This window comes from Nostoc sp., from assembly GCF_036917095.1.
GTDB lineage: Bacteria > Cyanobacteriota > Cyanobacteriia > Cyanobacteriales > Nostocaceae > Nostoc.
Window position 1 is genome coordinate 1 of record NZ_JBALFH010000057.1, and the last position, 57,671, is coordinate 57,671.

A 57,671-nucleotide genomic window follows, 5' to 3' on the forward strand; every position below is an offset into this window, starting at 1 on the left:
ACAACTTCAAAAGTTGCCTGACATCACGCAAAATATTGTGAAACTGGCAGCCTGTATCGGCAATCAATTCGATTTGGCGACGTTGGCGATCGTTTATGAAAAGTCGCAGGCAGAAACCGCTTCAGACTTGTGGAAAGCACTGCAAGAAGGATTTATCATTCCTACGAATGAAATTTACAAGTTTTATCAGGATTCCTCATTGGGGATTGGTCATTTGCAAATGACAAATGACAAAGCGCAAAGTCTGAGCGGAGGTTTCCTCCGATCAGAACTTTGTAAGAGAGGACAAATGACGGTTTACAAATTCTTGCACGATCGCGTCCAGCAAGCTGCTTATTCCCTGATTCCAGACGCACAAAAACAGATTGCTCACCTAAAAATTGGGCAACTATTACTGATTCATACGCCTGTTGCCAAACAAGACGAAAAATTATTTGAAATTGTTAACCAACTTAATATCGGCAAATCCCTAATTGTCGATCTATCTGAGCAAATACAACTCGCCCAACTCAATCTGAAAGCTGGACAAAAAGCCAGAGCCGCAACTGCCTATACAGCCGCATTTGAGTATTGCACTACAGGCATCGCCTTGTTAGCTGAGAATATCTGGCAAACCCAGTATGAGTTAACCTTAGCCCTCTACGAAGCTGCCACTGAAGTCGCTTACCTGAGTGGCAACTTTCAGCAGATGACACAATTTGCGACAGTCATTACAGAACACTCTAGAAATTTGTTGGATACGGTCAAGGTCTATGAAGTTCAAATTCAAGCTGCTCAAGCCCAACATAAATTTATAGAGGCAGTGCAAATTGCCCTAAAGATTGTAGAGCGTCTAGGAACAAGTTTTCCGGAGCAACCCAGTCAATTAGATATTGCACAGGCATTCGAGGCGACTAAATCGATCCTGGATGGAAGGCAACCGTTGGACTTAATGACTCTGCCCCAGATGTCAGACCCGAATAAGTTAGCAGTTGTAAGGATTCTCGCCGCTGTCTCTTCTGCTGCCTTTGTTGTAACTCCAGCGCTCTTACCGTTTATTGTCCTCGAACAAGTAAATTTATCCGTTCAATATGGCAATAGCTCATTTTCTGCAATTGGCTATGCCTACTATGGAATGATACTTTGTGGGATAGTAGGAGAGATTGACTTTGGCTATGAGTGTGCAAAACTAGCACTTTTATTGCTCGAACATTTCAATGCCAAAGAACTGAAATCCAGAGTCTATGTCGGAATTTATTGTAGTGTGTGGCATTGGAAAGAGCCGCTCAAGAACTCCTTACCGTTTCTCCGGGAAGGCTACCAAGTTGGGCTGGAAACAGGAGATTTAGAATCGGCTGCTATTTGCGGATTCATATATATCTCATACTGTTGGTTTATGGGTAAAGAATTAAACGATCTTAGCCGAGAGAGCGCTGCCTTCCGAGAGCAACTGGCACAGCTAAACCAAGAAGGTCTTACTAGCCATCTGACCGTTTTTCAGCAACCAATTTTGAATACGATCGGCGATTCTGCTGAACCTTGGCAGCTTACTGGAAATGCCTTTAATCGAGAGGAAATTGTGCCAGCCCTCCAGCGATCGGGGGATCGGACTGCGCTGTATTATTTCTATGCCAACCAACTTGGTCTGTGTTACATTTTTGGCAAGTTTGAGTTGGCGGTGTCAGCTGCGATCGCCGCTGAAAACTATATCGGTGGTGCTACAGGCTTATTTATAGTTCCGCTCTGCTACACCTATGATTCTCTAGCCCATCTGGCAATCTATTCTCAGGTTTGTGAGGCACAACAGCAACACATTCTGCAACGGGTGGCTAAAAATCAGGAAAAAATGAAAAAGTGGGCCGATCGTGCTCCAGAAAATTACCTGCACAAATTTTATCTAGTTGAAGCCGAACGATACCGGGTTTTAGGGCAGAAATCAGAGGCATTAGATTTGTACGATCGCGCCATAACTCTAGCTAAAGAACATGGCTACATCCAAGAAGAAGCGCTTGCCAACGAACTAGCTGCCAAATTTTACCTTGACTGGCGCAAAGAACCGATTGCTCAGTTATACATAACCCAAGCCTACTACGGCTATGCTCGTTGGGGCGCTAAAGCCAAAGTCGCCGACTTGGAACGACGCTATCCCCAACTCCTCGCCCCCATCTTAGAGCAAACCCGTTCTCCCCTGTCAACCAACGAAACTATCTTCACATTGGTGAGTGTCACCTCCACCAGTTCTGCCACTTCCACTAGTACCAGCATCTCTGTTGCTTTAGATTTAGCTACCATTCTCAAAGCTTCCCAAACCCTTTCAGGGGAAATCGAACTCGAAAAACTGCTTTCGGTATTGCTGCATATCGTCATTGAAAATGCAGGAGCAGATAAGTGTGTGTTCATGCTTTTGGAGTCAGGTCGTTTGCTGATTCAGGCGCTAGCACAGCTTTCCCTTAGTGTCACATCTCTACAGAAAAAAGGAATTGCTCAAGTCGATTTTTACCCAATGTTGCTCAACCCAGAGCCTGTTGAAGACTCTGTTGATGTGCCAATTAGCTTAATTAATACCGTCAAACGCAGCTTACAACCAGCAGTGATTATTGATGCAACGGTGCAGCTTCAATTAATCAATGACCCGTATATTCAGCAACAGCAGCCCAAGAGTATCTTATGCATCCCGATTTTGCATCAGAGTAAGTTGCTTGGCATTTTATATCTGGAAAATAACCTAGTAACTGGAGCCTTTACGAGCGATCGCGTCGAACTGCTGAACTTACTTTGCGCTCAAGTCGCCATCTCTTTAGAAAATGCCCGACTGTATGCCAGAGAGCAAGAAAAATCCCAGTCATTACAAGCATCACTAGAACAATTAAAACAGGCTGAAGCATCTCTAGCTAAAGAACGAGAGTTTTTGAATGCAATCATTGACAATATTACAGATGGGATTATTGTTTGTGATTCTAGTGGCAAATTGACCTTATTCAATAACGCAACTCGTGAGTTTCATGGCTTACCAGTAAAATCATTACCACCAGAAGAATGGGCAGAACACTTCGATCTCTATCAACCTGATGGTCAAACACCTTTATCAACAACAGAAATCCCTCTGTTTCGCGCCTTGCAAGGGGAAATAGTCGAAAATGCCGAAATGGTAATTGTGCCGAAGCATGGTTTAGTGAGAACTTTGTTAGCCAGCGGACAAGCAATCTTCGATGCTTCGGGTAACAAAGCCGGTGCGGTAGTTGTAATGCGAGATATTAGCGATCGCAAACTTGCTGAACTTGCCTTGCAACAAAAATCACTTGATTTGCAACAAGCATTGAACGATTTACAAAACGCCCAATTACAAATTGTTCAAAGCGAAAAAATGTCAGCACTGGGCAACTTAGTTGCAGGCGTTGCTCACGAAATGAATAATCCCCTTGGTTTTATTGCTGCCAGTCTCAAACAAGCTAAACCTACCATTGCTGATATTGTTGAACACTTAAAGCTTTATCAAGAAAGTTTACCCAACAAAAATAATGAAATTCTTGACCATGCCGAAGAAATCGACTTGGATTATAGCTTATCAGACTTGCCCAAGATGATTGATTCGATGATGATAGCCTGTGACAGGCTCAAAAATATCAGTACCAGTCTCCGCACTTTCTCCCGTGCAGATCAAGACTACAAAGTACCTTTCAATATCCACCAAGGCATTGATAGTACCATTCTCATTCTCAAACATCGTCTGAAGGCAAATGAACAACGTCCCGCCATTGAAGTTATCACAAACTACGGTAATTTACCTCAAGTAGAATGTTTCCCTGGTCAATTAAATCAGGTATTTATGAACATCCTAGCGAATGCTATTGATGCCTTGGATGAATCAAATACAGACCGGAGTTTTGGGGACATTAAAGCCAATCCTAATCGGATTATAATTACCACCTTATTACAAAACAAACAGGTTGAGGTGAAGATTGCTGATAATGGTCAAGGCATGACTGAATCAGTCAAACAAAAAATATTTGACCATTTATTTACTACGAAAGCTGTCGGTAAAGGTACAGGATTAGGATTAGCGATCGCCCAGCAAATTATAGTGGAAAAACACAACGGTTCGCTCTTGGTAAATTCTACACCTGGGGAGGGAACTGAACTTGTCATTACCTTGCCGATTCTGGTTCCGACTTTGGGTTAATAGACTTCTTGTAGAAGTGGGGAAAAGGTTAAGGGGTAAAGGGGTGAAACCCCTATTATTACGTTATTTTTTAAAAGTTTGTGGTTTACCGATATTGAAACTTGCGTAATATTACGGAAGTATTTTTACTTGCTAGTAGCTTTCAATTGTGAAAATGCAAAGAGCCAAATTTTTTTGGTTCATTTGGGCGATAGTTGTATATTGCTGAATGTGGTTACTAAAAATTGAGAGTACTAAGTTTTTTCATGTTGATTACCGCGTTCGGCGTGCCCGTGTCACAGATATTCAGTGGCGTCCAGAACAAGGCAATAGCTGAATTTATCCCCCAAATTACCCCAGATAATACCCTTGGGAGCGAACATTCTACAGTCACACCACAAAATCAGCTAGTTGACAGAGTTGATGGCGGAGTAATTCGCGGTATAAATCTCTTTCACAGCTTTCAGGAATTCAATATTGGCGAAGGAAGAAGTGCATATTTCGCCAACCCAACAGGGATTGAGAACATTATTAGCCGAGTTACAGGAGGAAATCCTTCACAGCTTTTGGGAACCTTGGGTGTATTGGGAAAAGCTAACCTATTTTTAATCAACCCCAACGGCATTATTTTTGGGGCAAATGCCAAACTCGATGTCAGTGGGTCATTTGTAGCCAGTACAGCCAGCAGTCTGGTTTTTGCTGATGGTACAAAATTTAGTGCAACTAATCCGCAAGCCCCACCCCTGTTGACGATCGAGGTTCCCATTGGCTTGGAATTCGAGAATATACCAGGGGCTATTAGTTTACAGTCAGCGCGTTTAGTTGTGCAGCCAGATAAAACCCTGGCGCTAGTGGGTGGTAACGTCAGTTTAGACAATGGCACAATCCTAGCGCCAGGGGGTCGAGTCGAGTTAGGGGGATTGGCGCAAAAAGGCACGGTAACGCTAAATCAGAATGGTAGCTTGAGCTTTCCTAATGATTTAGTTCGCGCCGATGTTTCCCTAACTCAGGGTTCACAAGTCAATGTCCGGGCTGGCGATCGCGGTAGTATTGCGATCGCCACTCATAATTTAAATATTGCTCAAGGAAGTACCTTACGCGCAGGGATTGCATCTTTTCGAGGTGCTGTTGAGAGCCAGGCGGGAGATATTGACATTAATGCTACAGAGACAGTCACCCTTGATGGTACTGGTAGCTTTATTTCTAATGCGGTGCTGTCTAACGCCAAAGGTAAGGGCGGTAATGTTAATTTAACAGCGCGATCGCTTGCTGTAACTGGGGGTTTTCAAATCTTTGCTGGTACTTATGGGCAAGGAGATGTCGGCAATGTCAATATTAATGTTGGCGATACGGTACTGTTTGATGGTGTCGGGACAAATGGGATTAATACTGGTGCCTATAGTTCGATCGCCGAGGGTGGTACAGGTCGGGGAGGTAATCTCAATATCATCGCAAAGTCTCTTACTGTGACTAACGGGGCGATTCTGGAAGCTAGTACGGTTGGGCAGGGTGATGCTGGTAGTGTGAATATTTCTGTCCGTGATACAGCTTTATTTGATGGCGAGGCTGCTGATTTTAATCGAGTATCGACCTCTGTATTCAGTAGTGGTGTATACAGTCGCGTCGCTTCCCTGGCAGTGGGAAATGCTGGTACTGTCAATATCACAGCCGGAACAGTCAAAGTAACCAACGGTGCGGTTCTGACAAGCAGTACGGCAGGCAAAGGAAATGCAGGCAATGTAATTATTAATGCTAGTGATATTGTCTTTGATGGCGATGGTCGTTTTAACGATAGTCCGGGATTTGGATTTTTTCAATCCAGTGGTGCCTTCAGTAGTGTAAAAAACAGAGGTCAGGGAATTGGTGGTAATGTCATCATTAATGCTGATTCTTTATCCTTGAACAAGGGTGCTGTCATCGTTACCAGCACTCGCGGCCGTGGAGATGCAGGAGATATTTTGATTAATCGGGCTGATACTGTAACTATCGCTGGCTTTGCTGGCGATGGCTATTCTAGTGGATTTTATAGCAATACCGAACCTAGTGCAATTGGTGAGGGAGGAGAAATTACAGTTAATGCAGCAACTTTAAGGGTGCTAGATGGAGCCGTAATCAATGCCTTAACTGCAAATGCAGGCAGGGGAGGCAGTATTGTAATTAACGCTCAGACCTTAGAAACTACTAATGGCGGACAAATTCTTACCACTACTCGCAGCAGTGGCAATGCAGGTAATATCACACTTAATGTTTTAGCTAGTATAACCTTGGCTGGTAGTGATTTGAGTTATAGCGATCGCGCTCTGAAAAATATTCAAATTGGTGTGGATACATTTACTAATCAAGGTGCTGCTAGTGGGGTACTAGCTAATACGGGTGTGAATGCAACCGGGAATGGTGGTAATGTATTCATTTTCTCCAAAGAAGTAAATCTAAGGGATCGAGGTGTAATTACCGTCAGCAGTCAAGGTTCTGGAGTAGCTGGAAATATAGAAATATCAGCCGGAACCATCAACTTGCAAAATCAAGGTGCGATTACAGCAGAAACAAGATCGGCTAATGGTGGGAATATTATCCTACAAGTGCATGACTTGCTGTTAATGGGCCAAAATAGCTTAATATCTACCACTGCTGGCACTGGACAGGCTCCTGGAAATGGTGGGAATATCAAAATTGATGCCAGAAATGGTTTTATTGTTGCTGTTCCCCAAGAAAACAACGATATTATTGCAAATGCTTTTGCAGGTAAAGGCGGTGTCATTCAAATTAACGCTCAAAAAGTCTTTGGATTAAAGTCCCGCGAACAGCTAACTCAACAGAGTGATATTACAGCTTTTTCAGAAACTAATCCGCAACTTAATGGCGTGATTGAAATTAACACACTCGGTATCGACCCAACTCAGGGATTAGTGAATTTGCCAAGCGAACCGCGTAGCGTCGAAATTAGCGAAGGTTGCCAAGTAAGACCGAGTAATGCAAAACGGGTGCGGTTTGTCAATGGCGGACGTGGAGGAATACCAACGCGCCCAGAAGAACCACAAAATGTAGAAATGTTTTTGACGAGATGGATTGATTTGGATGACGATAAAGAAGCAGAATTAAACACAACTGTCGGCGAGAATTCTTCACCCACTTATGCCATTATCAATCTCTCAAATGGTGCAACGGGTACAACAACCACTGCTACAAGTTCCACCTGTCAAGGAAAATAGGTTAGTAATGTAGGGTGGAATGGCACTTACTTAAGCAAAAGTTGTTGCCCAAATCCCCGACTTCTTGAACAAGTCGGGGATCTAAATTCTTGGCGTTGCTGAATCAAGGGATGATTCTTGTAGGGTGGGCGACACGAGCGCCCTGAAATACAAGGGACGGGCAAGATGCCCATCCCACAAAACTAGCAAAATCATCCCGCAAATATGCAACGCCAAATCCTTGATAAATCGTCAGCGATCGCTCATGACAAAATACACTAAACTGCTTCGTAGGGTAGGATTTAAGTCCAAGCTGATGAAAATACGGTATCACCTGTTGGCTCTGGGTTTGATATTAATGTTATTTGTGGTTAAGATACCGGATGTAATTGCCCAGACACCTACTCTACAAAGCAATCAAATCTCCACTGAAGTACAACAGTTGGTACACCAGGGTAAAGAAGCATATAATTCCAGCAGTTACTCTCTGGCTATCAAGTTATTACAACAAGCATTGCAACTTGCCACAACTCGTAACAGTGGCGATCGCACTCAAGCTCCGATCCACAGCAATCTGTCTTTAGCATATCAGCAACTTGGCGATTGGGATGCAGCACAACTGCATATATCAGCCAGCCTGCAACTTTTACAACCCTCTCAATCTCAATCGGATTCTCCAGCGCTGCTTAAAATCTACGCGCAATCCTTAGATATCCAAAGTCGCCTTTGGTATGTGCGCGGAAAACCAGAAGCCGCATTAAAAAGTTTGCAGCAAGCAGCGTCCATTTATATGCGTTTGGGAGATGAAGCTCTAAGCATTAGTAGTGTCATCAACCAAGCACAAACACAACAAGCATTAGGTTTATACCAGCAAGCATACAATAACCTCGAACAGATTCAGCAAAGGTTGATGGCATTGCCTAATTCGGCGATTAAGGTTCAAGGATATTTAAGTTTGGGTAACGTTCTGCTGGCTATTGGAGAGTTCAAACAATCGCAAACAACATTAGAGAATAGTTTAGCACTGGCGGAAAACTTGCCATCATCGTCAGCTAAAACTGAAATAAAAAGCGCTGCTTTGGTCAGTTTAGCAAATATGTTTTGGGCAAAGGGAAATTTGGAGCGCGATCGCTACACGACTCGCAACTATAATCATATCCCTTGGCAATGCCAAGAGCGTTCACGAAGTGACTCCAAAGGAGTATCGCTTCCCAATACTGCATTGAAGTTATATCAAAATGCAGCCTTGCAATATCAAAAAGTACTAGCCATACCATCATCTCCATCAATACGAATCCAAACACAGATTAATTACTTGCGTTTGTTGGTGGAAATTGGAAAATTATCCGCAGCACAGGCATTATGGCACGAAATCAAACTTTCTGACTTGCCAAACGGTCGTCAGGCTGTGTATGCAAAGATTAACGCCGCCCAAAATCTTGCGTGCATCTCTCAAAAAACTGCTGCGGATAGTTCTGTATTAGGTGAAATTGATAACTTGTTAGGGACGGCGATTCAAGATGCAAACCAACTCCAAGACTCCCGCGCTTTATCTTATGCCCTTGGTAATCGTGGTGGGTTCTATGAATATCTGGCTGTAGCTGCCGTGCATAAATTACCGCAAAAGTCAATATCAAAAGTAGATCGAGATTACCTATTGGAGAGTCAAAATCTGACGCAACAAGCATTACTCCTGACTCAACCCATGACTGCACCAGACATTGCTTATCAGTGGGAATGGCAGATGGGGAGAATTTTAGCAGCGCAGACAAAAGACGATCGAGCGATCGCATTTTACCAAATGGCTGTAGAAAGCCTTAAATCTGTTCGTAATGATTTGCTTACCATCAATTCAGATGTGCAATTTTCCTATCGAGATAATGTAGAGCCTGTATATCGTGAATTAGTTGATTTACTATTAAAAAATCATCTTAAATCAGCAGCATCTCAAGAATATCTCCAACAAGCGATCGCTAATATCGACGCACTACAACTTGCAGAACTCCAGAATTTTTTACGCTGTAATCTGGTGCAAATACTACCCATCAATCGGGAAAATAATCCTGTTGATCCTAACGCCGTCTTTATCTATCCCATCATTCTAGAAAACCGACTAGAAGTTATCTTTAAGTTACCAGGACAGCATCTAGAACAGTATGTACATTCCATCCCACGGAATGCACTTCAAGATACTGTAATGCAACTCCGCAGCGCCATATATACCCGCAATCCTAGTAAAATTAGAGCCAAATCACAAGTTATTTATCGCTGGCTAATCAAACCCATCGAACCATATTTGCAAGAACATAGCAATATCAAAACTTTAGTTTTTGTCCTCGATGGCGAACTTCGTAACATTCCAATGGCAGTATTGTATGACGAAGAAAAAGAGCAATATCTCATCCAAAAAGATTATGCTCTCGCCTTGCTACCAAATTCGCAATTATTTGATTTAAGTAACTCACAACTTGAAAAGCCAAAGATATTAGCAGGTGGGATAGGAGAACAGCAAGAAAATGTAGAAAACCATAACTTTTCATCCCTCAACATTGATGAATTGCAGCAAATTGCTAAAATCCTCCCAAGCAAACTGTTAATTAATTCCCAGTTCACTCCAGCAAACCTTCACAAACAGTTACAGTCAGGAGTATTTTCCATTGTTCATTTTGTCACACATGGCAACTTTAGTTCCGATCCTGAAGATACATATCTACTTGCCTATCAACAACTTATCAAAGCTAGAGAACTAAATAACTTACTGCGGGATGACACAGTTAATTCCAAAGAGATCAAATTGCTGGTACTGAGTGCTTGTAAAACTGCTGAAAGCGACAATCGGGCAATCTTGGGGTTAGCTGGACTTGCAGTGCGGGCGGGGGCAAATAGCACTCTCTCAACGTTATGGCAAATTAATGATGGTTCGACATCTCACTTGATGGTACAGTTTTATACTGAACTTAAAAAAGGCGGGATTACGAAAGCCGAAGCACTGCATCGAGCGCAGAAAGCACTTTTATTACAGCCTGAGTATCAAAATCCTTATTATTGGGCACCATATATATTAGTTGGCAATTGGTGGTGATAAATATTCCAATTACTCTTGATTTCAGTCCATTGAAACGGACTTGAGCTATTAGCCCGAAATTTATTTATGGGCAGAAAAACAATGCCAAATCAGGATATCAAGGGTGATGTGTTTTACCCCTTGCTAAATGAGCAAGGTTTGTTGGGTAATGCATTGCCTCAAACCAACTTACTAGTGCGACAGGCTTAAAATGTTGGGTTTAAAAAACTCATGAAAACCAAAATTCACTCATTAACAGAATTACTCAACCCAATACATTAAGCTTGCCATGCTATTACGAATATTCTTAACCGAGCAGTATTGCCCCCACTTGGACAAGCTCAGTAACCGCTTGTGGATGCAATTTTTAATTTCAGAAACAATTTTATCCATCAAATTCAAATTTTATTTGGACAAAAAGCTAAACATTTTGTCCAAAATTAGATTGCATAAAAGATATTGGTTACGTAAACTTACCTAAGCAATTTAAAGCAGCTATATTTTTTCGACTGATGATTTTATAGTTAATGTATTTTGTTGATAATTTCATTTACAAATCGTCTTATCCAAAGTTGCATTTACTACTTAGAAAATTAAAATAATGGCTATTTTAATGTCTTTTAAGTTAGCTAATTAATAGTGACAAATTATTTTTTATAAGGTCAAATATTAAATAAGGAAAGAGGAAAAAAAGCCAACTATCACCCAAATTTAACGGGATAAATCTGAAATAAAAGGTACCCTAATTATGATTCAAAAACATTTTCAAAAGATCAATCTTATAGCTATAGCTATAACAGCATCTACTATGGTTAGTACAGGTGTTGTTTCAACTCCTATAATACATAATCAACAACGAGCATTAGCTGGAGTTGATTTAGGTATTGACCAGATCGTATCATCTGCTCGTAATTTTTGGCGTAATTATTACGCTGTTAACTATTTACAGGTATATTATGCTCGTTACAGTTCTCAACAAGTACAACAAATCAAACGACAATATGGTTCGTCTGCAAGTTCAGTTTTTCACAACGGATGTAAGGTAACATTTTATAGCTGGCAAAATGCACAAGGATGGCAGAAAGCAATAATCGATCCATTTGCGTGGTTCTTTTTTGTTCAGCGTGAAGAAAATGGTGTTGTCAATTGCTATATGAGAAAGCCTCAAAACTGATGTAAGTAGGTGAGCGGGAAAATTTACAACTAATATAACGAAATGTAAAACCTCTGGAATTAGCTCTTAGTTGAGCAAAGAGCGCTCTTAACAGCAACAAACCATTTTGGGTTTATTTCCGCCCACCTACTTAGCAATCCTATTTTATTTCCGAACAAGAGGCACAAGGGAAAGGTGTTCTTATCTCATTTAGGATTGCTATTTTAGGTAAAATAAGTATTCTATTGTAGGTAGCGAGGAGTTATTCATTTATTAATAGTAACTTATGGCTTTTTTCGTCAGATATACATAATAGCTTTTGGAATAATAAAACATGAAAATACCTCATAAAGTTTCTTTGCTAGCATCGTTTATTTTATTTCATGTGATCGATAATTTGTTTTTTGTCCCCAAAGCCATTTCTCATAATTTAAAACCAGATTTGAAAGAAGAAATACCTATCTGCTATATAATATACAACAAAAATATCTTAGTCGATTTAACAAAGATTTGTGAAAAAAAATCTACCATTCCGGTATCTAATCAAGCTCAAAACAATACTCTAAATTCATCTCCTCAATCTAATCAGAATAAGAATTCTGACTCTTTTCCCGATGAATTTATTCCCAAAATAGGGAACGAATAAATTAAGGATAATGTAGGTTGGGTTTCATTTCGTTCAACCCAACCTACCCCACGAAAATATTGGGTTTCGTTCCTCAACCTAACCTACTAGCGTGGCAAACTTAATGTATTAGGTTAAGTAATTCTGTTAATGAATGGATTTTGGTTTTCATAAATTTTTGAAACCCAACATTTTAAGCCTATCGCTCTACTACGCAGTTTAAGGTTTTTAACCCTGGATGAACCGTGTTGGATTATATCATGTCCACCTAATTAGTTATAATTCCCGCATTCTGTGCAAAACTGGAACATCTTCTTTCCCTCTGCTTCTCTGCCGTCTTAATGATAAGTCTTTCACTGGACACAATATTAGACTGTGACTAAATCAACTCAGATGGCTTCATTAGTCAATCTGAGTTTTAATTTTATTAATTAAATGAAAAAACTCTATGCAAAGTACCATTAATTTTTTATCCTCTTGGCAACAGCTAAAAAAGGGCGAAATTAACTGCCAACAAGCAATCAGTCTCTTAATCGATGAGACAGGAAAACTCAACCTGGAATTATTAGATTCTGAAGTCAGTTCTCGATTTTTTGGCAAATTTGCCAACCGTCAGGAATTACCCCCAGTTATTCCCCTATTACTCTGGCGCAATTGCTACTATTTGGGGACTCCAGTCACTCCCACATCAGATATAATTCAGAAATTGAGCGATCGCACATCTACAGAAATCAAAATCCTCCCGATCGCTGAAAAAAGCTACAACGCTTGGTATCACACCCAAAACCTCGATTTGAATAAAATCAGTAGCGAATCTCTGATCAATCCCCTCACCCAGATATCAGAATCAGAAAACATTTCCGAACTCACAGAACTCTATCTCTCCAAAGCATCAGACCAAATTGAGCGAGTCAAAACCATTATCAGTGGCGCTTTACGCAACCGTGCTAGTGACATCCATTTAGAACCGATGCCAGCAGGATTAAGAGTCCGCTATCGCATAGATGGCGTATTGCGGACTATTACCACTCTCCCCCTTGAAGTGAGTCGAAAAGTAGTTGTAACTCTCAAAGTGATGGCAGAAATAGATATATCCGAAAGCCGTCGCCCTCAAGACGGACGCATCGGTGAGAAGTATGCAACAAGTGGATCGTTGGAAGTGGGATTAGATATGCGAGTTAGCACTCTTCCTTGCGTAGGTGGCGAAAAAGTAGTAATTCGTTTATTGCCCCAGCGCAATCCATTTTCTAACATGGATGGTTTAGGGTTTTCTGGAACTACATTAGAAACTTACAGAAGATGGTTAAGTCAACCTCAAGGAATGATTATTCTCACAGGCCCCACAGGTTCCGGGAAAACCAGCACTCTGTACACCAGTTTACAAAGAGTAGCTACTGAATCAGTCAACGTGGTGACGGTGGAAGATCCAGTAGAATATGTATTACCAGGTATTACCCAAACCCAAGTCAACGAAGCAGCTGGTATGACCTTTGCTGCTGGTTTACGGGCAATTCTCCGGCAAGACCCTGATGTGATTATGTTAGGAGAAATCAGGGATCGAGAAACAGCAGAAACTGCTATCAGAGCAGCTTTAACAGGACATTTGGTATTTACCACACTACATACCAATGACGCAGTTGGTGCTATTCCTCGCCTCAAAGATATTGGACAAGACCCCAGTTTAGTGAGTGATGCCCTCTTAGGTATTATTGCTCAACGTTTAGTGCGTCGGGTTTGTCCTCACTGTGCAGAACCTTACACCCCAACAGCAGCAGATTTGCAGAGGCTGGGATTAGAAGCAACGAATGCTACAACCACAGGCTGGCGTAGGGGAAAAGGTTGTCCTAAGTGTTTTCATTCTGGCTATTTGGGGCGGGAAGCGATTGTAGAATTACTGGATGTGGACGATCGGGTGCGCGAACTGATTTATGAAGGGACAATGACTGAGCTACATCGCTATCTGAAGGAAATTAACTACACCTCCTTTGGTGTGGCTGCTGCCCAAAAGGTGACAACTGGGGTGACAACAGTAGAAGAAGTGTTAAGGGTTTTGCCCTACAGTGCTTTGTCTGGTAAACATTCTTCCTGAATATGAGTATTAGCGGCTATGGTAAATAGCCGTTTGACAAATGCGATCGCCCTTTAATGTCACAATCGGTTTAAGAATATGTGGTGCTTGAGCAGTAAAAACAGCAGCAAAGACTTCTGGCTTCAAGACTGGGATTAGGCGGTGGGGCACCTGAGAGGTCACTAATTACCAGCTGATTATTGTTGTTATTGCTGTTTTTAATAGAGCCAACGGTTTCAAAAGGTTGCGGTCGGGTGGATAAACCCATTTCCTTGAGCAGACGATTGACGTGACGAACACCTACTTCAACACCTAATTCTTTTGCTAGATGCTTGCTTAACCATTGTGCAGTCCAATACCGAAATGGATAGTCAAAAGCTTTTGGACTATGGTTGACCAGCTCTTTCAATCGCTTTCGGTACTGGTCATCAACAGTTTTTGGTCTACCAAGAGGAAAGGCATTCCAATTGTGAGCCTCACCTGATTTAGCTACCAAAAGCCAGTGTCTTACCGTCATCCGAGAACAGTTTAGTAGTTGACAGATTTGACTCTGGGTTTTACCTTCATCCGCTAACAGCATGATTTGGATGCGCTGACGGTATTTTTTAGGTAAGTCTTCTTGCTCTAAAATTTTTTGCAGTCCTTTTCGCTCAAAGAGAGTCAGGTACTGTTGCTTAATAGAAAAATTTTCAGAGTCGAAACGATTGCTTTGCTCCATGTCTCCACTATGTTTTACGATCTCATATTCTTATTGGAGACAAAATGATAGCAATATGAGGGTAGTATCAGTTTTTTGAAAATTATTTTGGTGAGATCGTGCGATCGCCCTTTAGTACATCAATACTTTTCAGTTATATTTGTTGAGGGAAGGTGGGGTATCTGGGCTAATTCTCTATTCTCCATACTCATGATGCCACTTGCTTTCCGACGCAGCCCTATGCCCATTTTTATGCGTCATGGTGTATGCAGTTCCTGACGGCTAATTAGTACATCACTCCTGAGTTGAAAGCATTATCGAACCGATGAATGGTTCTTGGGCTACCGATTCTTTATTTAATTGTTTGAGTAAATTATTCCAAGTTGCTTGAATACCAGCATCATTCGGGTATTGGAAATGCAGTTCTGCCACATCATTGACTGCATCGTACCAAAGATTATTTTTAGTATAAAAAATAAGTTTTTGTGACCGATCCGTTTGGAGATTTTGCCAGCGATCGCCATCAACTATTTTGCGCTGTATCCAGCCATCGACAACGATATCCGGTTCATCAGTACGACTAGCGTAACAGTTCACCATCAAATACCAACGGTAATTTTGGTTGGGATCTAGTAAGTTTTGGGAATTTGTCGGTAGGGTAATTTCGATCAGTCCTGGTTTTGCAGCTAGCTTAATTGCTGTATGGTAAATTGTTTTGTGTTCCTGTCCATCAAGTAGTAAAAAATCTGCGTGTTTAACATCGTCCTGGGTGTAAGGTACGTAAAACCAAAAGCTGGGATATGGAGAGGCTGTAAAATCATTGCCATTGTTGGCGTTAAGTGCGGTCAGTGGTTTATTGGTTTGCTTACACGTCGCTTCTGGGCGCGTCGTTCCGGGTGTGGAATTTCCTTTTGGTGTACCTGTAGTAGGTGGTGGTGGCGGCGAAGTTGCGGATAAATTTGGTTGTTCGAGTCCTTGTGTACCCAACATCAAAATCCCACTACAGATAAACCTGACAAAAATTCCAACCTGTTTCATGTCTGTTGTTTGTTGTAAATGATACTACCTAACCAAATAACACCCCAGGGCGCGACCAAGGCGATGATTCCTGGAATCAGTGGTATCCACCCACCCAAAGAGAAAATACTCCAGCAGATTCCGTATAAGATAGCACTGCATATACCAAGTGCCAAGCCTTTGTGAAGTGAGATTTTGACACGCCAAACTACAATACTTCCCGTCAACGACCAGCAAAATATCCATAGAGTTTCACTCCATTTTGGTAGCCACCATAATAGTGGTCTGTGGTCTTCGACGGTACTGAGTAATTGGCTGACAACATGGGCGTGGATGTAAAGCGATCGCATTTCACCTTCTGGTGTCTGATGCGGATCTTTGATACTTGGTGCAACAACACCGATGAGGACAACTCTATTTTTCACCCAAGCGGGGTTAAAGCGATCGCTATCTGCATTTAAAATATCTCTCAGGGTAACTTGTTGAGCAATATGAATGGGGTCTGGAGTATGGCGATAATTAATTAGCAGTTGGTTTCCCCGTGCATCTAAGTTTTGATATCCTCCACTAGATTTTTCCAGCCGCTTGATGACAAATGCGCCAAATTTCCAATCTTCTTTGAAGGTTGCTACTGGAATTTTTTTGGCATTGAGATATTGATATGCTAATTGCCAGCCAAAGGAATATTTTGCAGTACAGGGAGAAGCTTCAGATATCGGATTTTCGCTACGGGATAAAAGATAGCGACGGACTATTTTATCTTGGTCGTCAAATAAGTTGACAAAACCTACTCGGATTTCTGGACTTTGAGATGGAGGTGCAATGCTTTGTTCTGGACTGTTATTAAAAGCACATACAGCTATCCGGTTGTGATTTTTCTGGAAATGATTAATCAGTGATTGATTACTAGCTGTATCATTAATTGGTACAGGTGAATCGCGGACAATACTCAATCCAATAGCTGCGGGTTGATACTGCTGCAATTTGTCCAAAAGTCGAGTTATTACAGCATCTGGTAGAGGATAACCATAGGTGCGGATATCCTTTTCATCTGCGCCAACAATTAATAGACGACTATCTTCTGATTCTAGCGATCGCATCTGCATTAGATGGTCAAACGCTTTCATCTCCAAAGGTTCTGATATCCCACAATATCGAATTAATGTTAATGTAATAGTAACAATAAAACTTACAATTAAAGTAATTTTATAATTAACTTCTAAGCGATGTATTGATGGTGAAATATATTTCTTTAATTCCTGGTTTTTACATCTTAAATTTTCCCAAAAAGGTGATATCTGCGCTGGATTTTGGCAAATTACTGGCAACCAACTAGCAGCCGGAAACTCACTTTCTAACCCCTGTAACTTTTCCCGCGCCTGTCGTACTGATAAATAAAATGACTGACCTTCAGCAAAGTTTATTAAAAACTGTTTCAAAAACTCCTGCGCTACTTTATCTGGCACTCTTTCACGCATGACAATAATTTGGGGAATATGTAAATCCTCTAAGTTTTGTGCTAATCTCAAGCCATCACAAGAGTTAAAAATTGCTATTTGCAATCCATTTTTTACAGCTTTTTTCAGAGCATTAGTCAAATGATTAATATTTAAATATTCATTTTTATTTATATGTATATAACCAGTATTATTTTCAAGATTACTGTAACTGTGACCTGCAAAATATAGAATATCCCATCCTTGATTATCCCAAAGTAGTGTATCTAATTCTGAATGTTTTGGTTCTACCAAAAATACTATTTTAGCAGATGGTAAGCTCTCTAACATCCTCCGATCTGTGTCAATATCAATTCCTTTACTATCACCTAAAATCGCTAATATTTTTACTTGTTGTGTATGCTTTTTAAGCTGAGTTTTAGTTTCAAATTCGATGGAACTTAAACCAACTTCTGCTTTGGGATAATCACTAAAAAAACGCCAAAGATGCCAAGGGAGTTTCCTAAGTAATATATCTTCACTTTGAATAATAAAGCGGATTTCATCATCGCTGCTCAACTGCATCCGTAATTGGCGCTCAATGTGACGAAACTCTTCAGCATCTAGCCAGATATCGATTTGTTTTTGTAACTCATCACATACTTTATAAAAATCTACATCGGAAAAGTGAGTAACATCAGTATCATCAATTTTGATATCTTCATCCTTTGGCTGAGATTGACGCAAACCTACATTTATGTAGCGAGATTCGTAGATTAATTCATATAATAATTGCCAACGGCGATATAGGTCAAGAAGAATTGGGCTAGCTGGTAAATTACCTTGAAATTGTCTCCATTGTGAATTATCCTTTTCTTGTAGAGGCTTGTCAACCGACTTTTCATAGAATAGCTGAACAGTCACAAAAGAAAAACCTGAATGTAAGTTACCTTTTCCCAGGTTTAAGATAACTAACTTACTCATTGCTGTGTCAATGTAAGTGGTTCAATTACGAATTCTTCAGTCACTCTGAATTCATCAATAGATACCTGAATTTTAAAGGTTTTTCCTGGTGGGCAAATAAATCGTTTCAATTGAATAAAGTTATCTTGAATCCGCGATTGAATTTCCTGAAGAATGGACTCTGATTGAGAAAATAAAGCTAGTTTAATATTAGGCGGTAAGTAAGTTTGTCCTTTAGCTGGATGCAGTTGCACGCGCACAGCTACTTTTCCATCGGTTTCTGGTGTCAAACCAACCAAAAGTGCAACTGATTGATTACTCAATTGCATTCCCAAATCAATTAGTTTGATCCCGTCTATAGATATACCTTTAGCTGCTACCTCATTGTTTCTAAAACTATAAACTAAATTTCCAGATTCTTGATTAAATAGTGTGTTTAGAGATTGCCAACCATCACCGAAGGTATTTTGTAACCATTTATTCAAATTATTTGTTTTTACTTTACTTTTTGTTGCCAATCTACCTGTCCGTCGCAGATATAACTGCTGCCGCCATTCATCATTATTCAGCAATGCTGCCCATTGTGCAAATGGTATATCAACTCGCAAACGTGGAGAATAAATAGATGTATCTCCTAACATCTCTAATAAACTTTGAGCATCAGGTTCAGATAAAATAGGTAATTCTGGGACTTCCTCACGCATTTGTGTACCTAGTGTTAGCTGCATAGCTGTGAGGCTTGCGATCAACTGGTCTGTTGATAATATATAAGTGCGATCGCGTGGATCGTACTTGCTCAACTGTTTGACTTGACGATGTGTCGCAAACCCCTGTACTGTCAATGTACATTCATCTACATTTGCTTCTAAATCAATCTGTACGGCTAAATAATAGTCACCGACAAAAGTGGGGATATCTATCCACTCTTGAGGAACTCGCAATGATTCTGAATCTATGTTTTCGTTGGGGATCAGGATAATTCGCCGCGTATCAATCCCGATTGCAGTACCATTTACTACTTCTAAAATACTGCATAAACCATCTTCACTAGGATAAATTGAATAATTGGTTAACACTTGATCGGAAAGTTGGTTATTCAGCCAGTCTACAAATGTATATAAGCAAATACGATTTAAATAAGCACTGTACTGCGCGAGTTTATGAGAATGCTGTTGTGCGTCTTTCCAGGCTTGCTGTTGTATGGAGATAGGTATTTGCAATAATAATTGGTTTTTCAAAGCTAATTTGGTTTGTTTGTTATTGTATCGATCGTACAACAAAGTTAGATTTGCTGACATATATTTTTTATGTATTCTATGCCAAGACTAAGTGTTGAAATTGGGAGTTTAAATTATGAGTTTTGATATCTTTATATTGTTTATTTAGCCAAAAATTTAAAAATTTTCTAATTATTATGTCAATTTCTTTGAGTAATGCAATTTCTAATTCACAATTTGTTTGCAAAAGTAATTCATTCACTCTATCTGGGGGAAGATGAAGTTGTTTGCTGATAGCATTAGTGTCTAGTTTTTGTCCGTAGCAAAGCCGCAATAAATCCTGAGATTGAGTGTTCAGTTGTTTGACAGATGTAACCAATGCTGCATGGATTAAATCAGAATAATCGGGTGTTTCGTAATTATAGTTTAACCAGGTTTTCACATACCCCGTGACCCATTGTGGCGGTTGCTTTAATGAATATACCGCATTAATTAGTCGGCGCTCAATAGTTTGTAAACGACGCGCGATCGCACCTTGGGTGACTGCAAATTTTGCAGCAATTTGTTTTTGATTCCATCCCAATCCATAGTAAAGATATAAAATTTCTTTTTGGTCTTCATTAAGCGCCAGTAATTCATGTTGTAACACTGTCTCTGTTTGCTGATAAAGGCTTTTTTGCTCAGGTGGAGAATCTTCTATTTCCAGGTAAAAACCCTCATCTGACTCAATTGTATAACTAACTCCATCCATTACTTCCAAGGAAATACTTGGGGCAATTGACTGGGGGTAATTTCGCAAAGCGGTAATGCAGGTTTCCATCCACCCTTGCAGTTGTTCTCCAGTCACATTTTTACCGACTGCGACTTGATGCGGTGCGATAGCTAGTAGTTTTTCGGTGTTGTAATATTGTGCTGTTTCTTGAAAGTCATTGCTATCTGGTTCTAGCCAACGTTGTCCGTTACGAGTTGCAGGATTTTGGATTTTATTGAATTGATAAACTTGTTTAAAATATGTACGCGCAAACAAAAATCTGGAAACCTCCGGTTCGCATATACCATATCTAATTAGTGCTTCTTTCAGTTCTTTGTTACTTTTTTTGCACAACAACCGCCATTTAGAAAATTTGGCAACTGCACCCTCGTCTTTAATAGTTTTTCGCAAAACTTCAATTATATAAGCATAAAGTGGCGAAACATTGGCATCGTACTTCGCCAAAATTTCCCGAAATTTCAAGGGATTGTAAACTAAGCACCTCGCAAAAAAAATATATTCTTCCCAACATTTATATTGGTTCGCTTTCCATACTTGTGAAGCCGCACGATAGCAACTTTCCTCACAATACAGACTTAAATGTTCCCATGCTTTTTGGATGCGGTTTTCGGGTTCCCAATTATATTTTTCAGGCGAGTTATTTAGCGCCATATCGAGCCAGAATTGAACTAAGCCTTGCTCATTTTTTTGATGCAATAATGCTGCAAATTGCTCGTGTTGAGTTTTATATAAATCAATATTGCGCTGTAAATGTGGTTCAGGTTTCCATTGAATTGCTCTGCGTCCAATTGAATTATCTACAGTCATGTACATATAGAATCGATGAACTAAGTGCTGAAGGCTAGACAATATGGGTAATTGATTTAACATTATGACCTGATTGGCGCACGCTTCAAGGTTGATTTTTTATGGATATTTATTTAATAAACTGTATAAAAAATAGCCTTTTTAAGGTGTGATCCAAAACCTTGCCAATATTTGTCAAATCTAATAGCAGGTGTAGATAGCGTGGGGTTACATCATATATGTCTCGTGCTAAGTGTCATAAAAGCCTATGTAGAAAACTACAGCCAGGAATCGGGTAAAGCCCCCATCACAGTAGAACTCTGTGTTGGAGGTGGGGATGATGACCAGGGCGAACGCATCTTAATTGCTAATAAGAATTGGAAAGCAAATTCAAATATCTAAAATAAAGCCAATTAACTTAGATAAATAGTGAATGCAAATCAAAGGATAAAGTCAGATGTTAAAAACTTATTATTTGCCATTAAGATATAATTTTAAATCAATAATTAACAGTTATAACACCTTTAATAACTCTGGAATTGCTGTATTCGCAGGTGACAACTTAAATCTTTTTTACGTAGTTTCACTTCAACTACAACAGAAATGGTTGATAAACTAATCTCAGTTGCACTCGACTTAATAAATCCTCAACATTTAAGAAATTGGTTTGCTAGTTGCTGCTACTGTACCTCATAACAGCTGTAAATGCTGTATCCTTGTCCACAAGCAAAGGTTTTCAATTATTGCTTTCTTGTTTGAGGGATTTTCTGGCTAATTTCACGTAAGTTTTTACGGTCGAGATCGGCATCTCTAAATCTTCGGCGATTGCCTTGATTGATTCCCCCATCTCCCGCCGCGCCAAAATCGTTGCCCAGGTAACAGCAATTTTATCAGTTCGCTCCCCTCCTGTGCGTTTGCGTTGTGCAGTGAATAATTTGATCAGTTCTTCAATTCGCTCTCCCAGCAGATTTGTTAGCAACTGAATTGATTTACTCGTTTCCTGCTCTACCCAATCCAAACGAGTTTGTCCTAGCCCAAAAGTAGTTTTATGCCCTGTGCCACAGTAGGGAGCCAACCGTACTAAAGCATAAAACAACTCACTAAATTCTTCTTTCGCTAAAGCTGCTTTTGTTAAACCTAATGATATTGCACCTGTGAAACCTGTGACTGACCCACGCTTCCCTGCTGCCACTTTCTCTGATTCCAAGCGGTGTTGATGAATAATCACCCCTTCATCTATCCATTTGAGAAATGATTCTTGTTCTGCTGGCATCGCTGAAAAATCATTCCACCGCCGCAAGTAACTATGGAAAAGATTCTCTGGCACTGGCAAAGGGAAATGATTTCCTTTTCGACGAAAGCTTGTAGGTGAAATAAAACTGAGGCTGATGGTAAAGGGTCTATCTGTAGATGATTGCAGCAGTTGTTTATAGGTAGTCGGTGCATGGGCAATGCTTACCTGTTTTATCTGTAGAGATGTACCTTTTAAATCTAAGCTTTGTGGTAGTTGAGTTAACCAGTGTTTGAGAAACTGTGCTACCCGTCGAGATAAAGCGTTCACGTGCCAGTAATAAATTTGATTCGCTTCTAATCGTAGTTGTTTGCCACTGGCGACTAGTTGACCTGACAGCGCTGAAATATTGAAGGGTTTTTCTGACTCTCCATCATGAAGATAAGCTGAAAGGTCTGGATCGAATTGCCGTACCTGCTCCAGAAACCACGCGTGCAGTCCTATTGTGTACTGCGAATAAAGCAAAGCAGAAGCAGTTGACTCCAGTTCAAACACTAATCCCACCAATTCTGTCTCATCTGCCCATGTCACAACAGAAGCAACAGATTTTTGCTTTGGCTTTGGTTTACGACTAGTAGATGTAGCTGCTTTTGGCATTGCTTAGGGCTTCACAAATAATGCTCAATATTGTACGCAATTTCCATCCTTTTTGACTTAACAAAAGGCAAACAACAATTAATTTCCTTGACGATGAGTTAGTTGTTGAAAACTAATTTGAACAATTGCGATCGCAATTACTGTTTGAAGTTTTAGCTCCCCTCAGAGGTAATAGACTTTAGAAACCACTCTATATGGGAAAAGATTGCTCTTAAATCAAAAAAGGTTTCAGTCCCCTTGCGGGGTTATTGTTTTGGAAACCAATAAACTTTGTCTGGCCAGTGATAATGACTTGGTTGTTTCAGTCCCCTTGCGGGGTAATTGGTTTTGGAAACTCAAAGGACAAGTTACTGCAAGCTTTTCACTACCGTTTCAGTCCCCTTGCGGGGTAATTGGTTTTGGAAACTGTCACTACACGAATAAGGTATGCAGTATTATTTTTTGTTTCAGTCCCCTTGCGGGGTAATTGGTTTTGGAAACATTGGTCTGTGCCCCACATCCAGATGGCCCAAATAGCGTTTCAGTCCCCTTGCGGGGTAATTGGTTTTGGAAACTTTGCCCTGATATGCTTCTTCTTTACTCATAATTTATTTATGTTTTAACCTTTATTTTACATAAAAATGAGAGAGCAAAAATGCTCTAGTTACTACTAGATTTGCTCCCTCTCACAAATAAACAACTTTTCTAGCTTGCTGATGTGAGAACTTAAGAAAGTTGCGTAAGCCGGTAAATCAGTGTCCCCTCGCGGGGAAGTGGTGAAAACTGAAACAACTATTCAATCACCAGACTAGAGGAGTGTTTCAATCCCCTAGCGGGGAAAACACAATTACTCTAGTTATTAAAATAATAGCTTGACATTTTTAATTAGTCAAGCTATTATTTAGGGTCATCAAAAATAACTAGAGTTTACTCAAATTGAGCCAGAACAATTTCCTCTTGGGGGAAATCAGCTACTATTTTTAGATTCCCACCAAGAGCCTTGATATAACGGGAAAGAGTGGAAACTTGAATGTCCTCTTGGTTATCCAACTCCAAAACAGTAGACTCAACATCACTGAGGTTTTTTTCTAAATCATCCTGTGTCAGCCCCAATGATTCTTGCAGTTCCATTAGGGTAAGATGAAGTGACATAAGTTTAGCGCGAGTTTCGCTTTCTGCCCTTTGCTCAGGTGTCATCCGGTTTCGCAATTCACTAAAAGGCTTTGTCTTCATATCAATCCTTCATTCTCAAGCTCTTTTAGCAATTCGTCGTAGAGTCTATCAGCTTTTGGTAAATTCTCCTCATACCAGCGATCATTACCTTGTTTGTTACCTCCTAAAAGGAGTACCGCAATCCGGCGAGGATCGAAGCAATACAATATCCGGTATGGTTCTCCCTGATGTTGTACCCGAAGTTCTCGCATATTTCCATGACGAGAACCCTTGATATCTGTGCTATAGGGAGAGCGAAGATTTGGGCCCCTTTCCTGAAGTAACTTGACTACAGCATCTACAGAGACTTGCTCTACTGCATCAAGTGTAAGCCACCACTGCTCAAACTCATCTGTATACTCTACTTCGGTTGCCATGTGTTCTAATTTGCTGTTTATTAAAAACTTCGTTCTGTGTGCTGCTTGAAAAATTGATTCAGTCCTACTGTTTGTTAGTTGAAAAGTTGATTCAGTTAAGCTAGATGGCAGGATCGGGGGAGATTCACCCAAGTGTATGCTTATTAGCTGGTTCATATTTTGTTCCTAGAGATATTACTGGCTAAGACAGCCTTACTTTATATGGTATTAGACCTAAGACGAAGTTAGTAATACAAAATCAATCATTAATCAATAAATTTGACATTTTTAATACTTCCATCATCCTTCAGGGCGGTAATTTTCACTTTTACTACCTGTCCTTCCTTAAGAGAAGCTGCTTTTCTAGGTTCTTTCTCAGTCAGCTTAATTGTTTCCACCATCTCATAAGTAACTTTATTACCCTTAACACTAAGTACGATAGCATCTAAAATTTGACCAACAGTGAATTTCTGATTATTAATAACTTCCGCAATTTCTGCTTGACGTTCGGAAATTTGTTCAACCTGTGGACTTTGGGAAATAGACATTTCCTCAATCGGACTAACTTTGTAATACCGCATTAAACGCATCCCCCAGCCTAAAATTTTTAACATAGTCTGAGGGTTTGCTTGTTGGCTTTGCAGATATTGATTACACGCACCTTCGATACTGCGGTAGTAGCCTGTTGTTCGGCCACTGTGTCCAATTTGCCTACCGTTAGTAACTAAGGTTTTAAGATAGCTAAAAAATCTTCGTCCTGCATCAGGTTGCTCTACGATACTACGCAGATATGCGATAACTTTTCCTACCTCATTAACATCTGTGTCCTCTTTAACCAAGGTTATTGCTAAGTTGTGAGCAAGTTGAGATTCTGCTTCTGTTAAAGATTCTGTAGTCAACATTAATACATTCCTTCTGGTGGTTCGCGATCGGTTGGGTAGCGTAGAACTTCAGCGAGTTGTTGGAGTTGGGGAAGTTGAATGAGTCGGGAATGTGCTGTTTTAATTTGGGTGGCGATAAATGTTTCTAGTGCCTCTCCTGTGAGAAGATGATTGTTATCAGGGGTGTAAGTGGAGTAGTGCGATCGCAAATCCTCAAAGTTTTGCAATATCCTAGCTTGGCTAACTTCTACAGTCATTGTTCCCATCCCAATGGGTTTACCACCACCAACTTTTAAAGCTATGGGGTAGTTAGAATCTTGTCCCAGCACAACAAACAGCGTCCCTAATTCTTCAGGTTTGATGTTTTTAAATTGCAATTGAGTAGTAAAAGTGTATTCTCTTGCTGCTTGTTGAACTGCAATTCCTTGATTTTGACCTTTTTCAATGGCGCGAATTGTATGATAATAAAACTTACGTCCAGCAACTTTTCCCCTAGCGTCAAAATATGCGCTTCCGGGTTCAGGGCGCGGACGATATAACGAAGGCATAAAACCCGTATTAAAACCTATATTTTCGCATTTAACATCATTAAACTCAATTAATCCCTGCCAATCTAAAGCACCAAATACTTGACTAGCGGGACATAATTGTTCTTTATTTCGAGATGGTAATCTTTCGTTGGGTATTTTATCCCGAAATTTTGATGTGACTACTGCAAGGGTGCTATTCGTAATCGCTTCATAAACTGAACGAATGCAACCTTTAAGGGAACTCCCTTGAATTACTAAGTGTTTATCAATCCCCTGTACCATTGTTTTTATTAAAGATACACGAGTTGCAATATCGTCACCAGGGACAACTATACCAGTAGAAACATGAAGTGAAGTTTTAACTTTCAGAGTTAAAAATAAAGTTCCATGCAAACGATTTTTATCAAACTTATCATGTCCAGCAGGATGTTGTAATCGGGGACGTTCCTGTGGAAAAGCAACAAATTTGTATGGTTTTTGTGTACTGCTTCCCACAGAATCATCACGAGATGGAGGCTGAGAAGGTAATGGTTTTCGTGGTTTAGGTTTTGGGGTGTTAGTCATTTTCGTTAACCGTTAAGGCGACAAAATGAATAGTTGCAGTAGTAGAGTCTTTGAAATATCTTTGCTTTATTGATATATCTTTAGGATTGATAGCTTGATGATTTTCATCTTTAAAAGTGAAACCTTTAGGAAATCTGGTTTCTTCTGGGTTATGCCAATAGGCATCTCTATCACAAATTTCCCAATTACCATTTAAATTTTCAAATCCTTCTAAGTTAAATTCCTGTTGACTGAGAATTAAAACTTCATATCCTGATTTATATTTCTTCCATCGGATTTCACAGATGGGATTAAATAGCTGTCCTTCAATTTCTCCTCTTTCATGAGGCAATTTTCTACAAATTCCAGTGACAGCATGAGAGTAACGTAAAAAATAATAACTTTGCGAGTTAGATACCTGAGTAATTAAGGTACTAAGTTCATCAGATGCTACCAATTGCTTATGATATACATACCCTGACGCAAATTCTTCTTTCATGCAACTAAAACCTTATTCCATGCACGAACTGAACGCATAAATAAATCTTTTACACCAGATTCTGTGTCACCTTCCCATTTAAGTTGAACACCAAAATCTAATTCCATAGACTCTGCACGAACTGGAGAATCTTGATTATCTGGTTTAGAAAAACCATATTTTTTTGCTTCTTCTTGGGATAAAAACTCTCCTACCCCCAGTAGAAAAGTTGAGTCCCATTCCTGTGAATGTCCCAATTGGCGAATTTTTCTAGTTTCAGAGTCAAATTGACATCCTGGATACTGAACAACTGCGCTATTGTATTGAACTCGAACCGTACCTAAACCGCGTGATTTAGCAAAACCTAACCCAAACCAACCATCATTTAAATCACGCAACACCAAACCAATTAAACCAAGTTGCGCCAATGTAAAATTTTTGAGGTGGATTTTAGTACAAAATTCTCCACCAGTGCAAACTTGATAATTGAAAGGCCCAACCGCAACAGAACCAAATACCCGGTCAATGGCGACACCGTTACGTTCTTCTAATTTCAATTGCATTAAGTCAACTGGATGTGCATCTTCAATGCGAATGCGGCTTGCTATTGAAGTATTGCCAAACATTTGGTCAGTAAATGAAGATTGTTGATAGATGTCGTGACTTGCTAAATTTTTAGGTAAGTAATCACCTTTAGTAGGGTCACTTGCCCAAAGTTTCTTGGTACTATTATCACCACCAACAGTACGGACAATTCTTTCAGCATGGGCGCGAATTGCACCTTTTAAGCTGCTTCCAGGTAAATAAATTGACCACCCACCCCCATGAAAAGTTCTGACAAATTCCATATCAGGATTTGTGGGGTCTGCCCCTTCACGTCCCGATTTAATCAGAATCGGCCCATCTGGGATGATGCTTAAATCAATAGTGCAATGGTTAACAAGTCGTTTGTGCATGGATGTATTTATTTCAATAAATCTGTTTAGGCTGCAACTAAATTATTTAGCTGTAATTCAGATTGTTGGAATACAAAATTTACAGCACCGAATAATTTATCTAATTCTTGAATTGTGTAAAAAGTGCTATTTCTGGTAAATATTTCACGTTCTAGTTTTCCAAGTTGCCAACGTTCACCATTAGAAACAATACCAAAAATAATTATTTGATATTCTCCATTTAATCTTTGAGCAGCAATCATTTCTGCTAAACATTGCGCCCAACCTGTTTCAAAGTTATCTTGTTTGGCTTCAACTAAGATAAAGTATGGTTTGTCAAAGACAACTTTACCTAAAGGTGAACGTTTCGCCAAAATATATTCAGGAAATCCTGAGAATTTTTCATCATAATTTAAGGATTCATGACTCCATAAAATAAAATGTTGGCGGTAGGTTTTCCAAACTTCTTTAAGAACCGGATAAATCAGATTTTCACAGATAGCAAATTCTGAGTTATCAACAACAGCATCCCGCATCATCAGTTCTAAATCTTCGCGGAAGTATTCGGGAATATTAAAGGGAATTTCGCTGATAAAATTGGCTTCGGTATAGATAACTTGAAATGCTTTGAGAACTTCACCGATAGTTTTATAGTTACTGAAAGCCATTTTAACCTCTTCAAGATTGTGTGTGGGTTGTAGTGGTTGAATTTTTGGGTAGATTTTCTGTTAAGTATGTGATGAGAGATTGAGTCCATTTTTGTTTGGATTCTTTACCATCTTGATAGCTGGGTAATTTCTCACCTATGTTGCTACTAACTAATTCTTGTAAGTAGGTTAATAATTTTTCTGGGTTGTTGTTAACATCAAGCCAGTACATTTTGTTAATTTCTAGTTTAACAACTCCCAAGCCGCGAGAACGTCCACCACCCAAAGGTATTTGTTCAGTTTCAAACTGGTGTAACCCAATCATTAACAGTCCCAGTTCCCATTCTTCCGCATTTTCCACCACTGCGCGAAACTCAAACTGTGTCCCCGCAGGTACTACTTGAAAGTCATAGAGTTTACCATCTGCTGCGGTTTCGGTATCGCGGTCAATTGAAACACCATCGCGTTCTTGATATTGTCCAAACCAGGTATTATCAACTACGGTTAAATCGCGTACTTGGAATTTACTGGCTATCCAAGGTGAACCGAAGAGGAGGGAAATTAAATCTGTTTTATTGATAATTTCTTCAGTTAAAAGCTGGTCATTATCATAAGTGTTTTTTAACTCTTTCATTTGTTGAGATGTAATTGACCATTCTTCCTCTATTGCTGGGTTAGCTGCAAAACTGGAATCAATACCTCGGAGGAAACTTTCAAGACGGGATCTTAATGCACCTTTAAAGCTAGAACCTGGTATTAATGGTTGTCCTAATGCGTCTTTAAGGACGGGTAAATCTGTTCCGATGGGTTCTGTGGAACGTCCTGCACTAATTCTTAATGCGGTGATGGTGGTAAGTTTACCTGCTATTTCTAGGCGGTTTTTGAATGTGTCAAACATATTTGATATCTCCCTTATTTTCTAATTCCTTCTCTTTTATATATATACTCATGAGTACCAAAAAATCTCAAAGATAATTTGTTACTATTTATAACTTTGCAGCTAACTCTTAATTCTTGTTTAGTAATATTAATGTGTTCAATATCTGTATTTTCGTATTTACGTAGTCTTAAAATATCATCATCTTTTAAGGCACTAATACCATCACGATATTTTAGTAATAAATATGCTACCCTTGCTATCTTGTCTTGTAAGATAACTTTTTTGCTCACATCAGATGTATTTTTATAATCATCTTCAAAACTTGAGAGATATTCTAACTGAGGGATAAATTTGGGAAACTTTAATAATTTATCTTTAGAAAGTAATTCATGCTTACATTCATTCCATATTAATTTACCCCAAACAGATAATCCAATTTCTTTACCTGTAAAGGTTAACCAATTCTTTGGAACTTTATTTGCTGGTTCCCATGATATAGGTACTGAGCCAATATCGATAACCGCAAGTGGAATTGCATACTCATCCACTTGAGATTTATCTATCATAATTGGTAGCTTTGGAATTCTAATAACTTGATTTGAACCTTCAAAAATATATATAATTTCATCTGCATATAACATACCTATTGTATTGAAATATCCCTGCATTGCTTTAAATCCACCTACAAGATTAAAGCAAATAGTATATCCTTTATAATCCTCAAGTATTTTTTTCTTCAGGATAGGAACTAAATTAGCAATACCTTCCATGAATTGTTCATTACTATCGGTAGTGAAATTTTCACTATACAATTGTAAAGTGTTGTTTACTCCTTTAGATTTTAGAAAATTCTCTAGCATGATTGCACAGTATCTTCCCTGTGCAGTATCAGTATAAATTAAGCAGTGATGATCTAATTTCTCTATTTTTTTACCGTATAAGCCGTAAATACCATTTATCTCAGCACTAGCTTTACAAAAATCTTCAATATCTCCATTTAATTGATTTTTAGCCCTAGCCTTTAACTCCTCTATTATATATATGATATGTTCAAATTTAAGCATTTGTTCATCACTATAATTAGCAGTCTCTAACAACTTTTTATACCAAGAATTTTCTTCATCAGATGTTCTGTCAATTTGGTTAGTGAGTAAACTAGTCCCAACAGTTGTAATTACCAATCTTTGCATAAAAATAGACCTCTAAAATAAGTAAATGTATGATTAAAATTCACCTTTTCGCTTATAGACTAAATAACGTGCGCCATAGCCTAAGTAACGCCTAGTAAGCTCCAAATGGATATTTTTCAAATCATCAAGATCATCTGTCTTTGCATGTTCGGCAATTTTACCTGCTATATTTCTAATTTTTATATCAATATCTTGAATAATTCTAAATGCTAGTGAATCTTTACCTCTCCCCCATTTTTTATCACGTCCTACTTGATAAAAAAGAAAATTTTTGATCACTTCTGTACTTTCAGTTGTATCTGAAACTCTCACTAAATTGCGAAACTGTGACTCTTCTAAATCACCATAAGAATTATGATTATCTAATGCTATTTGAATCAAAGTAACTAACTCATCTTCCCGCTTACGAATTCCTTGCTGAATTTTTAATTGTTGTTTAGTGGATAATTCAGTCATTTTGCATCCTCCCGAAATATATTATGAAACTCATTACAAATTTGCACTTGTCCAAAACCTTCAGAAGTGCGATCGCCTATTCCATAAATTTCTAAATCTTCCCAAGCTTTTAACCACAAATCCTTATTTTCGGTACTGAATAAATACACCCCTCCTCTATTTGTCACTAACTCCACATCTTTCATTAACCCCCAAGCAGAATTCCAGCCAGAACGGTAATCATAACTACTGTAAGCAGCATGAGGTTGCAAAGATGGATCATTCACCCCTGTAAGTTGTTGTAGCATTGTTTCAGAAATTACCGTTGTGCGTCGCCAATTTTCATTTAAAATTGCATCTGCTTGTAAATCTACTGTAAAATAAATTCGATTTTTTGATATTTTGTAAATCTCACCAAATATATTCCCCCATTCATTCCAGCGTGTATGTAATTTTTGATTAAATTGGTGAATTCGATTATCTAAATTTGACTTGATATCACTTTGCTTTTTAGCTGTAATTTTGACTTTTCCTAAACCTCGTGAACTGGAACCTCCTAAACGAAAATTATCTTGATGATTGTCAATAAATGTGTGTAAAGAATCTAATAAATCATCAGGTACTAAAATTGCACTTGTATATATTACAAATTGCTTTTTTTGTTCCTTCGATTCGTTTAATACCTCGATACTATAAAGTACCCTTTCTTCAGAAGTAGCACGACGGCGATTTATACCAACTCTCGTTAATAAACGATTACTTGTAGAATGACTATAATACTTTCCGTCTATTTGACTGTAAAAACCAGTGAAAGTATCTACCCTACCCCCATCTCCAGGACAATTAGGGTCATAAATATGACTATAGCTATCAGCACAAAAACGGTCAATTAAAGTGTCAAAAACTCCATAATTTAATTTGGATTTAAAGCCTGGTTTAGTTTTAGAGCTAAGAACTGTAGAAGGTAAAACTGTTACTTGTAATTGAGGTTTAGCCCGACGTTGAATCATCGCAGGATAAGCATTTTGAAAAATAGCCGGATTTTCACTTAAAAATAATTTGTGAAAATCATCACCTTCTTGAATTTCTTGATTCGCTTCCTTTAATATTTGACTAGCAACAGCGCCACGAATTACTGAACCGGGAATATAAGTTTCAGCCTCACTTATATTCCCTCCTGGTTTCTGTCGTCCTATTGCTAAAGGAGATAAAGCTTTAATTTCTAAATTAATCTTTTTCATTATTTCCCACTCCTTTAGCTAAAAAATTCCATGCTGCTTGTTCTATAGATAATGCGGGTAATTCCCAATTCAACCACCCCAAGCCAGCAGATTTACTCCCACCTAAAGCGTTAATGTGTCGCAGTCCCGCTAAAACTAATGCACCTATATAATCTGGGTTGTTAAATGGTGAATTAGATACATAAATATTACCTTTAAATCTCAATTTAATATTGGCTGGGGATGTTTCCAAAAAGTAAACTTTACTTTCTTCCGCAGTGCGACGACGACGATTTATTGTGACTCCGGGACGGATAATTTCTGGTAAATTTTCTGCTTCTTCTTCACAAATTAAATCATCAAATATGATGCGAGAAGGTAAAACAGGATTTCCAAAAATTTGACAAATTAAACAATGATAGTTTTTATCATCTTTTGATATTTGATATTCTTCCCTATCAAAATTACTATCTAAACCTGCTCTTTGCGGACACATTGTTTGTGGGTTGGGAGAATGGCAAATATCCCAATTTAAACCTCTGGCAATTTTTTCGCACTCATGGCGTAAACGCCCTTTTAATTGGGAAGTAGGAATCAGTAAATTTCCTTCAGCGTTGCGAACTATGGGTTTGTCTGCGAGTGAACCGGAAGAACCTCCAGCACCAATACATAAAGCTGTATCAATGATAGCGGTAATAGTATAAGTTTGCAGGGAGTTGAGTAGTTGTTCTAATTTAATCATGACTCAGCCTCCGCAGGTAAATTTTCTGATACTTCATTTTCTGCTTCTTCTACAAATTCATAGATATCAATCATGTCTCGCCAAATTGTTTCAAAAAGAGGATAACCTGATTTATCATCTTCTAAGGAACCATCATCATACATCCAAGGTGCTAAATTACCGCCATTATTTTCATTTTTAGGTGTACACCAAGCTTTTTCAAAATCATTTTCTAATTCAGATTTACCCTGCTTGAGTCTAACTCGGAAATACCGATAATTGAGAATAGCTGTATGCTTACCTCGTTCTAATAAGCTCCTGATTTGGTAAAGTTGTGATTTAGGAAATTTAGCTTTTTTCAACGCTGCAATTGATGTTAATAACCCCCCTAATTCATGTAGAGTGTAAGGTGCAGCGTAAAGTTTTAAATTTTGCGGACTTTCTTTAGTTAATGCTTCTTGACGAAATTCTTTAACACTTGATGCAATCATTGTCACAGATTTTAGTGTTAAAAAATCTACTGTTCCCCCATGATATCCCACATTTTTTAATTTTTTAGCCCGTTCTTTAGCAGACTTGAGTAATTGATCTATTAACTCTTTGGCATAATAAATTGGTGTGTTAATAGCTGTAATTAAAACACCTATTGATGTACTAAGTTCACACTCAGAACGTTTAGCATTTAATGGTTGATAACGATGAATTTTCTTTGCTTCAAATGGTTTATTAAATTCGAGCTTATAATTACCTAAAATACACTTATTTCCTTTTTGTTCTTGACTTTTTTCTACTAAATTAACTTCTTTGAGTAAAATCCCTTCAAATCTCTCAGCTATCATTTGAGAAATTTCTAAGGCTTTATTAGCAGGGACAACAATTAAAATATCATCACCACCAATGGTAATTATTTCAAAAGGATGAATCAAATCACCATTTATTAAGAGTGATTCTTCATCGTTTAAACCTTTCAGTGTGTGAGGATGTAAATTTTCTGCTAATGCTTGATAAACAGCATACTGTGTTGCTAGTTCCACATCTTGACTAAATTCTTGATATTGCTGTGGAGTTTTGATTTGTTTTTGAATGTAGCCACCCATGTTATTGCCATCAGCATAAATATAGGCGATAAATCCATTACTAGAATTAGATACCTGGGTGAGGGTTTCGGCTGTTTCTACTTTTTTAGGATTGATGTCTCTATAGTATTTATTTTTTAAATTGGGATTTTCTTCTAAAAAATTATCAAATCTATCTGTCCATTTTTCAATTATATTTACACGCCATTCTAGATTACTTTTTTGATACCAATCTGGTTCTTCCGATTTACCTTTTTTGGCTCTATTCCCAACCAGGTATTTTCTAACTGATGCTTCTGAAAAATATGTTTCTCTAGCTAAAGTACCTTCTTCTAGTTGCAGAACAGCAGAACGGTTTTCCCCTGCATCTCTGACTAAATAAGGATGGGTTTCAAGCAGAGGTGGGTAACGACGGGTGGTTTTACGTCCAGGAATATCATTACCGCTACGTCGTTTATTAAATAAAACAGCTAATTTTGTAGTGATTTCATTGAAGCTTTTACGAGTTGTAAATACTTCTAATCGTTCGTTTTCATCTTTCGGGTATCCAAAATAAGCCTGAATTATTGGTTTTTGGTAATTTTTGTGATACCAGTCTAACCAAGGTGTATCTTCTATATTTTTCTTGAGTAAACCAAACCGGATTTCTAATAATTTAAATGTATCCCCAACTGCACAAGAGTTAGCTGTTAATGTTTCTGTAGTATAACGCTTTTCAATAGCATCAGCTAAATCATGAACATAAGCAGCTGGACAAAAAGCAAGAATATTTCCACCTGTAGAATAAATAATTAGTTCGGGAATGAGAACTTCTGATAAATTGAAATCTTGATGAAAATTATCGTTTAACCATTGTTTGACTTCATTGCATTGAATATTGTATCTATTTTTATCCTCTTTCTTAGAGTCTGTTTGATATGTTTTATTAAAAAATGCTGGTAAATCAATTATATTGATTCTATCTAATAAACCAGATGCCCCACGTACTTCCTGAATTTTTGATGATTCAAATACATAATTTTTAACCTTTGTTACACCTCCATAAACCAAACCAATTTGAGTAGTTTGATTCCATAAATTAGAGTATTGGTGTTTTAGCTCATCCAAGGTTACTGGAAAATAATCATCTTGAATATTTTGCCATTCTTCTACTTGTTGAACAATTGCTTTAACAGCTTCTGGAACTTCTTTAGCTTTATTCTGATTCAAAGCGTCCCGCATTTGCTGTAAAACAGTAATATCAAACTGCGGTTGACGTTCGTTACCCCAAGCTAGACACCAAGCGATCGCTATACTAACAGAATTCATATTCATTTCCCTCAATTTAAACCCAGCAAAACCCGCGCCAATGCTTGCACCATCGGACGATTAGAAACATCCTCCCCACGCTGCAACCGATGAACACTTCCTCTCAGAATCGGCGTTTCTTCCAAGATCGCGTCATTTACACCTTGATAATCACTGTAAATAATTGCCACCACTTGCAAACCCAAAGACTGACAAAACCCTTGCCAAGGTGCAATCTCACACTCATCCTTCACCAAAATCACCGCATGAGTCGCTTGGGCCATAATCAAGCGGTTCTCGTCAGATATTCTTCCACCTACATCAAATATAAATATTGGTGTATTGACACCCTTGACTTCCTGGGCTTTCAATTGGGCAAACTCTGGTGTAAATCTAGCCTTATATTCAGCTTTTAACTTTTTCGCCAAATCCAAATCACGGCGTGCAGTTTCTCCATACCAAGAACCATCACCATCTGGACAACCAGAGATGAAATAAGACTCTGGTGCATTGGAAATCTGCAATAATGCCTGTTTTAAAACATCCCGAAAGCAAGTCTTTCCTGTATTCGCAAACCCACACAGCACAACTTTGATACTTGACTGCTGTGGCGATCGCACTATATCTAACGTATCCCCTACTATATATCTTGGGTGTTTGCTGATGGTAATCACATACCTATCCAGTCCTTTGTCGCCAATCTTCGGGTCAAAAAAAGCGATCGCATCATACAATTTAGATAATTTATCAGCTAATACCTGACTAACCAGTACTGATGTGCGTCCATTAATTTTAATCAGAGAACCACCAGAAAGTTCACCGGAAGCAATCATTGCATCCAACTGCGCCCCTGCATCTCGCACAATCTGGTCGCCTGTAGCAAGTATTGCACTAAACCCAACTTTCAAAACGTCGCCTTCTAGCCTGATGTGATACGTTGTCATAAAGCTTACTGGTAGCTGCACTCATTTCCTTGAACAATCAAATATCAATCAATTAAGTCTCCTAATTTATAACTAGGATTGTGTGTTATACAAATCACATATTTACTTAACTTAGGATCGTAAAAAGCAACAGCACCATATATATGAGCAAGCTTATGTGCTAGAACAAATGCTACAGGGATAGAAATAGGCCCATTAATCTTTAGAAGTGGCCCTCCCGCCAGTTCTCCTGATGTTGCCATTTCCTCCAATCGGGCTGCGGCATCGCGCACAATCTGGTCATTTTGAGCCGGTTCACCAAAATTTATCCGTAAAATTCCGTCTTTTAGCTCGATTTTGTAAGTACTCATCACCTTTAGCTTTATTTGATGCGTACATCATACACGCGCTTGGAAGAAGTGTCTTCCAAGATGTTGTATCTTAATATTGTTATTTTTATCGAGATGGGGCTGTTGTCTGAACTAGTTTTTCAAGATATTCCTGACGTAGAACTATTGCAGTACTTAGGACGCGGATATCTCAAGCAAAATCTGCTCCGAGCAATTCGCTTGTGGGTGTGGCTGCGATCGCTCTATGGAGATCATCAAGACCGTATAGTTTTAGATGACTCTTTTTCTTATGCAGACTGGCGAAATACATTCTTTAGTTCTACACATCCTAAAGGAGAAGAAATTCCCGCCATACATGACTCTCATTGTCCCTGCGCCAAAACTGTAGCCGAATGGTTATTCAGTGAAAAAACAGGAATAGTTGCTACCCACTGGCGAAAATTAATCCTTGCTCACACAGGCATGGGTGAATCTGAACTGGATACTTTATTGCAACGGCGGTTATTTGGCGTAACTCGTCGTTCTCTACAGGGTGATTTGGAAATTCTGGCTAAACTCGGCTGGCTTGTATACAAATATCAAAAATACTACCGGGTGTGCGAGTTTCCACCATATCCCATAACTATAAATAAAGCCGGTGCTTATGAATTGAGTTTCATGCATGAAGATTTGGTAGGGTTTGCAGAAAATCACTCCCAAAAAATCAATGGAATACAACGTTTCTTCTTAAAACTCGATTATGTGATTCCCCGTAGTACCTTGGACACCGTTGAGGATTGGCAACACGAATTAAGACAACTTTGGGCAAAGACTCAAGTTCCACCCATCAAACTCACTTATGGTAGTGCCAGACTTGCTAATAACGTTGATTGTATCGTTTATCCAGTATGCATCTACTACGTACAGAGGGCTGTTTATCTGTGCGCCTATGGCGAAAGCCCTCAAAAAGATACTAACTGGTACAATTTCAGACTTGATCGCATTCGGAGTTTGGTTGCTCTAGAGTGGACAGACCCGAAACTGCCCTCAAACTTACAACAGCAATATCAACAGAAGTCTTTACCAAACCCAGATGATATCGCTTTGGAGATGTCTAAAGCATGGGGATTTGATTTCTACTTGCCTTCCCAACTGATGTTACTCCGATTTGACCGCCAGTTCTGCGATCGCTACGTTAAAGGTACTGAACGCCACGATACTTTTGAAGAAATTAGCTACCAGCAAGTACAACGTTTAATTCAACGTGAAATTAAACAACCTCAACAGCAAGTTTTACTAAAAGTCCTTGCCAAGCGATCGCAAACAGATGCTTACTATCAAGCACGTATCCGATATCAAGATCACGAACACAGAGATAACAATCTAGTCATGCGTTTACGAGCATGGCAACCAAAAGTTGAAGTCTTAACACCTTGGGATTTACGGCAAAGCTTTGCTGCTGATGCCGCTACACAATTTATGCTTTATCAAAATTGACGCAACTATGAATTCATTAAAACTGACTGAACGATTTGAATCAGCTTTAGTCTACGCAACTCGTCTTCATGCTAATCAAAGACGCAAAATTAGCGGCGTTCCTTACATTTCACATTTGTTAAGTGTAACAGCTTTAGTTTTAGAAGCTGGAGGTATGGAAGAAGAAGCGTAGGCGTAGCCCGCCGCAGGCATCGCTGCTCTTTTGCATGATGCAGTCGAAGACCAAGGCGGCAAACCCATTCGTGAGGATATCCGTCAACTCTTTGGTGAAACTGTTTTGGCTATTATCGATGGCTGTACTGAGTGGGATACACCTCCTAAACCTCCCTGGCAAGAACGTAAGCAGCGTTACCTCAATAATCTGGGATGTTTACCCATCAGGTGTTTCAGTCCCCGTGAGGGGATTTGGTTAGTGGAAACCCGCACGCGATCGCTCATTCCCACTTTGTGCAATTGACACGGTTTCAGTCCCCGTGAGGGGATTTGGTTAGTGGAAACATATGGTAACGGCATTGAAGAACTTGTAGAGTCGATGTTTCAGTCCCCGTGAGGGGATTTGATTAGTGGAAACCTATCCCTCTGCGAGAGGCGAAATAGTTAAAATTCAAAGTATTGTTTCAGTCCCCGTGAGGGGATTTGATTAGTGGAAACGTGAAGCGGCTCAACGTGCAGCGATCGCAAATAAAGTACCGTCGTTTCAGTCCCCGTGAGGGGATTTGATTAGTGGAAACCGCTCGGTGCTGAAACTGTTACAGAGCAAGCTTCCTGGGAAGCATTTTGGCGAACCTCAAAAAAAGGTCGATTTCAACCGCTCTTATTGCGACTAATTCTCAAGTGTCCTTGGCATTGAAACTGTGAAACTATTTACTTGTCAAGGTTCTGGCGATTTTGGCAGATCCCCAGGGTTTTTGACCCCGCTTCGACTTGCCAAACATCAAACTGATTCCATAATCATAAGATGTGTATCTATTATTGTCTATGAGTTTATGGAGATTTAATCTTCAAGCCCGTATTCTCACTCAATCAGACGCAACAGTTTCTCCTCCATCGCAGTCAAATAAGGTCGCTTCAGTTCCCCAGATGCTTCAGCACAGCACTTGGGACATCTTCTAAGTTCTCATTTTCCTGTAATCTACTGATGCGATCGCCCAAGGACTGCATCTGCTGGCACTCCAGGGGAAATGGTCGCTGAAGTCTTTATTGCTTAAAGATTCTCCAATTTACTAATTTTAACTTGGACAATTGATTGCTCCTTGAGGAGAATGACCTTGTAAGGCTTGTAAAATATTTTGAGATGCTTCTATAGCGATGTCATATCGTAAATCATCCACCGCCGATCCTAAATGGGGAGTAAAAAAGGTTTGGTCTTGTTTCTCTAACAAAGATGGAGGAATTTTCGACGGGCGATCGCTACGCGCCCAATCTTCTAGTTCAAACACATCAGCTGCATAACCCGCTAAATGTCCAGAGGCTAAAGCATCACTGACCGCTTGTTCATCAACTACTGAGCCGCGACACGGATTGATTAAGAAACTCCCTGGTTTCATCCGTGCTAAAGATTTCTCATTTATCAAATGAAAGGTTTCTGGTTGTAGAGGAACCATCAGCACAACAAAATCACTGGTTGCCAATAGCGTATCTAGAGAAACCTGTGACAAGCACCAAGCTGCTGCTTTTTCCTTGGGTAAAGGTATCGCATCGGTGTAAATCAAGTTCATTTCAAAACTGGAAAGTCGTTGAGCGAGAGCTTGTCCCAGACTCCCCATACCAACAATTCCCAGTGTTCGGTTTGCTAATCCCATGCCGTATAGATGCGGCCGCCAACCTGCAAACGTGCCTTGACGAATTAAGCGATCGCCTGGCAACATCTGGCGGGCTAACCCGATAATCAATCCAATGGTCAACTCAGCTGTTGGCACAGCCAATAAGCTAGGGACGATTGTGAACCAAATACCTTGACGAGTGCAGGTATCAACATCAAAGTTATCGTAACCTTTCAATGCTCCGGCGATAATCTTTAATTTTGGACAAGCTTTCAGAAACGCTTCATCGATTCGATCTGGCATAAAAACCATCAAAGCTTCAGCGTCCTGGGCCAACTTGAGAATTTCTTCACGCGGTAAAGTCTCTCTAGTTGGATTTGCAACTACCTCACAATGCTCACTTAAGTTTGTAATAATTTCCGGGTGAACCCAGTGGGTAATTACAACTTTGGGTTTCATCAGCAACCTCCTAGTACCGCAAGGCGGAATTAAAAATTAAAAATTAAAAATTAAAAATGAATACAGCGTAAGCGTTTCGTTAATTTGGAACGGTTATTTTATTTGCGCCGTGCTTAGACTAAACGTTTTCTAAGATAACTACTAAAACCATCAACCAGAATAACCATAAGCAAAATTACTAGCAGCACTGCTGAAACTTCCCGGTAATTGATCGGGCGGAGTGCGCCAATTAGCTCAAACCCGATGCCACCAGCCCCGACCGCTCCCATAACTGTGGAGGCACGAAAGTTATATTCCCATCGATAAAGGGTCAGATCCATCATTTGTGGTAATACCTGCGGCAAAATTCCGTGATAGATTACTTGCACCTTGTTGGCTCCAGCAGCTCTTGCTGCTTCTAGCGGTGCTTCGTTGACCAGTTCGATATATTCTGCAAAGAATTTGCCGACCATGCCAATCGAGTGAAATCCCACCGCCAAGGTTCCGGGTAATGCCCCAAAGCCAACAGCTGCTACAAAGATAATGCCCATAATTAGCTCTGGCACAGAGCGTAAGCCGTTAAGAATCAGCCGTGAAACTTGAAATAACAACGGATGGGGAGTTGTATTCCGAGCCGCTAATAAAGATAGAGGCATCGAGAAAACAATAGCGATCGCGAATCGTAGAGTGTGCGTAAATCCTATACTCAATACTCAAAGAAGTCCTGCTGATTCATATAATCGTTTGAGCATTGCTGAAATCTTTGTACCATAATCCAAATCTGCTGACCACCGCCCTGATAGCTGATCGATTGATGGCGCAATTCCCCGCGTCACAAAACGAAACCTTGGATCTACTACTTCTTGTACCAAGGGTTCTAAACTGGCGTAAGCTTTCAAATGTTGGATGTGTGCCCTCACTCCAATTCTGGCACTTGGAAAAGACGCAGCCTCCGAACCACCACCGATCGCACCTAAGCCTGCAAAGTTATTTTGCTCGGGTCTAATATCGCCACCAAACCTTAAAAATCCAGTTTCTACTGACATTTGGCAAAAGGCAATATCATAGTTCACTCCCTCTATCCCTGCTTCTTCTCGATAAAGTTTGGGAATGTCAGGAAACTGTACTAAAGCATTTTCATTATTGTTTTTCAGAAATAATTGTAACTGTATTTCAGAAGTATTACCGTTCGACATCACCCGCGAAAATTGACCAGGGCAAACCACCAAATTCGATCGCAAGCTAACAGTACGCGTTGCAGCATTCCAACTGACTGCAACATTAAAATCTCGCAGTTCGATTGCTTTGACATAAACTACTTTGCGATAGCTAATCCTATTGACATTAGCCGTTTTTGAAAGGTCAATCCGCAAACGGTCTACTAAATCAATGGGGATGTAAGCATTACCATTAACTAAAACTCCTTGCTCTGAGTAATTTTGCCCGTTAATATTGATATTAATTGGCGGATAATTTGCTTCGGTGGGAGTTCCAGGAGTGGGATCGATCGCACGACTCCAAGTTACTAGTCCATCGACAATCCCCAAGGCAAAATCGCGGCGACGAGTTTGCAGCAAAACCCGATCCTCTGGATTGCTGAGAAACCCCACTTGCATCACCAAAGCGGGAAGCGTTGTCTGGCGACAGAATGCTAAACTACCCAATCCGCTATCTGTATCTGGCTTGACTCCCCGATTCGGCAATTGGGGAACGCGGCGCAACAACCCCACTAGCAATTGTTCAGCATTACTTCTGCGATCGCTATTATTAGCAATGTAGAAAACGCTAGCCCCACGCACAGAAGGGCTATTAGCTGCATCAGATTCAATCTCTAGGGCGATATCACCCCGGCCGCCGCGGGAATTGATCCAGGTGATAGTTTGGGCGGCGCTCAAGTCATCAGGAACCGCCAAAATTTCCAAATTTCGCGCTCTCAGTTCCGTGACAATCAAATCCCGCAGCAGAATCATTTCTTTAGCTTCACTTGTACCACCTGCGATCGCACCTGGATCTATCCCTCTAGCTTCTTTCCCTCCGTGAGCCGCCGAAATAAAAATACGCCCCATTTTAAGTAATTCCTCTGATAAAATTAAATGTAAGCAATTCTATAAATCATTCTTGGTCTAGCAACAAGAATATAATAGCCATCAGAAGTCTTTTGTCATTTATCCTTTGGTATTTCTCCAAAGTTGATGGCGAGGGACTGGGGGAGATGAGGGAGCAGGGGAAGAAGAACTATTAATTATTGTCCAATGCCCCATGCCCAATGCCTAATGACAAATGACCAATGACAAATGCCCAATGACCAATGACCAATGACTAATGACCAATGACTAATGACCAATGACCAATGACTAATGACAAATGACCAATGACCAATGACCAATGACCAATGACCAATGACTAATGACTAAATATGCAAATCCCCCGCTTGCACCCAGACACAATTGAGGAAGTTAAACTACGGGCTGATATTGTAGATGTCGTCTCGGAATACGTAGTTTTACGCAAACGCGGGAAAGATTTCGTCGGTTTGTGCCCCTTCCACGATGAGAAATCTCCCAGTTTCACCGTCAGCCAGACCAAGCAAATGTACTATTGCTTCGGCTGTCAAGCTGGGGGAAATGCGATTAAGTTTGTCATGGAGTTGGGCAAGCGTTCTTTTGCTGATGTGGTGCTGGATTTAGCACGGCGTTACCAAGTACCTGTGCAAACACTCTTACCCGAACAACGCCAAGAATTACAGCGTCAGCTATCTTTGCGCGAGCAGTTATATGAAGTTCTGGCAACGTCTGCACAATTTTATCAACACGCCCTGAGACAATCCCAAGGGCAAATGGCACTTCAATATTTACAATCTAACCGCCAACTCAAAGAAGAAACTATACAGCAATTTGGTTTAGGTTATGCCCCCGCAGGTTGGGAAACTCTCTATCGTTATTTAGTGGAAGATAAACGTTTGCCCGCGCAGCTACTAGAAAAAGCGGGATTGATTAAGCCACGCCGAGAAGGGGGCGGTTATTATGATGTATTCCGCGATCGCTTGATGATTCCCATTCGCGATGTCCAAGGGCGTGTCATAGCCTTTGGCGGTAGAACTCTGACTGATGAACAGCCTAAATATCTGAATTCACCAGAAACCGAGCTTTTTAGTAAAGGTAAAACCTTATTTGCCCTCGATCGAGCCAAAGATGGGATTTCCCAACTCGATCGAGCAGTGGTGGTAGAGGGATATTTTGATGCGATCGCTCTCCACGCTGTTGGTATTAATAACGCCGTCGCCTCACTCGGTACAGCTTTAAGCTTAGAACAAGTGCGGTTAATATTACGCTACACCGAATCGAAACAATTAGTACTCAACTTTGATGCCGATAAAGCCGGGACTAATGCCGCCGAACGGGCGATCGGTGAAATTGCCGAATTAGCATACAAAGGCGAAGTTCAGCTAAAAATTCTCAATTTACCCGATGGTAAAGATGCCGATGAATATTTGCATAGCCACACCCCAGAAGATTATGGAGAACTGCTAAAAAATGCGCCACTTTGGTTAGACTGGCAGATTCAGCAAATTATTCAAGACAGAGACTTAAAACAGGCTACTGATTTTCAGCAAGTAACTCAGCAATTAGTCAAATTACTTAAAAATATAGCTAACAGCGATACACGCAACTATTATGTTTCCTATTGTGCAGAAATACTCAGCTTAGGAGATACCAGACTTATACCCCTACGAGTCGAAAATCTGCTAACTCAAATTGCTCCCCCTGCGGCTACATACTCTAAGCCCGTGTCAGCCAGGAAAGCATGGGGAAGTAGCAAAGTTTCTCACACTCCACTCCCTACAGAACGCAGTCTTTTAGAACACGCAGAGGCGTTATTACTAAGGATTTATTTGCATTGTCCCGAACAGCGTCAAGCGATTATTGACGAATTAGAGGAGCGAGATTTGCAATTTAGCCTTTCCCACCACCGATTTTTATGGCAACAGATTTTAGAAATTTCATCCGTTGATGAAGAGACGAGAAATTTTGCGTCTCCACCAGATTTAATCTCCCGCCTGCAAGACCAGTTCTTAGAATTTGGCAGCGAGATGGAGTTAATTTCTCATTTGTTTCATGTGAATGAAAAAAACCAGAAAGAAATACTTCGGACTCCGCAAGTAGTTCAAGCTGCGATCGCTTGCATGGATTTGGTAATGCTTGAAAAACGCTATCGCCACTTTTTGGAACTATGGCAACAAACCGATCCCGAAGCTGAACCAGAGCGTTATCAATCTTATTATCAGGCTTTTTACGCTGAAAAAATCAAGCTTCAGAAAATAGACAGACAACGCTTATTTTCCATCACAGAGTTATTGTAGCCTAGCACTTACGCCCAACCTAACTCTTGATTAGTAGGACTTACGCAATAACTCTCTGAAACTCTCATTCCTTCGTGGGAGCAATGCGATTTTGTGAGATGGGTAAGCAGGGGAGGCAGGGGAGCAGGGGAGAGATTCGTAGAAGTTCTTTCCCCTCTGCCCCTCCGCACCTCTGCCCCTCTGCTGATTTCACGATGATCTCACTTTTTCGCGTTGCTCCCTTCCTTCGTGTCCTTTGCGCCTTCGCGGTTCGTTTTTCCATTATTTTGCGTAAGTCCTGATTAGAACTGAATTTTCAGGTTATGTAGAAAAGAAGAGAGCGAAACCTAACCCCCTAATCCCATTCCCTTGAAAATTAAAAGCCTCTCTCGTGTTAGGAGAAAAGCTTTTAATTTGAACAGCTAATGAAGATTAGCGATCGCGTTTAGCAGAACGGCGCGATGCGGACGAACGAGCGCCAGGCTTATCGCCATCCGTGGCAGGTGGCGCTGCCTTACGTTTAGCCGATGTCTGTGGTGACGGTTTAGGAGTACGAGCCGGACGCTTATCACTTCCGGATTTGGCTCTGTGTTGGCGTCCATTTGGGATTGCTTCGGGCTTGGTATCGGGGTTGGGCGCAAAACCAGCGATCGCTTCCCTGGGTAAGCGTTGCTCGATCAGTTTTTCAATATCTGTCAATAAAGGGTATTCATCGACGCATACCAGCGATACGGCTTCACCTGACGCGCCAGCGCGACCGGTGCGCCCAATGCGATGAACATAATCCTCTGGGACATTGGGCAGATCGTAGTTAACTACATGCGGCAGTTCGCTGATGTCAAGACCCCTAGCAGCAATGTCTGTCGCTACCAATACCTGTAAGCTGCCATTCTTGAACTTTGCCAAGGCATTGGTACGCATCGGCTGGCTTTTGTTACCGTGGATTGCCAATGCTTGAATGCGGTCTTCGCCCAACTGCTTAACCAAACGATCGGCACCATACTTAGTGCGAGTGAACACTAGCACTTGATACCAATTATCTCGCCGAATTAGGTGAGCAAGTAATTGGCGTTTCTTGTCACGGTCTACTTGGTAAATTTTCTGTGCGATCGTCTCGGCGGTAACGTTGCGGCGGGCTACCTCAATCATCTTCGGGTTATTCAGCAACCCGGCGGCGAGTGTCTTAATTTTGTCTGAGAAAGTAGCGAAAAATAGTAAATTCTGTCGCTGTTTGGGCAGCAGTGAGAGGATGCGGCGGATATCATGAATAAAGCCCATGTCCAGCATTCGATCTGCTTCATCTAGCACCAAAACCTCAATATGTGATAGGTTTACCGTGCCCTGCTGTACGTGATCTAGCAGTCGCCCTGGAGTAGCAACCAAAATATCCACTCGATTTCTCAAACGCTGTTTTTGCAGATTAATACCGACTCCGCCAAACATCACCATCGAGTTTAGCTGCAAATACTTGCCGTACTCGCGCACGCTTTCTTCCACCTGTGCGGCGAGTTCGCGAGTCGGGGTGAGAATCAGTGCCCGGATCGGCGGGTATCCCTTATATGTAGTTTTAACGCTCTTGTCGGACGACAACCGATGCAGGAGCGGCAGGGTAAAACTAGCGGTCTTTCCAGTACCAGTTTGGGCCCCAGCTAGCAAATCGCTACCTGACAATACAGCAGGAATCGCCTGTATTTGGATTGGCGTGGGTTCAGTGTACCCGCGTTCGGTAACCGCACGGATAATTTCATTGGACAAGCCGAGAGTAGAAAAAGACATAAGACTCCAAAAATAACATCGGCCTGTCGCCAATGGCGGCGTCAGTCTTAGGCGGACGAATAACAAATTATTGAAAGGCTGGATGGGCAGTAGCGCGAAGACTGAGAGCGAGTGCCGCAGTACTGCATTCTAACAGATTGCAGTCCATTGTGTCGTTAAAGTTGCTCTGATTCAGTGTTGTGTTAAATTAGCATTACTTGCTTGCTTGCAAAGTAAAGTAAAGTATTGAACAACTGGGAGAAATTCATTATCGCAATCCAAAAGCAACTGATTAATTCGCAAATCAAGTCACCTCATGTCTTCTTGATTGACCATGAGAATAACAATCGTGGTCTGATCGGCACCAATGAGGCGCTAGAGCTAGCCGAAAGCTTAGAGCTTGACTTAGTTGTAGTCTCCGAAGGCAAAGACGCTCCAATCGCGAAGATTCTCAACTATGGCAAGCTTCAATATCAAAAGAAAAAACGTCAGAGCCAGAGTGCTAGACCCACGGTAAAGGAAGTCCGGTTCGGTCTAAACGTGGGTGTCGCTGATTACAATTTACGCATAGAACAAGCGGGTGAGTGGCTGAGTAAAGGCGATTCAGTCAAGTTTGCCATTCGTTTACGAGGGCGAGAACATCAATATCGTGACAAAGCAGGAGAACTGCTAGACCGAATTGCAAACGATCTCGGTCAAGTAGGTAAAATCCAGTCACTGGATAAACGCGCCTTAGTTGTTCAAGTCATTCCTGCTTAGTTAATCTAGCGATCGCTAAAAAATGTATTTGTGGCAGCTTGTAAGGAACGAAAAAAGCCGGAGACAGTACTGTAGCTTCTATGGAAAAAATAGTCAACTGTTACTCAAGGCGAATTTGATTTTCCGACCAAACAAGCGCCACGCGCCGGGATATAACCAAATCAATCGGCGCATTTTGCGATCAGGTGTGTTAAAGCATCAATCAGGCGATCGCTTTCCATTGGTATAATGTCTTCTCCATGCATCACATTTTGAGTAATATGAAAATGCACCAATGCTCCTAAGAGAATTCTCGCTGTTGCCTCTGGGTCAGGTATCTTTAATTCCGGAGCTGCCAAGTAGTGAGTGAGAGTTTCCGCTACTGGCTTAATCATCGCCCGAACACAAATTTGAGCTAACTCAGGAAAACGCCCAGATTCCCCGATTAGTACTCGCATAAATGCACTATGTTCTTTGTCGTTAAGCATCTGCTCTAATGCTTTGGTTGCTACTTGGTGCAGTATGGCAGTTGGTTCTCCTTCAATAGGTTCTGTGCCAAAAATGGAGCTGTTCTTTTTGCTTGTCAGTTGCTCTAACAGTACTTTAAAAAGTCCTTCTTTATCTTGAAAGTGGCTGTAGACTGTCGCTTTAGAAACACCTGCTGCTACCGCTACCCGATCCATGCTTGTACCAGCATAGCCATGTTGAAGGAACTCTTGCATTGCCCCTTGCAGAATTTGCTCCACTTTATCAACGGAATTGTCTCGATCCACTTCGCCAGCTTTGATGCGTACCATTTATTAATCATCCTTTCTTATAAACAATATTAATAGATGCTGGAAAATGCCCCAGTCCAAAATGGCGAAAATAAATATACCCTTCGTTGAAGGGGGCAGGGGGCAGGAATAGCATTTCGCTGCATAATGCCTTTGCAAATTGATTGACAAGTTTAGTTGTATCATATTGACTAAACTAGTCCGTTTAGTTTAGCATGAATTGAACTGGACAGTTTAGTACAAGTTGCTACTGGTGGTAAGGAAAAATAGTATGGAGCAAAACAGGAATTCAGAGGGTTTAAGGTCTTCTCAGAATCTTGTGCGATCGCCTGTTCTACTTGCAATAATTGCATCTCTAGCAATAGGCGGAATCAGTGTTTTTGCGGTGATGAAGCTTCAGGCTACAGCTAATGAAAAACAAAAAACCCCAGTAGCAGTTCAACCTGTGGTAAAAACAGTCACAGCATTAGGGCGATTGGAACCAAAGGGAGAGGTAATAAAACTGTCAGCCCCTTCTTCTACTGAAGGAAATCGAGTAGAGCAACTATTGGTGAAAGAAGGCGATGGCATCAAAGCTGGGCAGGTAATTGCGATTATGGACAACCGCGATCGCCTCCAAGCTACTTTGGGTGAAGCACAAAAACAAGTTCAAGTTGCCAAATCCCGCCTTAACCAGGTAAAAGCTGGAGCTAAACAGGGAGAACTTGGAGCACGCCAAGCTACCGTGAATCGTCTGCAAGTAGAACTAGAAGGAAATATTAAAACTCAGCAAGCCACAATTAATCGTATAGAAGCAGAACTCCTTGGGCAACAACGGAGCTTGCAAGCAACAGTGGCACGCGTCGCAGCCGAGAGACGTAATGCCCAAGCTGAGGTGCAGCGCTACGAGACTTTATACAAAGCAGGAGCAATTTCTAGCCAGGAAGTTGATAGCAGACGTTTAAGTGCAGAAACTTCCACTCAAGCGTTAATTGAAAGCCAAGCTACTCAGACAAGAACTGTAGCTACCCTACAACAGCAGCTTAACGAAGCAAAAGCCAACCAGGGTCAAACTCTCGCCAGTTTACAACAGCAGATTAACGAAGCAAAAGCTAACCTGAATCAAACTGCTGAAGTCCGTCCCACAGATATAGCAAATGCACAGGCAGAGATAGACAGCGCTCAAGCCACCGTGGAGAAAATTAGAGCAGAAGTGGCGCAAGCATACGTTGTGGCTCCTAAAGCCGGTCGGATTTTGGAGATTAATACACGAGCCGGAGAAACTGTTGGCGATGAAGGAATTGTGGCTCTAGGTCAAACCGACCAGATGTATGCAGTAGTAGAAGTCTACCAAAGTGATATCAAGAGAGTGCGTCCGGGACAGGATGTGCGGATAAGCAGTGATTCTTTACGCAATGAATTAGAGGGAAGAGTGGATTGGATTGGTATGCAGGTAAAGCGGCAAAATCTAATCAACGCCGATCCCTCTAGCAATATTGATGCCAGAGTAGTGGAAGTGCATGTGCAACTGAACAAACTATCTAGCCAAAATGCTTCTAGCTTAACTAATTTGCAAGTCAAGGCGGTAATTGAACTGTGATTGGATTTATCCAGCAACTGCGGCGGCGAACCCCTTTAGGATGGCTGCAACTGAGTCATGAAAAAGGTCGTCTTTTGGTGGCATTGGGAGGTATTGCCTTTGCCGATGTTCTGATGTTCATGCAGTTAGGGTTTCAGACTGCTTTGTTTGAAAGTAACACAATCCTGCATCGCAGTATGCAGGCTGATATGTTTGTCATTAGCCCCCAAGCACGTAACCTAGCAAATATGTCTAATTTTACGCGGCGGCGGCTGTATCAAGCAATGGATGTACCAGGTGTAAAGTCCGCAGAAGGAATGTATGTCAACATTATTGATTGGAAAAATCCCCAAACATATCAGAAAACGACAATATTAGTTATGGGGTTCAATCCCGATCGCCAAGTGTTTAACTTAGCGGATGTAAATCGCCAGGTTGATGCTCTTAAGCTACCAGATACCGTTCTCTTCGATCGCGCCTCTAGAGGAGATTATAACGAAGCGATCGCTAAAATTGACCAAGGTAAAACTGTCACAACCGAAATAGAACGGCGAACAATTACCATTAGCGGCTTATTTTCAGTTGGGGCTTCCTTCATCGCCGATGGTACTTTAATTACTAGCGACCAAAACTTTTTACGACTATTTCCCAGACGAGAAGCCAGCAGTGTCAGTCTAGGTTTGGTGCAACTGCAACCAGGCTATGACCCAAAACAGATGAAAGCAGCTTTAGAAGCTCATTTAGATGATGATGTCAAAGTTTTAACCCAAGCAGAATTTATCGAATTTGAAATAAATTACTGGAAAACAAATACGGCTATTGGGTTTATCTTCAGTTTAGGTGTAGCAATGGGGTTTATGGTGGGCGTGATTATCGTCTATCAAGTTCTTTCTACAGATGTAAATTCTCACATGAAAGAATACGCCACTTTCAAAGCAATGGGATATAACAATCTCTACTTATTAGGTGTGGTGTTTGAAGAGGCGATAATTTTGGCAATTTTGGGCTTTATCCCAGGTGCGATCGCACCTTTAGGGCTTTATCATTTAACTCGTAATGCGACTAATTTACCACTTTACATGACCGCAGCACGGGCTTTGACGGTATTAACTCTGACTATGATTATGTGCATAATTTCTGGTGCGATCGCTACCCGTAAATTACAATCCGCTGACCCCGCAGATATGTTTTAAATTAGTCCTTAGTCATTAGTCATTAGTCATTTGTTACTCAAAAGGACTAAGGACAAATGACAATCATCACGAGTAATCGAGCTATTTATGACTAGGAAACCCGTCATCTCTGTGAAAAATCTCGACCACTATTTTGGTCATGGTCAACTCCGCAAGCAAGTTCTTTTTGATATCAACCTGGATATTAACGCTGGCGAAATTATTATTATGACTGGGCCTTCTGGTTCTGGTAAAACTACACTTCTTACCTTAGCAGGGGGCTTGCGTTCTGCCCAATCCGGCAGTTTGCAAATATTGGAACAAGAACTGTGTGGCGCTAACAAAGCACAGCTTACGCGGGTGCGACGCAATAACGGTTATATTTTTCAAGCGCATAACTTGCACGGTAGCTTGACAGTACTCCAGAACGTCAGAATGGGCTTGGAAGTGCATAATAATATTTCGCCAGCAGAAATGAAAACCCGGTCAGCCCAAATGTTAGAGGAGGTAGGATTAGGGCATCGCCTGAATTATTATCCTGATGATTTATCTGGGGGGCAAAAACAAAGAGTTGCGATCGCTCGTGCTCTAGTTGGTCATCCTAAAATTGTCTTAGCGGATGAACCCACCGCCGCCCTTGACAGTAAATCGGGACGAGATGTAGTCAACCTGATGCAAACACTAGCTAAAGAACAGGATTGTACTATTCTCTTAGTTACTCATGACAACCGCATTCTAGATATTGCCGATCGCATCGTCTACATGGAAGATGGCAAGTTAGTAAATGACACTGCTGTTGTTGCAGCTACTTAGGCTGGTTCTCCTAAAGACTTTTTATTAACAAGAAAACAGCCAGAAAGTGCTATTTAACTATTTTGAGTGAAAAATCGTCTCTGTAGTTTCACTAATGCCAATCTAGCGACTCATCTGCTAGAGATTTGAAAGGTTTACTGTTATATAATAAATGCTTGCCAGAGTCTGGAGTGCATCAATTGTGGGCATCGATGCCGTCAAAGTCGGCGTGGAAGTCGATGTGTCAGGGGGATTACCGGGAATTGTTGTCTTGGGACTGCCAGATTCAGCGATTCAAGAATCACGAGAAAGAGTCAAAGCAACGCTGAAGAATGCAGGTTTCGCCTTTCCCATGCGGAAAATTGTGATCAATTTGACTCCGGCAGATTTACGGAAAGAAGGCCCCTGTTTTGATTTGCCTATTAGTGTGGGAATTTTGGCGGCTTCTGAGCAAGTTAGCCCTGATTTGTTGGGGGATTATCTATTCTTGGGCGAAGTCTCTCTGGATGGCAGCTTGCGTCCGGTGGCTGGTGTTTTGCCGATCGCAGCAGCAGCCCAAAAGATGGGAATTGCAGGTTTAGTTATCCCTGCTGATAATGCCCAAGAAGCAGCAGTGGTTGAAGACTTGGCTGTTTACGGCTGCAAACATCTGTCTGAGGTAGTGGATTTTTTAAATAATCCCGGACGTTACAAACCTGTGCAAATCGATCGTACAACAGAAATAGCAACAGTATCTTACCCTGGCACAGATTTGCATGATGTGAAAGGACAAGCTCATGCGCGTCGTGCCTTAGAAATTGCTGCTGCTGGTGGGCATAATCTTATTTTTGTCGGGCCGCCTGGTAGCGGGAAAACCATGTTAGCACGCCGCTTACCAGGAATTTTACCGCCGTTGAGTTTTGCCGAATCTTTAGAAGTGACTCGCATCCATTCGGTGGCTGGTTTATTGAAAAATCGCGGTTCCTTGGTACGCGATCGCCCTTTTCGCAGTCCCCACCACTCAGCATCCGGGCCTTCTCTGGTGGGTGGCGGTAGCTTCCCTCGTCCTGGGGAAATCTCATTATCTCACAGGGGCGTGCTGTTTTTGGATGAACTCACGGAGTTTAAACGAGATGTTTTAGAATTTTTGCGTCAACCTCTGGAAGATGGCTATGTCACAATTTCCCGCACCAAACTATCAGTAATGTTTCCCGCGCAGTTTACTTTGGTGGCGAGTACCAATCCCTGTCCTTGCGGTTACTATGGCGATACCATCCAACAATGTACTTGTTCTCCTCGGCAACGCGAGCAATATTGGGCAAAACTTTCTGGGCCGTTAATGGATCGAATTGATTTACAAGTTGCGGTGAATCGCTTGAAACCAGAGGAGATTACCCAACAACCTACTGGAGAAGCATCAATAACAGTGCTACAACGAGTGCAACAAGCAAGCGATCGCGCCATTACCCGCTTCCAAGGAGAAGCAAATCTGCGTTGCAATGCTCATATGCAAAGTCGTCATCTCCAGAAATGGTGCAAGCTAGATGATGCTAGTCGCAATTTATTAGAAGTAGCAATTAGAAAATTAGGTTTATCGGCAAGAGCAAGCGATCGCATTCTCAAAGTAGGGCGGACTATTGCAGATTTAGCGGCAGAAGATGAGCTAAAAACTAATCATGTGGCGGAAGCAATTCAGTATCGCACAATTGATAGAATGCAGTAGTAATAGCTATTTTTAGGTAATTTAAAACAACTAAATCGCATTGTCATGTCACTATAAAATTCTAAATTCCTCCCCAAGGACGCTTGACAAACTCCCTTGGGGGGATGCCTCAACTTATGAAATCAGTATCAAATATATCAGGAAGTAAGCGACATCCCCAAAGGAGACTGATTGGATGAATTTGCAGGCGATTTGGAAGTTATTACAAGAGACATTCAAAGAATGGAGTGAGGATAAAGCCTCACGGTTAGCGGCGGCGTTAGCTTATTACACGATTTTTTCCATCGCCCCGTTACTAATTATTGTAATTGCGATCGCAGGGGCAGTATTTGGAGAAGAGGCGGCGAGGGGGCAAATTGTTGGACAAATTCAAGGTTTAGTTGGCAAAGATGGGGCACAATTTATTCAAACAGCTATTAGCAATGCTAACAAACCACAGACAGGAGCGATCGCTTCTATCATTAGTGTTGTAGTTCTACTCTTGGGTGCTACTGGTTTATTTACCGAGTTGCAAGATTCCCTCAACACGATTTGGGAAGTGAAACCGAAACCCGGACGCGGCGTCACTAACATGATTCGCCTACGCGTTTTGTCTTTTGCAATGGTGATCGGTATTGGCTTTTTACTTTTAGTTTCTCTGGTAATTAGTACGGCGTTAGCAGCATTAGTAACCTACTTTAGCAACTTGCTGCCAGGTGTCGATTTCCTCTGGCAAATTCTCAATTTTATCCTCTCTTTTGCCATCACTACATTCCTGTTCGGACTCATTTTTAAAGTTCTACCAGATGTCGAAATTGGTTGGAGTGATGTTTTAATTGGAGCTATGCTCACCTCCTTTTTGTTTTCTATCGGGAGATTTTTGTTAGGACAATATTTAGGTAATGGCAGTTTTGGTTCAGCCTATGGTGCCGCTGGTTCGCTGGTGGTAATCTTAGCTTGGGTTAACTATGCCGCGCAGATTCTTTTCTTCGGAGCGGAATTTACCCAAGTTTATGCCAGAAGGTACGGTAGCGGCATAACCCCATCTAAACATGCCATACCTTTATCGGATAACACGGAAAATAATGGCAAGGCTCCAACAAGACAAGCATCGGCTAATAAAAAGCCTTCTTCTAACTTTATTAATCGCTTATTCCAGCCTTTTAAGAAGTCCAAGCGTTTAAAACAGAGAAGAAAAAATCAGCGATTTTAATCCCTGAATCCTGGAATTATATGTTTGTAATTCTGATAGATGTTGAAGTATTTAACCTCTAGTAAAAGTCAGTTTTATGAAATAAGACCACAGATAAATAACCAAATACTGGATTTTTTCCAGAAATTTATTGAGAAAGGAAAAAAATCAGTGCTAATGGAAAAATGGTTTTTTATCAATTGGCAGGCAATCTTTATTCCTAGCATCAGCATCTTTGAGTTAATTATCCGTGGTTCGCTGGTCTATTTAGCGCTGTTCTCAGTGCTACGTTTTCTTCCTAGCCGACAACTAGGAACACTAGGAATCACTGATTTACTCGTAGTTGTGCTATTTGCTGAAGCTGCCCAAAATGCTATGGCAAGTAATTATACATCAATTACTGAAGGCGCTATCCTGGTAGGAACTGTGATTTTTTGGAGCTACTTGCTGAACTGGTTGGGCTACAAAATACCCCAGTTCCAACGTTTTCTGAATCAGCCACCACTGCTATTAGTAAAAAATGGTCGGATGATTGAGCGTCATTTGCAACGAGAGTTAATTACAGACGATGAGTTGATGAGCAAGTTACGTCAGCAAGGTGTGGAATTTTTAGCAGATGTGAAGTTTGCATATATGGAGGCTGACGGCAGGATTAGTATCATCACCTTGGACTCTAAAACTAGTTCCGTCCCTGAGCAAAAAGCAACACTAAAAAGCGATCTACATTGATTAGACTGTAAAATATGACGGTTGTATTCTGTGCCGAACTGTGATTGAGCGTTATACTTTGCCCGAAATGGCTAATCTATGGAGTGAAGCCTATAAACTAAAAACTTGGCTGCAAGTCGAAATTGCTGTTTGCGAGGCTCAAGCTGAACTTGGTTACATTCCATCTGAGGCTGTTGAGGAAATTAAGGCTAAGGCAGATTTTGACCCCGATAGGGTGCTGGAAATTGAGGCTGTAGTCCGCCACGATGTTATCGCTTTCTTGACAAATGTCAACGAATATGTAGGTGATGCCGGCCGCTATATTCACCTGGGTTTAACTAGTTCGGATGTTTTGGATACAGCTTTAGCACTGCAATTGGTTGCCAGCCTGGATATATTGTTGCAACGTCTGGAAGATTTGATTCAGGTAATTCGCGAAAAAGCACGGGAACATCGTCAGACGGTGATGGCTGGTCGATCGCACGGTATTCACGCTGAACCGATTACTTTTGGTTTCAAGCTAGCTGGCTGGTTAGCTGAAGTGTTGCGACACCAAGAACGCCTGAGAATTCTCCGCGAAACGATCGCTGTGGGTAAGATTTCTGGTGCGGTGGGAACATACGCGAATGTTGAACCGCGTGTAGAAGCGATCGCTTGTGAAAAACTCGGACTCAAACCGGATACGGCCTCAACCCAAGTTATTTCCCGCGATCGCCACGCCGACTATGTGCAACAATTAGCTTTGGTAGCGGCATCCATCGAACGTTTTGCTGTAGAAATTCGCAATCTGCAAAAAACAGACGTTCTGGAAGTTGAAGAATTCTTTTCCAAAGGTCAAAAAGGCTCCTCGGCAATGCCACACAAGCGCAATCCCATCCGTTCGGAACGGTTGACGGGAATGGCGCGACTCGTCAGAAGCCATGCCGGTGCAGCTTTGGAAAACATTGCTCTTTGGCATGAGAGGGATATTTCTCATAGTTCTGTAGAACGGGTAATTTTGCCAGATGCTTGCACTTTGACGCACTTTATGTTGTCAGAAATAACCGACTTGGTGAAAAACCTGTTGGTCTATCCTGAGAACATGAAACGAAATCTCAACTGCTATGGCGGCGTTGTGTTTAGTCAAAAAGTGCTACTTGCTTTAATAGACAAGGGAAGCCAGCGAGAGGAAGCTTATGCGATCGTTCAAGAAAGCGCTCACGCCGCTTGGAACAAGCCGGAAGGTAATTTCCAGGACTTGATTAGCAAAGATCCTCGCGTTACCGAAAAGTTGTCTCCAGCAGAACTAGAGGTCTGTTTCGACCCCCAGCAACATCTGAAGCATTTAGAAGAGGTTTATCAACGGTTGGGCATTTAGGATTAATTTGCTTGTAGTGAGCGCTTAAGCGCTTACTACTAATTTGTTACCCAAAAAATACGCAAATATTGTCAAAAAACAATATATTAAGATACCAAAAATCTTTAACATTTCATTGCTAAAGACTGTCAGTTTGGTGCTCGAATTTTTGTCAGATTTGGGTAGTATACATAACAAATACTTACTTATTTGTTTATTAGTGCTTCGAGTGCCTTGATGATTGAAATCCTAGCCACACTTTCAGCCTCTGCGGCAGCAGGAATGAGAATAGGTATACCTCTGCTGATCGTGGGATTGTTGCAGGGTAGTAACTTGTGGTCGCAAGTACCAGTTTTATCTCACATTTCTCCACCAATCTTATTCGGCTGCCTAATCTTTTGGTCTTTAGTTGAATTATTAGCCTCAAAAAAGTTATGGGGGCAAAGATTGCTACAACTAGTTCAGTTATTAATGTCTCCCGTGGTGGGAGCAATTATGGGTTTAGCAGTAGCTAACGCAACAGCAACACCAAACTGGCTCATTGCTTTAATTGGGGGTTCATTAGCTTTAGTACTCCAGCTAGTTCAAGTTGGTTGGTTCTATCGGTTACGCGGCTTGCCGTTGTGGGCAGTCTTTCTTCAAGATACCTTGTGTGTTGCTCTAGTACTTTTTGCCTTTGATGCTCCCTGGCAAGGAGGATTAATTGCTTTAATACTGCTCTGGTTTGCAGTTCGTAGTGCGAAGCAGTGGTATGACTGGTATCACAACAAGAGCAGGAGGTATGGGGCATAAGGCAGGGGGCAGGGGGGAGAAGATTTTTCTCCTCTGCACCCCCGCTCCTCTGCACCCCCGCTCCTCTGCTTGTTTTCAATGCTCAATGCCTTTTATTGCAAAAGTCCAATCATATGCAAAAAGCCGTGACCGGTAATCAGCTCGATGATTAAGGCAATGAAGCCCAGCATGGCAATCCGGCCATTCCAGACTTCAGCGCTAGTAGTCAGACCCCATTCCCAACGCTCTTGGGGATACATTTTCACCATTTTTTTCATTTGGGCAGCTTGCGAAAGCTTGAAACTGGGGTTTTTCAGCGCATCAATCACTAAGCTTGCCAGTGCATTAATAAATACCGGATGGGTATTGGGAGCAGGAACGCGACGGAAATTATGAATTCCTGATTCTTCTGCTACTTCCCGATACTCAATATCAATTTCTTGCAGTGTCTCAATATGCTCTGAGACAAAACTGATTGGCACGACAACCAAATCTTTCACGCCTTTTGCACCTAGTTCTTT

At 40.9% G+C, this 57,671-nt stretch carries 46 protein-coding genes, 2 pseudogenes and 1 CRISPR repeat array (1 of these 49 running past the window's edge); of the genes and pseudogenes, 20 read left to right on the forward strand and 28 right to left on the reverse strand.

The genetic code is table 11. The annotated features are described in order from the left end of the window. Positions 1 to 1,825: 1,825 nt before the first annotated feature. Together V7L01_RS35540 and V7L01_RS33975 are read left to right on the forward strand one after the other, a co-directional pair. Positions 1,826 to 4,159 (forward strand): annotated as a pseudogene (locus tag V7L01_RS35540) (GAF domain-containing sensor histidine kinase); the annotation flags it as partial. Positions 4,160 to 4,404: 245 nt separating this feature from the next. Further along, positions 4,405 to 7,347 (forward strand): two-partner secretion domain-containing protein, encoded by a 2,943-nt coding sequence (locus V7L01_RS33975; RefSeq protein WP_335042729.1) that lies wholly within the window; start codon positions 4,405 to 4,407, stop codon positions 7,345 to 7,347. Between the two features lie 103 nt (positions 7,348 to 7,450). Here the strand turns inward: V7L01_RS33975 and V7L01_RS33980 are convergent, their stop codons facing one another. Next, positions 7,451 to 7,660: a hypothetical protein gene (locus V7L01_RS33980; protein ID WP_335042730.1), complete on the reverse strand. Its 210-nt coding sequence runs from the start codon at positions 7,658 to 7,660 to the stop codon at positions 7,451 to 7,453. 33 nt (positions 7,661 to 7,693) lie between these two features. Here V7L01_RS33980 and V7L01_RS33985 point away from each other — a divergent pair, with 33 nt between their 5' ends. From V7L01_RS33985 to V7L01_RS34005, 5 genes are all read left to right on the forward strand, one after another. Next, entirely contained in the window at positions 7,694 to 10,408 is a 2,715-nt protein-coding gene (locus V7L01_RS33985; RefSeq protein ID WP_335042731.1) for a CHAT domain-containing protein, read from the forward strand. A gap of 69 nt (positions 10,409 to 10,477) precedes the next feature. After that, the gene (locus V7L01_RS33990) at positions 10,478 to 10,600 is read left to right on the forward strand and encodes a hypothetical protein (RefSeq protein ID WP_335042732.1); all 123 of its coding nucleotides are present in this window, start codon (positions 10,478 to 10,480) and stop codon (positions 10,598 to 10,600) included. A 538-nt stretch (positions 10,601 to 11,138) separates the two neighbouring features. Beyond that, a complete protein-coding gene (locus tag V7L01_RS33995) occupies positions 11,139 to 11,564 on the forward strand; it encodes a hypothetical protein (RefSeq protein WP_335042733.1) in 426 nt (141 codons plus the stop codon). 313 nt (positions 11,565 to 11,877) lie between these two features. Continuing rightward, positions 11,878 to 12,189, forward strand: coding sequence for a hypothetical protein (locus tag V7L01_RS34000; protein WP_335042734.1), 312 nt, complete (start codon positions 11,878 to 11,880; stop codon positions 12,187 to 12,189). 427 nt (positions 12,190 to 12,616) lie between these two features. Continuing rightward, complete coding sequence (locus V7L01_RS34005; protein WP_335042735.1) at positions 12,617 to 14,257, forward strand: GspE/PulE family protein; 1,641 nt, start codon at positions 12,617 to 12,619, stop codon at positions 14,255 to 14,257. Between the two features lie 70 nt (positions 14,258 to 14,327). Here V7L01_RS34005 and V7L01_RS34010 read toward each other — a convergent pair whose 3' ends face one another. From V7L01_RS34010 to V7L01_RS34030, 5 genes are all read right to left on the reverse strand, one after another. After that, positions 14,328 to 14,954 carry a helix-turn-helix domain-containing protein gene (locus V7L01_RS34010; RefSeq protein ID WP_335042736.1) on the reverse strand — a complete coding sequence of 209 codons (627 nt, stop codon included), beginning with the start codon at positions 14,952 to 14,954 and terminating at the stop codon, positions 14,328 to 14,330. Positions 14,955 to 15,227: 273 nt separating this feature from the next. Then, positions 15,228 to 15,971 (reverse strand): DUF928 domain-containing protein, encoded by a 744-nt coding sequence (locus tag V7L01_RS34015; RefSeq protein ID WP_335042738.1) that lies wholly within the window; start codon positions 15,969 to 15,971, stop codon positions 15,228 to 15,230. Next, complete coding sequence (locus V7L01_RS34020) at positions 15,968 to 18,370, reverse strand: CHASE2 domain-containing protein (protein ID WP_335042739.1); 2,403 nt, start codon at positions 18,368 to 18,370, stop codon at positions 15,968 to 15,970. Before V7L01_RS34020 ends, V7L01_RS34015 begins: the two co-directional genes overlap by 4 nt. Further along, positions 18,367 to 19,647, reverse strand: coding sequence for a DUF1822 family protein (locus V7L01_RS34025; protein ID WP_335042740.1), 1,281 nt, complete (start codon positions 19,645 to 19,647; stop codon positions 18,367 to 18,369). The genes V7L01_RS34020 and V7L01_RS34025 overlap by 4 nt, the downstream gene beginning before the upstream one ends. 16 nt (positions 19,648 to 19,663) lie before the next feature. Further along, on the reverse strand, positions 19,664 to 21,208 hold the full coding sequence (locus V7L01_RS34030; protein ID WP_335042741.1) for a sigma-70 family RNA polymerase sigma factor: 1,545 nt from the start codon (positions 21,206 to 21,208) through the stop codon (positions 19,664 to 19,666). A 162-nt stretch (positions 21,209 to 21,370) separates the two neighbouring features. On the opposite strand from V7L01_RS34030, the gene V7L01_RS34035 reads away from it, so the two are divergent. Further along, entirely contained in the window at positions 21,371 to 21,526 is a 156-nt protein-coding gene (locus tag V7L01_RS34035; RefSeq protein WP_335042743.1) for a hypothetical protein, read from the forward strand. A 334-nt stretch (positions 21,527 to 21,860) separates the two neighbouring features. Here the strand turns inward: V7L01_RS34035 and cas6 are convergent, their stop codons facing one another. From cas6 to V7L01_RS34115, 16 genes are all read right to left on the reverse strand, one after another. Then, complete coding sequence (gene cas6, locus V7L01_RS34040) at positions 21,861 to 23,012, reverse strand: CRISPR-associated endoribonuclease Cas6 (RefSeq protein WP_335042744.1); 1,152 nt, start codon at positions 23,010 to 23,012, stop codon at positions 21,861 to 21,863. A gap of 225 nt (positions 23,013 to 23,237) precedes the next feature. Further along, positions 23,238 to 23,566: a CRISPR direct-repeat array (repeat unit 37 nt; unit sequence GTTTCAGTCCCCTTGCGGGGTAATTGGTTTTGGAAAC). A 352-nt stretch (positions 23,567 to 23,918) separates the two neighbouring features. Beyond that, positions 23,919 to 24,224, reverse strand: coding sequence for a transcriptional regulator (locus V7L01_RS34045; RefSeq protein WP_335042745.1), 306 nt, complete (start codon positions 24,222 to 24,224; stop codon positions 23,919 to 23,921). Then, a complete protein-coding gene (locus V7L01_RS34050; protein ID WP_335042746.1) occupies positions 24,221 to 24,580 on the reverse strand; it encodes a type II toxin-antitoxin system RelE/ParE family toxin in 360 nt (119 codons plus the stop codon). Before V7L01_RS34050 ends, V7L01_RS34045 begins: the two co-directional genes overlap by 4 nt. A 245-nt stretch (positions 24,581 to 24,825) precedes the next feature. Further along, positions 24,826 to 25,461 carry a hypothetical protein gene (locus V7L01_RS34055; RefSeq protein WP_335042747.1) on the reverse strand — a complete coding sequence of 212 codons (636 nt, stop codon included), beginning with the start codon at positions 25,459 to 25,461 and terminating at the stop codon, positions 24,826 to 24,828. Then, entirely contained in the window at positions 25,461 to 26,534 is a 1,074-nt protein-coding gene (locus tag V7L01_RS34060) for an RAMP superfamily CRISPR-associated protein (protein ID WP_335042748.1), read from the reverse strand. Before V7L01_RS34060 ends, V7L01_RS34055 begins: the two co-directional genes overlap by 1 nt. Beyond that, a complete protein-coding gene (locus V7L01_RS34065; protein ID WP_335042749.1) occupies positions 26,527 to 27,012 on the reverse strand; it encodes a hypothetical protein in 486 nt (161 codons plus the stop codon). The genes V7L01_RS34060 and V7L01_RS34065 overlap by 8 nt, the downstream gene beginning before the upstream one ends. After that, complete coding sequence (locus V7L01_RS34070; protein ID WP_335042750.1) at positions 27,009 to 27,947, reverse strand: RAMP superfamily CRISPR-associated protein; 939 nt, start codon at positions 27,945 to 27,947, stop codon at positions 27,009 to 27,011. The genes V7L01_RS34065 and V7L01_RS34070 overlap by 4 nt, the downstream gene beginning before the upstream one ends. Before the next feature lie 26 nt (positions 27,948 to 27,973). Next, positions 27,974 to 28,594 carry a hypothetical protein gene (locus tag V7L01_RS34075; RefSeq protein ID WP_335042752.1) on the reverse strand — a complete coding sequence of 207 codons (621 nt, stop codon included), beginning with the start codon at positions 28,592 to 28,594 and terminating at the stop codon, positions 27,974 to 27,976. Between the two features lie 10 nt (positions 28,595 to 28,604). Then, the gene (csx7, locus tag V7L01_RS34080; RefSeq protein WP_335042753.1) at positions 28,605 to 29,471 is read right to left on the reverse strand and encodes a type III CRISPR-associated RAMP protein Csx7; all 867 of its coding nucleotides are present in this window, start codon (positions 29,469 to 29,471) and stop codon (positions 28,605 to 28,607) included. Positions 29,472 to 29,485: 14 nt separating this feature from the next. Beyond that, on the reverse strand, positions 29,486 to 30,643 hold the full coding sequence (locus V7L01_RS34085; protein WP_335042754.1) for a putative CRISPR-associated protein: 1,158 nt from the start codon (positions 30,641 to 30,643) through the stop codon (positions 29,486 to 29,488). A gap of 33 nt (positions 30,644 to 30,676) precedes the next feature. After that, entirely contained in the window at positions 30,677 to 31,099 is a 423-nt protein-coding gene (locus V7L01_RS34090; protein ID WP_335042755.1) for a hypothetical protein, read from the reverse strand. Further along, entirely contained in the window at positions 31,096 to 32,319 is a 1,224-nt protein-coding gene (csx10, locus tag V7L01_RS34095) for a type III-D CRISPR-associated RAMP protein Csx10 (protein ID WP_335042756.1), read from the reverse strand. The genes V7L01_RS34090 and csx10 overlap by 4 nt, the downstream gene beginning before the upstream one ends. Continuing rightward, positions 32,306 to 33,040 carry an RAMP superfamily CRISPR-associated protein gene (locus V7L01_RS34100; RefSeq protein WP_335042757.1) on the reverse strand — a complete coding sequence of 245 codons (735 nt, stop codon included), beginning with the start codon at positions 33,038 to 33,040 and terminating at the stop codon, positions 32,306 to 32,308. Before V7L01_RS34100 ends, csx10 begins: the two co-directional genes overlap by 14 nt. Then, positions 33,037 to 35,403, reverse strand: a complete 2,367-nt coding sequence (gene cas10, locus V7L01_RS34105) for a type III-B CRISPR-associated protein Cas10/Cmr2 (protein WP_335042758.1) — start codon at positions 35,401 to 35,403, stop codon at positions 33,037 to 33,039. The genes V7L01_RS34100 and cas10 overlap by 4 nt, the downstream gene beginning before the upstream one ends. A gap of 11 nt (positions 35,404 to 35,414) precedes the next feature. After that, positions 35,415 to 36,326, reverse strand: a complete 912-nt coding sequence (locus V7L01_RS34110; protein WP_335042759.1) for a CRISPR-associated protein Csx3 — start codon at positions 36,324 to 36,326, stop codon at positions 35,415 to 35,417. A 44-nt stretch (positions 36,327 to 36,370) separates the two neighbouring features. Continuing rightward, on the reverse strand, positions 36,371 to 36,676 hold the full coding sequence (locus V7L01_RS34115; RefSeq protein ID WP_335042760.1) for a CRISPR-associated protein Csx3: 306 nt from the start codon (positions 36,674 to 36,676) through the stop codon (positions 36,371 to 36,373). Positions 36,677 to 36,778: 102 nt separating this feature from the next. Between V7L01_RS34115 and V7L01_RS34120 the strand changes: the two genes are divergently transcribed. Together V7L01_RS34120 and V7L01_RS34125 are read left to right on the forward strand one after the other, a co-directional pair. Further along, on the forward strand, positions 36,779 to 38,131 hold the full coding sequence (locus V7L01_RS34120) for a TIGR03985 family CRISPR-associated protein (protein ID WP_335042786.1): 1,353 nt from the start codon (positions 36,779 to 36,781) through the stop codon (positions 38,129 to 38,131). A gap of 7 nt (positions 38,132 to 38,138) precedes the next feature. Further along, positions 38,139 to 38,495: pseudogene (locus V7L01_RS34125) on the forward strand (HD domain-containing protein); the annotation flags it as partial. Between the two features lie 865 nt (positions 38,496 to 39,360). Here the strand turns inward: V7L01_RS34125 and V7L01_RS34130 are convergent. The 3 genes from V7L01_RS34130 to tftA form a co-directional block, all read right to left on the reverse strand. After that, positions 39,361 to 40,353, reverse strand: a complete 993-nt coding sequence (locus tag V7L01_RS34130; protein ID WP_335042762.1) for a phosphonate dehydrogenase — start codon at positions 40,351 to 40,353, stop codon at positions 39,361 to 39,363. A 113-nt stretch (positions 40,354 to 40,466) separates the two neighbouring features. Next, complete coding sequence (phnE, locus tag V7L01_RS34135; RefSeq protein ID WP_442937067.1) at positions 40,467 to 41,042, reverse strand: phosphonate ABC transporter, permease protein PhnE; 576 nt, start codon at positions 41,040 to 41,042, stop codon at positions 40,467 to 40,469. Positions 41,043 to 41,045: 3 nt separating this feature from the next. After that, the gene (gene tftA, locus V7L01_RS34140) at positions 41,046 to 42,398 is read right to left on the reverse strand and encodes a hormogonium tapered terminus morphoprotein TftA (protein WP_335042763.1); all 1,353 of its coding nucleotides are present in this window, start codon (positions 42,396 to 42,398) and stop codon (positions 41,046 to 41,048) included. Positions 42,399 to 42,748: 350 nt separating this feature from the next. Here tftA and dnaG point away from each other — a divergent pair, with 350 nt between their 5' ends. Then, positions 42,749 to 44,692, forward strand: coding sequence for a DNA primase (gene dnaG / locus V7L01_RS34145; RefSeq protein WP_335042764.1), 1,944 nt, complete (start codon positions 42,749 to 42,751; stop codon positions 44,690 to 44,692). Between the two features lie 411 nt (positions 44,693 to 45,103). Here dnaG and V7L01_RS34150 read toward each other — a convergent pair whose 3' ends face one another. Beyond that, positions 45,104 to 46,447 carry a DEAD/DEAH box helicase gene (locus V7L01_RS34150; protein WP_335042765.1) on the reverse strand — a complete coding sequence of 448 codons (1,344 nt, stop codon included), beginning with the start codon at positions 46,445 to 46,447 and terminating at the stop codon, positions 45,104 to 45,106. A gap of 225 nt (positions 46,448 to 46,672) precedes the next feature. Here V7L01_RS34150 and infC point away from each other — a divergent pair, with 225 nt between their 5' ends. Next, complete coding sequence (gene infC, locus V7L01_RS34155; protein ID WP_335042766.1) at positions 46,673 to 47,185, forward strand: translation initiation factor IF-3; 513 nt, start codon at positions 46,673 to 46,675, stop codon at positions 47,183 to 47,185. Positions 47,186 to 47,346: 161 nt separating this feature from the next. Here infC and V7L01_RS34160 read toward each other — a convergent pair whose 3' ends face one another. Then, the gene (locus V7L01_RS34160) at positions 47,347 to 47,961 is read right to left on the reverse strand and encodes a TetR/AcrR family transcriptional regulator (protein ID WP_335042767.1); all 615 of its coding nucleotides are present in this window, start codon (positions 47,959 to 47,961) and stop codon (positions 47,347 to 47,349) included. Positions 47,962 to 48,211: 250 nt separating this feature from the next. Here V7L01_RS34160 and V7L01_RS34165 point away from each other — a divergent pair, with 250 nt between their 5' ends. From V7L01_RS34165 to V7L01_RS34200, 8 genes are all read left to right on the forward strand, one after another. Beyond that, positions 48,212 to 49,519: an HlyD family efflux transporter periplasmic adaptor subunit gene (locus V7L01_RS34165; protein WP_335042768.1), complete on the forward strand. Its 1,308-nt coding sequence runs from the start codon at positions 48,212 to 48,214 to the stop codon at positions 49,517 to 49,519. Continuing rightward, the gene (devC, locus tag V7L01_RS34170) at positions 49,516 to 50,691 is read left to right on the forward strand and encodes an ABC transporter permease DevC (protein ID WP_335042769.1); all 1,176 of its coding nucleotides are present in this window, start codon (positions 49,516 to 49,518) and stop codon (positions 50,689 to 50,691) included. Before V7L01_RS34165 ends, devC begins: the two co-directional genes overlap by 4 nt. A gap of 87 nt (positions 50,692 to 50,778) precedes the next feature. Next, positions 50,779 to 51,483 carry a DevA family ABC transporter ATP-binding protein gene (locus V7L01_RS34175; RefSeq protein ID WP_335042770.1) on the forward strand — a complete coding sequence of 235 codons (705 nt, stop codon included), beginning with the start codon at positions 50,779 to 50,781 and terminating at the stop codon, positions 51,481 to 51,483. A gap of 151 nt (positions 51,484 to 51,634) precedes the next feature. Beyond that, on the forward strand, positions 51,635 to 53,164 hold the full coding sequence (locus V7L01_RS34180; protein WP_335042771.1) for a YifB family Mg chelatase-like AAA ATPase: 1,530 nt from the start codon (positions 51,635 to 51,637) through the stop codon (positions 53,162 to 53,164). 175 nt (positions 53,165 to 53,339) lie between these two features. Continuing rightward, the gene (locus V7L01_RS34185) at positions 53,340 to 54,356 is read left to right on the forward strand and encodes a YihY/virulence factor BrkB family protein (protein ID WP_335042772.1); all 1,017 of its coding nucleotides are present in this window, start codon (positions 53,340 to 53,342) and stop codon (positions 54,354 to 54,356) included. A gap of 156 nt (positions 54,357 to 54,512) precedes the next feature. After that, positions 54,513 to 55,064 (forward strand): DUF421 domain-containing protein, encoded by a 552-nt coding sequence (locus V7L01_RS34190; RefSeq protein WP_335042774.1) that lies wholly within the window; start codon positions 54,513 to 54,515, stop codon positions 55,062 to 55,064. 40 nt (positions 55,065 to 55,104) lie between these two features. Further along, on the forward strand, positions 55,105 to 56,400 hold the full coding sequence (purB, locus tag V7L01_RS34195) for an adenylosuccinate lyase (RefSeq protein ID WP_335042776.1): 1,296 nt from the start codon (positions 55,105 to 55,107) through the stop codon (positions 56,398 to 56,400). Positions 56,401 to 56,616: 216 nt separating this feature from the next. Next, positions 56,617 to 57,171, forward strand: coding sequence for a DUF4126 domain-containing protein (locus V7L01_RS34200; RefSeq protein WP_335042777.1), 555 nt, complete (start codon positions 56,617 to 56,619; stop codon positions 57,169 to 57,171). 92 nt (positions 57,172 to 57,263) lie between these two features. Here V7L01_RS34200 and hemH read toward each other — a convergent pair whose 3' ends face one another. Beyond that, positions 57,264 to 57,671: the end of a ferrochelatase gene (gene hemH / locus V7L01_RS34205; protein WP_335042778.1), read on the reverse strand. The gene runs 759 nt beyond the window's last position; only the last 408 of its 1,167 coding nucleotides appear in the window; the start codon falls outside the window, past its right edge; its stop codon occupies positions 57,264 to 57,266.

Excerpts from the sequence above, each read along its gene's own strand:
- V7L01_RS33975 (WP_335042729.1), top strand. The coding sequence starts at position 4,405 with ATGTTGATTACCGCGTTCGGCGTGCCCGTGTCACAGATATTCAGTGGC.
- V7L01_RS33990 (WP_335042732.1), top strand. The coding sequence starts at position 10,478 with ATGGGCAGAAAAACAATGCCAAATCAGGATATCAAGGGTGATGTGTTT.
- V7L01_RS33995 (WP_335042733.1), top strand. The coding sequence starts at position 11,139 with ATGATTCAAAAACATTTTCAAAAGATCAATCTTATAGCTATAGCTATA.
- V7L01_RS34000 (WP_335042734.1), top strand. The coding sequence starts at position 11,878 with ATGAAAATACCTCATAAAGTTTCTTTGCTAGCATCGTTTATTTTATTT.
- V7L01_RS34005 (WP_335042735.1), top strand. The coding sequence starts at position 12,617 with ATGCAAAGTACCATTAATTTTTTATCCTCTTGGCAACAGCTAAAAAAG.
- V7L01_RS34010 (WP_335042736.1), bottom strand. The coding sequence starts at position 14,954 with ATGGAGCAAAGCAATCGTTTCGACTCTGAAAATTTTTCTATTAAGCAA.
- V7L01_RS34015 (WP_335042738.1), bottom strand. The coding sequence starts at position 15,971 with ATGAAACAGGTTGGAATTTTTGTCAGGTTTATCTGTAGTGGGATTTTG.
- V7L01_RS34020 (WP_335042739.1), bottom strand. The coding sequence starts at position 18,370 with ATGAGTAAGTTAGTTATCTTAAACCTGGGAAAAGGTAACTTACATTCA.
- V7L01_RS34025 (WP_335042740.1), bottom strand. The coding sequence starts at position 19,647 with ATGTCAGCAAATCTAACTTTGTTGTACGATCGATACAATAACAAACAA.
- V7L01_RS34030 (WP_335042741.1), bottom strand. The coding sequence starts at position 21,208 with ATGTTAAATCAATTACCCATATTGTCTAGCCTTCAGCACTTAGTTCAT.
- cas6 (WP_335042744.1), bottom strand. The coding sequence starts at position 23,012 with ATGCCAAAAGCAGCTACATCTACTAGTCGTAAACCAAAGCCAAAGCAA.
- V7L01_RS34045 (WP_335042745.1), bottom strand. The coding sequence starts at position 24,224 with ATGAAGACAAAGCCTTTTAGTGAATTGCGAAACCGGATGACACCTGAG.
- V7L01_RS34050 (WP_335042746.1), bottom strand. The coding sequence starts at position 24,580 with ATGGCAACCGAAGTAGAGTATACAGATGAGTTTGAGCAGTGGTGGCTT.
- V7L01_RS34055 (WP_335042747.1), bottom strand. The coding sequence starts at position 25,461 with ATGTTGACTACAGAATCTTTAACAGAAGCAGAATCTCAACTTGCTCAC.
- V7L01_RS34060 (WP_335042748.1), bottom strand. The coding sequence starts at position 26,534 with ATGACTAACACCCCAAAACCTAAACCACGAAAACCATTACCTTCTCAG.
- V7L01_RS34065 (WP_335042749.1), bottom strand. The coding sequence starts at position 27,012 with ATGAAAGAAGAATTTGCGTCAGGGTATGTATATCATAAGCAATTGGTA.
- V7L01_RS34070 (WP_335042750.1), bottom strand. The coding sequence starts at position 27,947 with ATGCACAAACGACTTGTTAACCATTGCACTATTGATTTAAGCATCATC.
- V7L01_RS34075 (WP_335042752.1), bottom strand. The coding sequence starts at position 28,594 with ATGGCTTTCAGTAACTATAAAACTATCGGTGAAGTTCTCAAAGCATTT.
- csx7 (WP_335042753.1), bottom strand. The coding sequence starts at position 29,471 with ATGTTTGACACATTCAAAAACCGCCTAGAAATAGCAGGTAAACTTACC.
- V7L01_RS34085 (WP_335042754.1), bottom strand. The coding sequence starts at position 30,643 with ATGCAAAGATTGGTAATTACAACTGTTGGGACTAGTTTACTCACTAAC.
- V7L01_RS34090 (WP_335042755.1), bottom strand. The coding sequence starts at position 31,099 with ATGACTGAATTATCCACTAAACAACAATTAAAAATTCAGCAAGGAATT.
- csx10 (WP_335042756.1), bottom strand. The coding sequence starts at position 32,319 with ATGAAAAAGATTAATTTAGAAATTAAAGCTTTATCTCCTTTAGCAATA.
- V7L01_RS34100 (WP_335042757.1), bottom strand. The coding sequence starts at position 33,040 with ATGATTAAATTAGAACAACTACTCAACTCCCTGCAAACTTATACTATT.
- cas10 (WP_335042758.1), bottom strand. The coding sequence starts at position 35,403 with ATGAATTCTGTTAGTATAGCGATCGCTTGGTGTCTAGCTTGGGGTAAC.
- V7L01_RS34110 (WP_335042759.1), bottom strand. The coding sequence starts at position 36,326 with ATGACAACGTATCACATCAGGCTAGAAGGCGACGTTTTGAAAGTTGGG.
- V7L01_RS34115 (WP_335042760.1), bottom strand. The coding sequence starts at position 36,676 with ATGAGTACTTACAAAATCGAGCTAAAAGACGGAATTTTACGGATAAAT.
- V7L01_RS34130 (WP_335042762.1), bottom strand. The coding sequence starts at position 40,353 with ATGAAACCCAAAGTTGTAATTACCCACTGGGTTCACCCGGAAATTATT.
- tftA (WP_335042763.1), bottom strand. The coding sequence starts at position 42,398 with ATGGGGCGTATTTTTATTTCGGCGGCTCACGGAGGGAAAGAAGCTAGA.
- dnaG (WP_335042764.1), top strand. The coding sequence starts at position 42,749 with ATGCAAATCCCCCGCTTGCACCCAGACACAATTGAGGAAGTTAAACTA.
- V7L01_RS34150 (WP_335042765.1), bottom strand. The coding sequence starts at position 46,447 with ATGTCTTTTTCTACTCTCGGCTTGTCCAATGAAATTATCCGTGCGGTT.
- V7L01_RS34160 (WP_335042767.1), bottom strand. The coding sequence starts at position 47,961 with ATGGTACGCATCAAAGCTGGCGAAGTGGATCGAGACAATTCCGTTGAT.
- V7L01_RS34165 (WP_335042768.1), top strand. The coding sequence starts at position 48,212 with ATGGAGCAAAACAGGAATTCAGAGGGTTTAAGGTCTTCTCAGAATCTT.
- V7L01_RS34175 (WP_335042770.1), top strand. The coding sequence starts at position 50,779 with ATGACTAGGAAACCCGTCATCTCTGTGAAAAATCTCGACCACTATTTT.
- V7L01_RS34180 (WP_335042771.1), top strand. The coding sequence starts at position 51,635 with ATGCTTGCCAGAGTCTGGAGTGCATCAATTGTGGGCATCGATGCCGTC.
- V7L01_RS34185 (WP_335042772.1), top strand. The coding sequence starts at position 53,340 with ATGAATTTGCAGGCGATTTGGAAGTTATTACAAGAGACATTCAAAGAA.
- V7L01_RS34190 (WP_335042774.1), top strand. The coding sequence starts at position 54,513 with ATGGAAAAATGGTTTTTTATCAATTGGCAGGCAATCTTTATTCCTAGC.
- V7L01_RS34200 (WP_335042777.1), top strand. The coding sequence starts at position 56,617 with ATGATTGAAATCCTAGCCACACTTTCAGCCTCTGCGGCAGCAGGAATG.